The organism is Paraburkholderia sp. RAU6.4a, from assembly GCF_050435625.1.
Classification (GTDB): Bacteria; Pseudomonadota; Gammaproteobacteria; order Burkholderiales; family Burkholderiaceae; genus Paraburkholderia; species Paraburkholderia tuberum.
Map to the genome: position 1 here is coordinate 2475001 of NZ_JBNDKQ010000003.1, position 57446 is coordinate 2532446.

The 57446-nt window shown below is 62.2% G+C and carries 47 protein-coding genes, 2 tRNA genes, 2 rRNA genes and 4 pseudogenes (1 of these 55 running past the window's edge); 24 read left to right on the forward strand and 31 right to left on the reverse strand.

What is annotated here, in order from left to right; translation table 11 throughout:
* Positions 1–41 precede the first annotated feature (41 nt).
* The 5 genes and pseudogenes from OKW40_RS35995 to OKW40_RS36015 all read left to right on the forward strand — a co-directional run.
* Positions 42–118 (forward strand) — tRNA-Ile (locus OKW40_RS35995).
* A gap of 53 nt (positions 119–171) precedes the next feature.
* A tRNA-Ala gene (locus OKW40_RS36000) sits at positions 172–247 on the forward strand.
* 347 nt (positions 248–594) lie between these two features.
* A 23S ribosomal RNA gene (locus tag OKW40_RS36005) occupies positions 595–3476 on the forward strand.
* A 228-nt stretch (positions 3477–3704) separates the two neighbouring features.
* Positions 3705–3818, forward strand: a 5S ribosomal RNA gene (gene rrf, locus OKW40_RS36010).
* A 374-nt stretch (positions 3819–4192) separates the two neighbouring features.
* Positions 4193–4671, forward strand: a pseudogene (locus OKW40_RS36015) (integrase core domain-containing protein); the annotation flags it as partial.
* On the opposite strand, the pseudogene OKW40_RS36020 reads toward OKW40_RS36015, so the two are convergent.
* The 5 genes and pseudogenes from OKW40_RS36020 to OKW40_RS36040 all read right to left on the reverse strand — a co-directional run.
* A pseudogene (locus tag OKW40_RS36020) lies at positions 4660–4812 on the reverse strand (LysR family transcriptional regulator); the annotation flags it as partial. The pseudogenes OKW40_RS36015 and OKW40_RS36020 overlap by 12 nt on opposite strands.
* 66 nt (positions 4813–4878) lie before the next feature.
* Entirely contained in the window at positions 4879–6459 is a 1581-nt protein-coding gene (gene tnpC, locus OKW40_RS36025) for an IS66 family transposase (RefSeq protein ID WP_429488555.1), read from the reverse strand.
* Between the two features lie 30 nt (positions 6460–6489).
* Complete coding sequence (gene tnpB, locus OKW40_RS36030; protein ID WP_090812353.1) at positions 6490–6846, reverse strand: IS66 family insertion sequence element accessory protein TnpB; 357 nt, start codon at positions 6844–6846, stop codon at positions 6490–6492.
* Positions 6822–7403 carry a transposase gene (locus OKW40_RS36035; protein ID WP_429493740.1) on the reverse strand — a complete coding sequence of 194 codons (582 nt, stop codon included), beginning with the start codon at positions 7401–7403 and terminating at the stop codon, positions 6822–6824. The genes tnpB and OKW40_RS36035 overlap by 25 nt, the downstream gene beginning before the upstream one ends.
* Before the next feature lie 28 nt (positions 7404–7431).
* Positions 7432–8355, reverse strand: coding sequence for a LysR family transcriptional regulator (locus OKW40_RS36040; RefSeq protein ID WP_429493741.1), 924 nt, complete (start codon positions 8353–8355; stop codon positions 7432–7434).
* Between the two features lie 199 nt (positions 8356–8554).
* On the opposite strand from OKW40_RS36040, the gene OKW40_RS36045 reads away from it, so the two are divergent.
* From OKW40_RS36045 to OKW40_RS36055, 3 genes are all read left to right on the forward strand, one after another.
* A complete protein-coding gene (locus OKW40_RS36045; RefSeq protein WP_429493742.1) occupies positions 8555–10768 on the forward strand; it encodes an FUSC family protein in 2214 nt (737 codons plus the stop codon).
* Positions 10769–10906: 138 nt separating this feature from the next.
* Positions 10907–11125 (forward strand): hypothetical protein, encoded by a 219-nt coding sequence (locus OKW40_RS36050; protein WP_090806192.1) that lies wholly within the window; start codon positions 10907–10909, stop codon positions 11123–11125.
* 177 nt (positions 11126–11302) lie between these two features.
* Positions 11303–12802, forward strand: coding sequence for an acetyl-CoA hydrolase/transferase family protein (locus OKW40_RS36055; protein ID WP_429494000.1), 1500 nt, complete (start codon positions 11303–11305; stop codon positions 12800–12802).
* Between the two features lie 104 nt (positions 12803–12906).
* On the opposite strand, the gene OKW40_RS36060 is transcribed toward OKW40_RS36055, so the two are convergent.
* From OKW40_RS36060 to OKW40_RS36070, 3 genes are all read right to left on the reverse strand, one after another.
* The gene (locus tag OKW40_RS36060; RefSeq protein WP_184068294.1) at positions 12907–13161 is read right to left on the reverse strand and encodes a GlsB/YeaQ/YmgE family stress response membrane protein; all 255 of its coding nucleotides are present in this window, start codon (positions 13159–13161) and stop codon (positions 12907–12909) included.
* 162 nt (positions 13162–13323) lie between these two features.
* Complete coding sequence (locus tag OKW40_RS36065; protein ID WP_090806188.1) at positions 13324–14031, reverse strand: MgtC/SapB family protein; 708 nt, start codon at positions 14029–14031, stop codon at positions 13324–13326.
* A gap of 476 nt (positions 14032–14507) precedes the next feature.
* A complete protein-coding gene (locus tag OKW40_RS36070) occupies positions 14508–15671 on the reverse strand; it encodes a metallophosphoesterase (RefSeq protein ID WP_184038688.1) in 1164 nt (387 codons plus the stop codon).
* A gap of 393 nt (positions 15672–16064) precedes the next feature.
* Here OKW40_RS36070 and OKW40_RS36075 point away from each other — a divergent pair, with 393 nt between their 5' ends.
* Entirely contained in the window at positions 16065–16412 is a 348-nt protein-coding gene (locus tag OKW40_RS36075; RefSeq protein ID WP_090806184.1) for a hypothetical protein, read from the forward strand.
* 58 nt (positions 16413–16470) lie between these two features.
* On the opposite strand, the gene OKW40_RS36080 is transcribed toward OKW40_RS36075, so the two are convergent.
* Positions 16471–17055, reverse strand: a complete 585-nt coding sequence (locus OKW40_RS36080; protein ID WP_184068297.1) for a malonic semialdehyde reductase — start codon at positions 17053–17055, stop codon at positions 16471–16473.
* Between the two features lie 140 nt (positions 17056–17195).
* Between OKW40_RS36080 and OKW40_RS36085 the strand changes: the two genes are divergently transcribed.
* The 5 genes from OKW40_RS36085 to yjfF all read left to right on the forward strand — a co-directional run bounded on the left by OKW40_RS36085 (position 17196) and on the right by yjfF (position 22988).
* On the forward strand, positions 17196–17798 hold the full coding sequence (locus OKW40_RS36085; RefSeq protein ID WP_090806179.1) for an alpha-ketoglutarate-dependent dioxygenase AlkB family protein: 603 nt from the start codon (positions 17196–17198) through the stop codon (positions 17796–17798).
* Between the two features lie 181 nt (positions 17799–17979).
* Complete coding sequence (locus tag OKW40_RS36090) at positions 17980–18966, forward strand: ABC transporter substrate-binding protein (RefSeq protein ID WP_090806177.1); 987 nt, start codon at positions 17980–17982, stop codon at positions 18964–18966.
* 253 nt (positions 18967–19219) lie between these two features.
* Positions 19220–20854, forward strand: a complete 1635-nt coding sequence (locus OKW40_RS36095) for a sugar ABC transporter ATP-binding protein (protein ID WP_429493743.1) — start codon at positions 19220–19222, stop codon at positions 20852–20854.
* Positions 20851–21894 carry an ABC transporter permease gene (locus OKW40_RS36100; protein ID WP_429493744.1) on the forward strand — a complete coding sequence of 348 codons (1044 nt, stop codon included), beginning with the start codon at positions 20851–20853 and terminating at the stop codon, positions 21892–21894. Before OKW40_RS36095 ends, OKW40_RS36100 begins: the two co-directional genes overlap by 4 nt.
* Positions 21891–22988 (forward strand): galactofuranose ABC transporter, permease protein YjfF, encoded by a 1098-nt coding sequence (gene yjfF / locus OKW40_RS36105; protein ID WP_429446599.1) that lies wholly within the window; start codon positions 21891–21893, stop codon positions 22986–22988. Before OKW40_RS36100 ends, yjfF begins: the two co-directional genes overlap by 4 nt.
* A gap of 93 nt (positions 22989–23081) precedes the next feature.
* Here yjfF and OKW40_RS36110 read toward each other — a convergent pair.
* Positions 23082–23276 (reverse strand): annotated as a pseudogene (locus OKW40_RS36110) (phosphatase PAP2 family protein); the annotation flags it as partial.
* 357 nt (positions 23277–23633) lie between these two features.
* On the opposite strand from OKW40_RS36110, the gene OKW40_RS36115 reads away from it, so the two are divergent.
* Complete coding sequence (locus OKW40_RS36115; protein WP_429493745.1) at positions 23634–24581, forward strand: polyphosphate kinase 2 family protein; 948 nt, start codon at positions 23634–23636, stop codon at positions 24579–24581.
* A gap of 45 nt (positions 24582–24626) precedes the next feature.
* Positions 24627–27380 carry an HAD-IC family P-type ATPase gene (locus OKW40_RS36120; protein ID WP_429493746.1) on the forward strand — a complete coding sequence of 918 codons (2754 nt, stop codon included), beginning with the start codon at positions 24627–24629 and terminating at the stop codon, positions 27378–27380.
* Positions 27381–27400: 20 nt separating this feature from the next.
* Here the strand turns inward: OKW40_RS36120 and OKW40_RS36125 are convergent, their stop codons facing one another.
* Positions 27401–28210, reverse strand: coding sequence for a class I SAM-dependent methyltransferase (locus OKW40_RS36125; protein WP_090806167.1), 810 nt, complete (start codon positions 28208–28210; stop codon positions 27401–27403).
* Positions 28211–28523: 313 nt separating this feature from the next.
* Positions 28524–28685, reverse strand: a complete 162-nt coding sequence (locus OKW40_RS36130) for a hypothetical protein (RefSeq protein ID WP_429493747.1) — start codon at positions 28683–28685, stop codon at positions 28524–28526.
* A 149-nt stretch (positions 28686–28834) separates the two neighbouring features.
* Between OKW40_RS36130 and OKW40_RS36135 the strand changes: the two genes are divergently transcribed.
* The 3 genes from OKW40_RS36135 to OKW40_RS36145 all read left to right on the forward strand — a co-directional run bounded on the left by OKW40_RS36135 (position 28835) and on the right by OKW40_RS36145 (position 31425).
* Positions 28835–29260, forward strand: coding sequence for a CopG family transcriptional regulator (locus tag OKW40_RS36135; RefSeq protein WP_429353921.1), 426 nt, complete (start codon positions 28835–28837; stop codon positions 29258–29260).
* Between the two features lie 45 nt (positions 29261–29305).
* A complete protein-coding gene (locus OKW40_RS36140; RefSeq protein WP_429365303.1) occupies positions 29306–30403 on the forward strand; it encodes an extracellular catalytic domain type 1 short-chain-length polyhydroxyalkanoate depolymerase in 1098 nt (365 codons plus the stop codon).
* Positions 30404–30636: 233 nt separating this feature from the next.
* A complete protein-coding gene (locus OKW40_RS36145; protein ID WP_429493748.1) occupies positions 30637–31425 on the forward strand; it encodes an IS6 family transposase in 789 nt (262 codons plus the stop codon).
* 1 nt (position 31426) lies between these two features.
* Here OKW40_RS36145 and OKW40_RS36150 read toward each other — a convergent pair whose 3' ends face one another.
* Together OKW40_RS36150 and OKW40_RS36155 are read right to left on the reverse strand one after the other, a co-directional pair.
* On the reverse strand, positions 31427–32119 hold the full coding sequence (locus OKW40_RS36150; protein WP_184068412.1) for a phosphatase PAP2 family protein: 693 nt from the start codon (positions 32117–32119) through the stop codon (positions 31427–31429).
* 207 nt (positions 32120–32326) lie between these two features.
* On the reverse strand, positions 32327–33895 hold the full coding sequence (locus OKW40_RS36155; RefSeq protein ID WP_184117220.1) for a hypothetical protein: 1569 nt from the start codon (positions 33893–33895) through the stop codon (positions 32327–32329).
* Between the two features lie 737 nt (positions 33896–34632).
* Between OKW40_RS36155 and OKW40_RS36160 the strand changes: the two are divergent.
* Together OKW40_RS36160 and OKW40_RS36165 are read left to right on the forward strand one after the other, a co-directional pair.
* Positions 34633–34813 (forward strand): annotated as a pseudogene (locus OKW40_RS36160) (DDE-type integrase/transposase/recombinase); the annotation flags it as partial.
* Between the two features lie 512 nt (positions 34814–35325).
* Complete coding sequence (locus OKW40_RS36165; RefSeq protein ID WP_429493749.1) at positions 35326–36222, forward strand: cation:proton antiporter; 897 nt, start codon at positions 35326–35328, stop codon at positions 36220–36222.
* On the opposite strand, the gene OKW40_RS36170 is transcribed toward OKW40_RS36165, so the two are convergent.
* Positions 36203–37429 carry an ISL3 family transposase gene (locus tag OKW40_RS36170; protein ID WP_429491916.1) on the reverse strand — a complete coding sequence of 409 codons (1227 nt, stop codon included), beginning with the start codon at positions 37427–37429 and terminating at the stop codon, positions 36203–36205. The genes OKW40_RS36165 and OKW40_RS36170 overlap by 20 nt on opposite strands.
* A 109-nt stretch (positions 37430–37538) precedes the next feature.
* Here OKW40_RS36170 and OKW40_RS36175 point away from each other — a divergent pair, with 109 nt between their 5' ends.
* Positions 37539–37922: a cation:proton antiporter gene (locus tag OKW40_RS36175; protein WP_429493750.1), complete on the forward strand. Its 384-nt coding sequence runs from the start codon at positions 37539–37541 to the stop codon at positions 37920–37922.
* A 69-nt stretch (positions 37923–37991) separates the two neighbouring features.
* Here OKW40_RS36175 and OKW40_RS36180 read toward each other — a convergent pair whose 3' ends face one another.
* The 15 genes from OKW40_RS36180 to OKW40_RS36250 all read right to left on the reverse strand — a co-directional run bounded on the left by OKW40_RS36180 (position 37992) and on the right by OKW40_RS36250 (position 54413).
* Positions 37992–38603 (reverse strand): universal stress protein, encoded by a 612-nt coding sequence (locus OKW40_RS36180; RefSeq protein WP_429493751.1) that lies wholly within the window; start codon positions 38601–38603, stop codon positions 37992–37994.
* A gap of 1 nt (position 38604) precedes the next feature.
* Complete coding sequence (gene kdpE / locus OKW40_RS36185; RefSeq protein WP_429493752.1) at positions 38605–39318, reverse strand: two-component system response regulator KdpE; 714 nt, start codon at positions 39316–39318, stop codon at positions 38605–38607.
* Positions 39315–42143 (reverse strand): sensor histidine kinase, encoded by a 2829-nt coding sequence (locus OKW40_RS36190; RefSeq protein WP_184068339.1) that lies wholly within the window; start codon positions 42141–42143, stop codon positions 39315–39317. The genes kdpE and OKW40_RS36190 overlap by 4 nt, the downstream gene beginning before the upstream one ends.
* Positions 42144–42219: 76 nt before the next feature.
* A complete protein-coding gene (gene kdpC, locus OKW40_RS36195) occupies positions 42220–42804 on the reverse strand; it encodes a potassium-transporting ATPase subunit KdpC (RefSeq protein WP_429493753.1) in 585 nt (194 codons plus the stop codon).
* 19 nt (positions 42805–42823) lie between these two features.
* Positions 42824–44980: a potassium-transporting ATPase subunit KdpB gene (gene kdpB / locus OKW40_RS36200; protein ID WP_429493754.1), complete on the reverse strand. Its 2157-nt coding sequence runs from the start codon at positions 44978–44980 to the stop codon at positions 42824–42826.
* A gap of 13 nt (positions 44981–44993) precedes the next feature.
* Positions 44994–46802: a potassium-transporting ATPase subunit KdpA gene (gene kdpA, locus OKW40_RS36205; protein ID WP_184068349.1), complete on the reverse strand. Its 1809-nt coding sequence runs from the start codon at positions 46800–46802 to the stop codon at positions 44994–44996.
* The gene (gene kdpF, locus OKW40_RS36210; RefSeq protein ID WP_311734925.1) at positions 46799–46894 is read right to left on the reverse strand and encodes a K(+)-transporting ATPase subunit F; all 96 of its coding nucleotides are present in this window, start codon (positions 46892–46894) and stop codon (positions 46799–46801) included. The genes kdpA and kdpF overlap by 4 nt, the downstream gene beginning before the upstream one ends.
* Positions 46895–47325: 431 nt before the next feature.
* Positions 47326–48258 carry a malonate decarboxylase subunit epsilon gene (gene mdcH / locus OKW40_RS36215; RefSeq protein ID WP_429493755.1) on the reverse strand — a complete coding sequence of 311 codons (933 nt, stop codon included), beginning with the start codon at positions 48256–48258 and terminating at the stop codon, positions 47326–47328.
* Positions 48258–48956, reverse strand: coding sequence for a malonate decarboxylase holo-ACP synthase (locus OKW40_RS36220; RefSeq protein ID WP_429403275.1), 699 nt, complete (start codon positions 48954–48956; stop codon positions 48258–48260). Before OKW40_RS36220 ends, mdcH begins: the two co-directional genes overlap by 1 nt.
* Positions 48956–49777: a biotin-independent malonate decarboxylase subunit gamma gene (gene mdcE, locus OKW40_RS36225; protein ID WP_429493756.1), complete on the reverse strand. Its 822-nt coding sequence runs from the start codon at positions 49775–49777 to the stop codon at positions 48956–48958. Before mdcE ends, OKW40_RS36220 begins: the two co-directional genes overlap by 1 nt.
* Positions 49774–50658, reverse strand: coding sequence for a biotin-independent malonate decarboxylase subunit beta (locus OKW40_RS36230; protein ID WP_429493757.1), 885 nt, complete (start codon positions 50656–50658; stop codon positions 49774–49776). Before OKW40_RS36230 ends, mdcE begins: the two co-directional genes overlap by 4 nt.
* On the reverse strand, positions 50655–50978 hold the full coding sequence (locus tag OKW40_RS36235) for a malonate decarboxylase subunit delta (RefSeq protein WP_184038621.1): 324 nt from the start codon (positions 50976–50978) through the stop codon (positions 50655–50657). The genes OKW40_RS36230 and OKW40_RS36235 overlap by 4 nt, the downstream gene beginning before the upstream one ends.
* A gap of 5 nt (positions 50979–50983) precedes the next feature.
* Complete coding sequence (locus tag OKW40_RS36240) at positions 50984–51949, reverse strand: triphosphoribosyl-dephospho-CoA synthase (protein ID WP_429493758.1); 966 nt, start codon at positions 51947–51949, stop codon at positions 50984–50986.
* A gap of 2 nt (positions 51950–51951) precedes the next feature.
* The gene (gene mdcA / locus OKW40_RS36245; RefSeq protein ID WP_429493759.1) at positions 51952–53622 is read right to left on the reverse strand and encodes a malonate decarboxylase subunit alpha; all 1671 of its coding nucleotides are present in this window, start codon (positions 53620–53622) and stop codon (positions 51952–51954) included.
* Between the two features lie 20 nt (positions 53623–53642).
* Positions 53643–54413 carry a GntR family transcriptional regulator gene (locus OKW40_RS36250; protein ID WP_184068364.1) on the reverse strand — a complete coding sequence of 257 codons (771 nt, stop codon included), beginning with the start codon at positions 54411–54413 and terminating at the stop codon, positions 53643–53645.
* Between the two features lie 205 nt (positions 54414–54618).
* Here OKW40_RS36250 and OKW40_RS36255 point away from each other — a divergent pair, with 205 nt between their 5' ends.
* Positions 54619–55917, forward strand: a complete 1299-nt coding sequence (locus tag OKW40_RS36255; protein ID WP_176078874.1) for an MFS transporter — start codon at positions 54619–54621, stop codon at positions 55915–55917.
* Positions 55918–55938: 21 nt separating this feature from the next.
* Here the strand turns inward: OKW40_RS36255 and OKW40_RS36260 are convergent, their stop codons facing one another.
* A complete protein-coding gene (locus OKW40_RS36260; protein ID WP_187618376.1) occupies positions 55939–56871 on the reverse strand; it encodes a DMT family transporter in 933 nt (310 codons plus the stop codon).
* 102 nt (positions 56872–56973) lie between these two features.
* Here OKW40_RS36260 and OKW40_RS36265 point away from each other — a divergent pair, with 102 nt between their 5' ends.
* Positions 56974–57446, forward strand: partial view of a LysR family transcriptional regulator gene (locus OKW40_RS36265; protein WP_090806141.1) — the 5' portion only. The gene runs 385 nt beyond the window's last position; only the first 473 of its 858 coding nucleotides appear in the window; the start codon lies at positions 56974–56976; the stop codon falls past the right edge of the window.

Here is a 57446-nt window from a genome sequence, read left to right on the forward strand (position 1 = left end):
ACGCTTATCGGCTGTGGTTAGAAGCAACGCAGGCAGGCTCAGGGTCTGTAGCTCAGCCGGTTAGAGCACCGTCTTGATAAGGCGGGGGTCGATGGTTCGAATCCATCCAGACCCACCAGTGTCTTGTCTGGTGAGCTGAAGGGCTGGGGCCGCTGGACTATCTGTGGGACTGGGGGATTAGCTCAGCTGGGAGAGCACCTGCTTTGCAAGCAGGGGGTCGTCGGTTCGATCCCGTCATCCTCCACCAATCCTCAATGCGCAGGGTTCTGCATGAAGGCAGAGCGTTGCGCATTGGCGATTGAGCCAGTCAGAGCGGTATGAGGCACAGGCTTCATACCGGCTGCCGTTCTTTAACAATCAGGAAGAAGTAGTAAAGAGATTCACGAAAGCATACCTGGAGATGGGTGTGTGAGTAGGTGAATCAGGGTTGTGATTGTATCGATGTATTTTAAAGGTGATCGAGAGATCGCTTTGGAATACGGCGCAACACGAATACTCAACCTGTAGCGAGTGCGTCTATCCCCTCCGGGGATGGGACCCACGTTAAGCGCTAAAGCGCTAACGTGGGTCGACACAGAGACACACCCGTTATAGGGTCAAGCGAACAAGTGCATGTGGTGGATGCCTTGGCGATCACAGGCGATGAAGGACGCGGTAGCCTGCGAAAAGCTCCGGGGAGCTGGCAAACGAGCATTGATCCGGAGATGTCCGAATGGGGAAACCCACTCCTAATGGAGTATCCGTAGCTGAATCCATAGGCTGCGTGAGGCGAACGCGGTGAACTGAAACATCTAAGTAACCGCAGGAAAAGAAATCAACCGAGATTCCCAGAGTAGTGGCGAGCGAAATGGGATCAGCCGGTACACGTTATCTGTATTGTTAGTCGAACGCTCTGGAAAGTGCGGCCATAGCAGGTGATAGCCCTGTAGACGAAAACAGCATGGAAGAACTGGGTGTACGAGAAGTAGGGCGGGACACGTGAAATCCTGTCTGAAGATGGGGGGACCATCCTCCAAGGCTAAATACTCGTGATCGACCGATAGTGAACCAGTACCGTGAGGGAAAGGCGAAAAGAACCCCGGGAGGGGAGTGAAACAGATCCTGAAACCGCATGCATACAAACAGTCGGAGCCTCTGCGAAGGGGTGACGGCGTACCTTTTGTATAATGGGTCAGCGACTTACATTCAGTGGCGAGCTTAACCGATTAGGGCAGGCGTAGCGAAAGCGAGTCCGAACAGGGCGTCCAGTCGCTGGGTGTAGACCCGAAACCAGGTGATCTATCCATGGCCAGGTTGAAGGCACGGTAACACGTGCTGGAGGACCGAACCCACTAACGTTGAAAAGTTAGGGGATGAGCTGTGGATAGGGGTGAAAGGCTAAACAAACCTGGAAATAGCTGGTTCTCTCCGAAAACTATTTAGGTAGTGCCTCGTGTCTCACCTTCGGGGGTAGAGCACTGTCATGGTTGTGGGGTCCATTGCGGATTACTACGCCATAGCAAACTCCGAATACCGAAGAGTGCAATCACGGGAGACAGACATCGGGTGCTAACGTCCGGTGTCAAGAGGGAAACAACCCAGACCGCCAGCTAAGGTCCCCAAATATGGCTAAGTGGGAAACGAAGTGGGAAGGCTAAAACAGTCAGGAGGTTGGCTTAGAAGCAGCCACCCTTTAAAGAAAGCGTAATAGCTCACTGATCGAGTCGTCCTGCGCGGAAGATGTAACGGGGCTAAGCCATATACCGAAGCTGCGGATGCACAGTAATGTGCATGGTAGGAGAGCGTTCCGTAAGCCTGCGAAGGTGCACTGGAAAGTGTGCTGGAGGTATCGGAAGTGCGAATGCTGACATGAGTAGCGATAAAGGGGGTGAAAGGCCCCCTCGCCGTAAGCCCAAGGTTTCCTACGCAACGTTCATCGGCGTAGGGTGAGTCGGCCCCTAAGGCGAGGCAGAAATGCGTAGCTGATGGGAAGCAGATTAATATTTCTGCACCATTGTGAAATGCGATGGGGGGACGGATCGCGGAAGGTTGTCCGGGTGTTGGAAGTCCCGGTCCTTGCATTGGAGAAGGCGCTTTGGCAAATCCGGGCGCAGAATTCAAGGGTGCGAGGCGAGCCACTTCGGTGGCGAAGCAACTGGAAGGGGTTCCAGGAAAAGCCTCTAAGCTTCAGTTTCACAGTGACCGTACCGCAAACCGACACAGGTGGGCGAGATGAGTATTCTAAGGCGCTTGAGAGAACTCGGGAGAAGGAACTCGGCAAATTGGTACCGTAACTTCGGGATAAGGTACGCCCTCATAGCCTGACTGGCCTGCGCCAGAAGGGTGAAAGGGTTGCAATAAACTGGTGGCTGCGACTGTTTAATAAAAACACAGCACTCTGCAAACACGAAAGTGGACGTATAGGGTGTGACGCCTGCCCGGTGCCGGAAGATTAAATGATGGGGTGCAAGCTCCTGATTGAAGTCCCGGTAAACGGCGGCCGTAACTATAACGGTCCTAAGGTAGCGAAATTCCTTGTCGGGTAAGTTCCGACCTGCACGAATGGCGTAACGATGGCCACACTGTCTCCTCCCGAGACTCAGCGAAGTTGAAGTGTTTGTGATGATGCAATCTCCCCGCGGCTAGACGGAAAGACCCCATGAACCTTTACTGCAGCTTTGCATTGGACTTTGAACCGGTCTGTGTAGGATAGGTGGGAGGCTATGAAGTTGGGACGCCAGTCTCAATGGAGCCGTCCTTGAAATACCACCCTGATCTGTTTGAGGTTCTAACCTTGGCCCGTGATCCGGGTCGGGAACAGTGCATGGTAGGCAGTTTGACTGGGGCGGTCTCCTCCCAAAGTGTAACGGAGGAGTACGAAGGTACGCTAGGTACGGTCGGAAATCGTGCTGATAGTGCAATGGCATAAGCGTGCTTGACTGTGAGACTGACAAGTCGAACAGGTGCGAAAGCAGGTCATAGTGATCCGGTGGTTCTGTATGGAAGGGCCATCGCTCAACGGATAAAAGGTACTCTGGGGATAACAGGCTGATACCGCCCAAGAGTTCATATCGACGGCGGTGTTTGGCACCTCGATGTCGGCTCATCTCATCCTGGGGCTGTAGCCGGTCCCAAGGGTATGGCTGTTCGCCATTTAAAGAGGTACGTGAGCTGGGTTTAAAACGTCGTGAGACAGTTTGGTCCCTATCTGCCGTGGGCGCTGGATATTTGAAGGGGGCTGCTCCTAGTACGAGAGGACCGGAGTGGACGAACCTCTGGTGTACCGGTTGTCACGCCAGTGGCATCGCCGGGTAGCTATGTTCGGAAGAGATAACCGCTGAAAGCATCTAAGCGGGAAACTCGCCTTAAGATGAGATATCCCCGGGGCTTCGAGCCCCTTGAAGGGTCGTTCAAGACCAGGACGTTGATAGGTCAGGTGTGCACGTACAGTAATGTACTGAGCTAACTGATACTAATTGCCCGTAAGGCTTGATCCTATAACAGGTGTGTCTCGACCCGCGGTAGTGCTTCAGCACTTACGCGGGTCCGATCCCCGAAGGGGATTGGTGTGAACTCCCGCGGGAGCTCACAGAAACGCACGGTTGGGATTCAGTGTTGTGCCAGAAACAACACAACCCCCACACACCCGAATCCTTTACGCTTCTTCCCGATTGGCTGTGGCGCAACCGGTTGACTCCAGCCCTGCGACGCAGCAACCCGTCATGCCTGATGACCATAGCGAGTCGGCCCCACCCCTTCCCATCCCGAACAGGACCGTGAAACGACTCCACGCCGATGATAGTGCGGATTGCCCGTGTGAAAGTAGGTAATCGTCAGGCTCCCCCCAGTCAGAAACCCCACCCGCCGCGGTGGGGTTTTTGCGTTTACGTGGCCCAAATCAACAGCAACATGCTCGACCGGGCACGAACAACAAGCGTGGTCGGACGCCGTTGCCAGCCATTGCCAAAAGTAGCCTGTTGATCGACGCGTTTTTGCACATACTGAAGTTGATCCAGAAAAACGGACATCTATCCTTTGGAGAAGGAGGTGCCGATTATGGGCAAGCATCGTACCCCGTACCCGGCGGAATTTCGGGCGCAAATGGTCGAGCTGCTGAAGGCCGGACGCAGGCCGGAGGAACTGGAAAAGGAGTTCGAGCCGACTGCACAGACCATCTACAACTGGGTGGCGCAGGCTGATCGCGATACAGATGTTCCGGTGCGACGATGGCACGCCGTTGCGCGTAACGTTCGCACTCGACTGCTGCGATCGGAGAGGCGATTGGCCGGGCGGCGGGGACCGGCGGGTATAGCGGTGATGTAGTGCGCGACGCGATGCTGGCCGCCGTCGCGCAGCAATTCGGCACCGGGCAGGTCGCGCCGTCCATCGAATGGTTGACGGACAACGGCTCGGCTTATGTCGACCACCGCACTCGCAGCTTCGCTCGCGAATTGGCCCTGGAGTCATTGACAACGCCGGCACGTTCTCCGCAGAGCAATGGCATGGTCGAATCGTTCGTGAAGATCATGAAGCGACAATTACGTCGCCTGTATGGACGAGCCTGACGCGCCAGCGGCGCTCTCGTGTCTGGCTGTTGCATTTGAACACTACAATGAGCGCCATCCGCACAAAGCCCTGGAATACCGCTCGCCGCGTGAGTTCAGGCGTGCTGCCGCGATTTCATCGACCTAACGGTGTCCGCGTGTCCTGAGTTACAGGGGCAACTCCAACCAGCTGCACTGGGTCATCTCCGCCCCCTAGTTGCCCGACCTCAGCAAGCAATGCTTCGTCGCGCGCAATCACCTTCGGCAGATGCGAGCGCAAGAATTGTACGCGATCCATTGACGACACCCCTCAGAGTAAGGGCGCGGTTCTCATGAGATGTGGTACAGGGCTCAGTCAGCGGAGATCGATGGGCATCTTCCAGGGCAAGAGCGCGTCGTAGTCGTCGACGGTCTGTGCCAGCGGGAGACGCTGTAACAGCCAGGTGAGATAGCGATACGGATCAATGCTGTTCGCCTTGCAGGTTTCGACCAGTGAGTAGAGATTGGCGCTCGCGTTTGCGCCATCGACGGTGTCAGCAAACAACCAGCCGCGGCGTCCCAGGCAGAACGGGCGAATGGAATTTTCGCAAGGGTTGTTCGATATGGGCCAGTTGCCGTCTTCAACGTAACGGATCAGCTTCGGCCACTGCCCGTGCAGATAGGTCAGCGCCTTGCCGAGCAGACTGTTGGGGACGACGCCAGGCGAGTGCTCAAGCATCAGCTTTTCGATAACATCGAGTACGCACGCGCTGTATCGTCGCCGCAATCGCTGTCGTCGCCCAGCCGTCCACGTCTGGCTTCGCGCTTCGGCCGCGAACAGTTTTCCGATCAGGCTGATGAAGCGTGTCGCGAGCAGATCGGGCGGGCGCGCTGCTTTGGGGACATTGTCTTCCGCCTTCACAAAGTACCGTCTTGCGTGCGTCCAGCATCCGAGGTGCACGAGCTGGTACTGTTCAGCGATGCCGTTGTAGGGTTCGTATCCATCGGTCATCAGGGCGGCACCTTTACGGACACCGGCAAACAGCCTGTCAGCCAGCCTGGCGCCACGACCAGGCGTATAGGTGAAGCAACGGATGGGGATGCCCGAACCGGTCATCTGCGCCCACAGATAGCTTTTCGTTTGCGGCTTTCGCCCTTGCTCCTTCAGGACCTGGAACGTCGTCTCGTCGCCGTAGATCAGTTCGGCATCGAGCAGCGCATCGCGCATCAGGTTGATGACGGGTTGCGTCGCAAGACCGACGCGGACCATGCTCGCGGCAATCGTGTTCGACGAGATGTCGCCGCCGAAGCGACGCAGCAGACCGGCCAGGCGATAGAGCGGCATGCCGAACTGGTACTTGCCGGTGGCGATCCACGCGAGCGCCGATTCACTCAGCAGCCCACGCGGGATGATACGGGGCGGTGCCGGCGTAACCTTGATGCCGAGATCGCAACATGGGCAGGCGTACTTGATACGCTGATGCTGGGTGACTCGCAACTGCTCGGGAATGACATTGAGCTGCTCACTGATCTCGACGCCGATCTCGACGAGCGCGTGTCCGTCGTGATCGCAGAAGCGCTCTGCCTCAGGGAGTTCGTGTCGCACGACATCACGCGGCAGATTGGGATCGAGAGGCTTGCGGTGGCCGCGCTTCTTGCGCTTGTGGGCCGCGACCTCGGTTCCGGGGGTATCTTCCTGCGCGGGAGTGGCGTTCGCGCCGAGCGCTTCGGCTTCGTTGAACAGGCCGAACTGGTCCGAGGCGCGCGCTTCGCTTTTCGCGCCAAACAGTTCGCGACGGTAAGCGCGCAGTCGTTCCTCGGCGAGATCGCGCTCAGCTGTCACGAGGCGCAGTGCGCTGCGAACCTCCTCATGATCGCGCTGAAGCGAACCATAGGCCTCTCGCATCGCGAGCAGTGCCTTGAGTTCGTCGGCGTCGATGATCACGTTGATCGGCATACCGCTTAGACCGGCACGCCGGTGACGTGTTCAGCTCACGCGTGCGTAATCTCGACTGGGATGTCGCTGGACTGCGGCAATGTCGATGCCCTCGATAAGCCAGTGCAGCTGCTCGACGCTCAGTGTCGCGACCCGGTTCGCGCTGTCAGGCCACACGAAGCGATCGTTTGCCTCGAGTCTCTTGAGCATGAGCCAGAAACCGTTGCCTTGCCAGCCCAGGATCTTGATGCGATCGCATCTCCGGTTGGTAAACACATAGAGCGAGGAATCCATCGGGTTCAAATGCATGGCCTGCTCCACGAGAATCGACAGGCTGTTCATGCCATACCGGAAGTCGACGGGTTCCCGATGCAGGTAGACCTTCAGGCCTTCGTCGAACCGGAACACGGCATCCTCCCCAGCATCTGGACCACGGTGGTCAGTTCGTCGATGCTCGCCTCGCCGAGATCAAACTCGACGCCGTTGGACAGTCGCACATGCAGTGCGAGCGTCAGCGATGGCGATGGTGACGGTGACGGTGACGGCGACGGCGACGGCGGTGCGGTTGGCCGTGCTGGTGGTGCTGCAACGACAGGCACGAATGCCGTGGGCGAGGCGACAGGTGGGGAGCGTTTGCGCGAACCCGGGATGTCAATGGGCGCGCCATCAATCACCGCGAGCGCGCCCTCCAGTACGATTTCCTCCGGGGCATGTGGACGTTCCTGTTCGCCGGTAGCATCATCCTGCGATGCCGGCGAGATGCCTTTCTCGCGCTCCAGCAGGTACTTCGTGATCCACTTGCGTAGCAGGTTGGCGTTGATCCCGTGCTCCTGCGCCAGGCGGGCAACCGACACGCCAGAACGCAGCGCTTCCTCAACGAGCGCACGCTTGCCTTTATCGTCGTAACGACGGCGACCGTCGCTGCTGCGTCGAACTACTCTTAACTCTGGATCTTTGTCAGCCATAGGTGTCCACCTCCGAATAGGTGGACACCTATGCTCCTCGCTCCTGTCCCCAGCGGCTAGACGCCGAAAATGGATCGCTTACCAAGAATTCGACCCACGTGCGCGTCTTTGCATCGATGAATTTGCGCGACGGATAGAGCGCATAAACAGTCGTCTTTTGCAGCGTATATTCCGGCAACACGCGCACCAGCGTGCCATCGCGCAACCCGGAAATGGCCGCGTAGAGCGGCACCATGCCGATGCCCATGCCTTCGCGGATCGCCACGATCAATGATTCGGCGATGTTCACATGCACGGGGCCGTCGACTTCCATCAACTCACTGCCGTTCGGGCCGTCGAGCGTCCATTCATGTGGCGGGAACGCCGGCGTATGCAGGATCAGACATTCGTGATGCGCAAGGTCAGCCGGTTCTTGCAGCGCGCCGTGCGCCCGCACGTAGGCCGGCGATGCGCACAGGATGCTGAACGTCGTCCCCAGCGGAAACGATACGAGGTCCGAATTCGGCAGCGTCGATGCGCCGATCACGGCCACGTCGGCGCTGCCCTCGAACAGATCGGGCATGCGCTGCGATAGCGTCAACTCGACGGTCACATCAGGATAAAGCTCGCGGTAACGCGAAATGGCCGGCAGGACGTAGTGCTGGCCGATGCTCGCAAAGCTATGCATGCGCAGTGCGCCGGTTGGTCGCTCGTGTGCGCAACTGGCTTCTTCTTCCGCAACATCGACATCCGCGAGGATCTGCTGCGATCGTTTCAGATAGCGCTCGCCGGCGGTGGTCAGCGCAAGCCGACGCGTCGAGCGATTCAGCAGGCGCGTGCGCAGATGTGCCTCAAGCTCCGAGACCGCGCGAGACATCGCGCCGGTCGTTGAATTGAGCGATTGCGCGGCCGCGGTGAAGCTACTGGCTTCAACCACGCGCACAAACACTCGCATATTTTGTAGCGTGTCCATCAAACCTTCTGTTTCATGATCAAGATCATATTTTCCGTCAGTCTCAGAACACTATTGTTGTCCGTTCTGGAACAGATGTTCTGCACCCATCGGCTTAATGTACACATCGCGGACTCCTACAATCGGCGCCTCGCCTGCCGGTGTCGGCCATTCTGTCCGGAGGCTCTCTCAGCGACCACGTAGGGTGCACTGTTTTCAGATGAGACCCGATCATGCGATCGAACCGTCGGCGGATTTCTTCGGTCCGCGCGGCGTCATGCGGCGACGCCTCAGCCGAGCCAAACTCAATCGCGCCGTGCGCGACTGGGCCAGCAGCGACGGTCTGACCTGGCTGCATCTGCTGAAGACGGTCACCGCCGGTCTGCTGGCGCTGGGCATCGCGATGCTGCTCGATCTGCCGCAGCCGCGCATTGCGATGACCACTGTCTTTGTGTTGATGCAACCGTTCAGCGGCATGGTGCTCGCGAAGAGCTTCTACCGGATTCTCGGAACGGCAGTAGGGACCGTGGCCGCGCTCGTGCTCGGCGGGCTGTTCGTTCAGCAGCCCGAACTGTACATGCTCGGCATGATCGTGTGGGTGAGCGCCTGTATTGCTGCGGCGGTCCGGTATCGGCATTTCAGATGGTACGGTTTTGTGCTCGCGGGTTACACCGCCGCGCTGATCGGCATTCCAAACGTGACGACGCCTCAGGGACTGTTCCTCGCCGCACTCACGCGTGCCGCGGAAGTGGCGGTCGGCATCGTGTGTTCGAGCGCGGTCAGCGCGTTGCTGCTGCCCCAGCGCTCGATCCTTGCGCTGCGACGTAACCTTCAGATCAGGTACGCGAATTTTACTGCGTTTGCTGTCGACATGCTCGCACGCGGGCTCGAGCGCAATCAGTTCGAACGGCGTTTCGCGGATTTCGTCGACGAAATCGCTGGCTTCGAAGCAACCCGCACGTTCGTCGCATTCGAAGATCCGGCGATGCGCTCGCGCAGTGCGCATCTGGCGCGTCTGAATAGCGAATTCATGGATGCGTGTGCGCGTCTGCATGCGCTGAATCAGTTGCTCAAACGGTTGCGCGCCAGCCGCGCTGTGTCGATACTCGCGGCCATCGGTCCGTACCTCGACGAACTGGGAGCCTTGTTCGAAGCACAAGCTGAAGCCGGCGTCGAAGCATCGCACGCAGCAGCCGATCTGCGCCCCTTTCGAGCGAGCTTGCCACGCCGGGTACGCGAAACCAGGCGGCCACTCGAAGCCGCGTCCACGGAATCGCTTGCGGACTTCGACACGGCAGCCGAATTGCTGTATCGATTCGTGGGCGAATGGATAAACTATTCGCAAACCTATGCATGCTTGTGGCGCAAAACAGCAAGTCGGCAGTGCCGCCTACGATGCAGATCAAGCCCAACTAAGAGTCACCGCACAAGCAGACCTATAAGCCGCACAAACCACTTCGCCGTATTGTTCACATTCGTGCGCTCGGCTGTCGTCATCGGAATCGCCGGTGCGTTCTGGATCGCGACCAACTGGCCGAGCGGCGGTCTCGCCGTGATTGGCGCAACACTGGTCTGCGCGTTGACGTCCACCGCGCCAAGCGCCACCAGAATGGCCATCCAGATGGCGATCGGCGCGGTGCTCGCGACGCTGGCCGGCTATGTGTTCATGTGCTACGTGTATCCGAACATCGATGGGTTCCCGCTGCTTTGCGCGGTACTCGCGCCGGTGCTCGCGCTCGGCGCATTCATCGCGACGCGTCGCGGCGCGGCAGGGCTTGGCATCGGCTTTTCGGTGTTCTTCTGTCTGCTGGCCGGACCGGACAACGTCGTCAGCTACGTGCCCGATCTGCTGATCAACAACGGCATCGCGCTGACCGCGTCGATGCTGCTCGCAGCGGTTGTTTTCGCGGTGGTCTTTCCCGCCGATATGCGCTGGCTCATCGACCGGATCATGGGCGACCTGCGAGCGCAAACGGTGTCGGCATGCAAGGACGCGCTGCCGGGTCTGAACCAACGTTTCCAGTCGGGCACGCATGATCTGACTTCGCAACTGCGCGTGCTGTTGACGCACCGTTCACGACGACGGCGCGACGCACTTCGCTGGATGCTCGCGACGATCGAAGTAGGTCACGCCGTCATCGATCTGCGCAACGAAGCCGCACGCGCCGATTATGCCGACCTCCTTCAGCCGCGTTGGCGCAGCGTGATCGAACACACGTGCGACGATCTTGCCCGGCTCTTCGAACGCCCAGGTCCACGTTCGCTCGAACGCGCACTCGTCGCCGTGCGCTCGGCCACCTGGCTCGCGCAAGAGATGCTGCAGGCAGTGCACGCCGAGCGCGCCCGGCATCACGATCTGCAACGTATCTTGAGCTGTCTGCACTTCATTCGCAGCGCGTTGCTCGACAAGGACGCGCCCTTCAATCGTCGCTGAGCAATGCTGCGTGGATCTTTCTGCCAGATGGAAAGATCCCTTCCGGGCGGCCCCGTTTATTCGCGTAGGTGGCGGTCATATAGTTTCGTCACTGCCTCGCAGTATTCGTCGCAGTAGTCGTAAGTCCTGGAGAACGAGATGAAAGTGTTGAAGATGGTCCTGATTGCCTGTTCTTTGTCCACCGCTGCCGCCGCCTATGCACAGACGGCGCCGGCCGCGCCGGAGCAGCAGGTTGCGCAAGCGGATGGTCAGCGCACCGATAAGGTTGCCCCGCGCAAGCATGTGGAAGCGCCGAAAGCGAAAGCTGATGAATGTGTCGGCCCGATGAGCTTCTGCAACATCTACTTCGGCAGCTAAGTCCGGCTGCCTCACGCGCAACACCTGTCGCGGATCCTATCGCGCGACCCAACACCTGCTCGCGACGCCGTCCGATCGAGACGCCGCGGCGGGTGCGGCAACCGCCTATTGAGCGAAGCACACCGCAGACGTGCGCACCAGTAGACGGAGCTGGCGACTATGGAGAGACTCCCTTTCATGTACGAAGACCGAATTCGCTGCGCCGCGCTGCGCGGAAAAATCACCACGGCCGCCGACGCGGCGCTTCTGATTCACGACGGCATGCGGGTTGGCGCAAGCGGTTTCACGCGCGCGGGCGACGCGAAGGCCGTGCCGGTCGCGCTCGCCGAGCGTGCGCGCCGGCTGGGCGAGCCGCTGCGCATCACGTTGATGACGGGCGCCTCGCTCGGTCATGACGTTGACCGCATGCTGACCGAAGCGCATGTGCTCGCGCGCCGTCTGCCGTTTCAGGTAGACAAGACGCTGCGCGACGCCATCAATCGCGGCGAAGTGATGTTCGTCGATCAGCATCTGTCCGAGACCGTCGAGATGCTGCGCGCGAACCAGCTCGGCAAGCTCGATGTCGCGATCATCGAAGCCGCCGCGATTACGGAGAGCGGCGGTATCGTGCCGACGACGTCGGTCGGCAATTCGGCGAGCTTCGCGATTCTCGCGGACAAGGTCATCGTCGAGATCAATCTTGCGCAGCCGCGCGGGCTCGAAGGCTTGCACGACATCTGGATTCCGGGGCGCCGGCCGCATCGCGAGCCGCTGCCGATCGTGCGCGCGCGGGATCGCGTCGGCACACCCGCTATCGAGATTGCGCCCGAGAAAATCGCGGCGATCGTGATGACGGACATGGCCGACAGCCCGTCCACGGTGTTGCCCGCGGATCGGGAAACCGCGTTGATCGCCGGTCATTTGATCGAATTTTTCCAGCACGAAGTCACGCGTGGCCGCATGCCGAAGCAGTTGCCGCCGCTGCAGGCGGGCATCGGTACGATTGCCAACGCGGTCCTGGCAGGATTCGTCGATTCGCCTTTCGAGGTGTTCGAAATTTATTCGGAAGTCCTTCAGGATTCGACGTTCGATCTGATGGACGCTGGCAAGGTCGCGTTCGCGTCCGGCGCGTCGATCACGTTGTCGGCCGCGCGGCAGGCGCAGGTATTCGGCGAAATCGAGCGCTATCGCGACCGGCTCGTGCTGCGTCCGCAGGAAGTCAGCAACCATCCCGAGGTGATTCGGCGGCTCGGTCTGATCGCGCTCAATACCGCGCTCGAATTCGATATCTACGGCAACGTCAATTCGACGCATGTCGGCGGCACGCATATGATGAACGGCATCGGCGGCTCGGGCGACTTCGCGCGCAATGCGTCGTGCGCGGTGTTCGCGAGCAAGTCGACCGCGAAGGACGGCCGCATTTCGAGCATCGTGCCGATGGTGCCGCATTGCGATCACAACGAACACGACGTCGACGTCGTCGTCACCGAGCAGGGTCTCGCCGATCTGCGCGGCCTCGCGCCGCGCGAACGTGCGACGCTGATCATCGAGCATTGCGTACATCCGCGGTATCGCGAGCTGTTGCGCGACTACTACCGCGATGCGTTGCTCTGGGGAGGGCAGACGCCGCATTGCCTCGATCAGGCGTTTGCATGGCATACGCGGCTGCGCGATACGGGGTCGATGCTGCCGGTCTGATTCTGCGGCGGCGACAACCGCGGCGATAAAAGCAGAAGCAACAGGCCATAAAAAAGCGCCAGCGATTCGAACCCGCTGGCGCTTGATGACGTCGGATGCCGTGCTCAGGACCCTCGTCGCACGAGCCGGATAATAAACAGCAGAATGACCGCGCCGATCAACGCGGTGATGATCGAGCCGATCCAGCCGCCGCCAAGCGAGATATGCAGCACGCCGGCGAGCCACCCGCCGATGAACGCGCCGATGATCCCGACGATGATGTCGACGATCAGGCCGAAGCCGCCGCCCCTGACCAGCACACCCGCGAGCCAGCCCGCGATTGCGCCGATGATGATCCATGCGATGATGCTGTGTTCCATATTCGAGACTCCCTGGTTGAGTGTGAACAAATCACAGTGACAGAGCTTAGTCGAAGGTTATGGGACCGTCCACGTTCACGACGCGGAATTAACATTATCTGAATCTGCTGCCCGCTAAGTGTAGACGATGCGCGCGAACAAAGGAGACTTACGCGCCGCGCTTCACTCGGGCGTCGGCTCCGCTTCCCGCGCGGTCCAACTGACGCTGGACACGCTCTTTTCCATGCTCAGGCGGCTCGCCATCTGTTCGAGCTTCGATTGATCCTTCGGATGCATCGTCAGCGTCGCCGTCACGCGAATGCGCGCCGGTTCGTCCTCGACATCCTCGCTCGTGAGGCTCTGGAACGACAGCGGCGCCGAGTACATCGAGTTGGAAATCGCGGCGCGAATGTTGATCTCGTCGGCTTCGCGGCAGACGATCGTCAACACGTACTCGCGCACGAGGTCGGCGTTTGAAACCGGCGTCGAGTTGATCATCCGGCTCACTTCACGCAGCGCGGTGTTGGCCAGCAGCACGACCGCGGTGCCCGCGAGCGCCGGTCCGTAATGTCCCGCGCCGCTCAATACGCCGACGGCCGCCGAGCACCACAGCGTCGCCGCGGTGTTGATCCCCTGGATCGAGCCTTTGTCGCGCATGATGACGCCGCCGCCAAGAAAGCCGACGCCGGACACCACATAGGCGGCAATCTGCGTGACGCCGCTGACGCCGTTGCCGGTCAGCACGCCGAGCGTGACGAACAGGCACGCGCCGCTCGCCACGAGCGTGATCGTGCGCAGGCCGGCAGTGCGCTGGCGCATCTGTCGTTCGAGGCCAATCGCGACGCCGCAAGCAAAAGCGGTCAGAAGCCGCAGGAAGAATTCGAGTGTCATCGTTCAGAAAGGTTGGCGTGCGTGCTGCCGCAGGGTGAAGCCTACGCGTGGGAACGTCAGGTCGTCTACCTCGTGCACGCTAAGCGCATGAGGGTGGAACGAAATACGCGCGCACACGCGTGCAGCGGCCGCAAGCGTGCGGCATCGGCATGGCATCGAGCCACGCTGCGCTTCACCGACAGTACGCGAATGACAATGAAATGAGAGCGACGTGCGCCATCGAGCCCGAGGGCAGGACGGCGACAGGGACACCTGACGCGGAAATCCTGCCGCTCAGGCGAGCGGGCAAATCGATACTCGGCTGGTACAACTGCTACTGTCCAAGATCGTGATTCCGGTTAAAAGAATTGCGCGGATTTTAGAGGGCTGCGCAAAGTTCAGTCAAGCCGCGATCGGCGGAGAGTGCGCATTTGGGTTTGCTACAGCCGCATCGTAGACAGGCCGTAATTAATTGCTCCGGACTGCGAATGTTGAGTTCAATCCGGTTCGCCCGGCACGAGTCTCAAGCGCGTGATTTCCGAAGGCGCACCGAGTCGTTTCGGCGGACCCCAATAGCCCGTACCGCGACTCGTATAAACCCAGAGTCCGTTCAGGCGCGCGAGGCCTGCCGTGAACGGCTGTTGCAGGCGCACAAAGAAATTCCACGGAAAGAACTGACCGCCGTGCGTATGACCCGACAACTGCAGCGTAAAGCCGGCCGCCGCGGCCGCTTCGGCCGAACGCGGCTGATGCGCGAGCAGCACCCTGATCAGCACGTCGCCCGGCGCGCCGGCGAGCGCCGCGACCGGGTCGCTGCGATGCGCGGGGTCGTGATGACCCGCCGAGTAATCGGTGACGCCGGCGATGACGGCGCGCGCGCCGTCATGGTCGACTATCACGTGTTCGTTCAGCAGCACCCGCAAGCCGAGCCGGCGGAATTCGGCGATCCACGAGTTCGCTCCGGAGTAGTACTCGTGATTGCCGGTCACGAGAAACGCACCGTGCCGCGCGGCGAGCCGCGACAGCGGCTGCGTATGCCGGCTCAGCTGCGGCACGCTGCCGTCGACGACGTCGCCCGTCACCGCGATCAGATCCGGCTTGAGCCGGTTCACCGCGTCGACGATCGCATCGACATAGCGGCCCTTGATCGTCGGGCCGACGTGGATGTCACTGATCTGCACGATCGTGAAGCCGTCGAGCGCGGCAGGCAGATCGTCGATCGGCACGTCGATCGTGACGACGCGCGCGCGACGGCGCGCGTTGAACAGGCCAATCAGCGTCGACAGCAGCGCGAGCAGCGGCACCGCCGCCGCCGAGCCGGTGCGCCAATGCGCGATCGTGAGCGTGTTCGGCCAGATCGCGTCGATCGTCAGCAGCGACGCCAGCACGAGGTCGCGCGCGAACGTCAGTACCAGCAGCGACGAGAAGAAGCCCATCGCGAGCAGGCCCACCCACGCGAGACGGTCGCCGAGCGGCTGGCGCTTGAAGCCGCGCGCCATCATGCCGACCGGGATCAGGTAGATCGACAGCACGAGCCACAGCACGCACAGCCCGCGGCCGGCCGCGTCGATCGGCATGTCGGGAATCAGGCGCAAGCCGACATAGATATGCAGCAGGATGCCAATCAGGATGATGCGGACAAGAAACGATGAACGTCGCATAAAGAGGATCAGAGCGGGAAGGGGCCGAAGGGCAGCGATAGCGCGGCGGCGATCGGTTGACGGAACGCGGCGAATCATTCTACCGACATGTTCGGTCCCTTGCCGTAGCCGCAAAATTCGTGCTCCCGCACCGCACGACACGCCGGCCCCGAAGCCGCCGGGACGAGCCACGAAAGGTGTTTGCCGGGGCAGGCGCATTCCGCGCTCAGCACATACTTACAGGGCCGCGCGCCACGCATTCAATGCCTATGCAAGCGAATTAAATGGGCTTTGAATTGTATTCATGCGTGGAGTATGCTTGAAACAAGCCAGCTTGTTGCCGGGGCAGCGTAGGGCGCTTCGGCCATGACTGGTTCTGTCGCCGGGAAAGATCGGGCGGGGGGGAGGCACACCATGAAGCTGCTCAAATCGGGCCACCTGTGGCATCACGCGCACGACGTGCATCATGTTCATCATGAGCATCATGTCGGGCACGAGGGCAGCCACGTGATGCTGCCGCTCGTCGGCATCTCGCTGATGGCGATTGCGCTTTACGTCGGCGTACGCAACATCGATTTCTCCGAACTCGGCAAAAGCGCGCTGTTCGACGTCGTGATGGTGTGCGTCGCGCTTGGCATCGCCGGCCTGTTCGGTGCGGTCGGCGCGTGGCTGCGCTCGAATGGCGACGAAGCCGAAGAGGGCTTCTGCTTCATCGGTGCGCTGATCGGCACGGTGGTCTTTTATATCGCGGTACTGACCTGACGCGATCCGATCCAGCGCGTGGCGCGCACCCGCAGCGCCATCCATCATCAACGCCCCGTCACACTATGCGCGCCGCTTCGTCGAACGAAAAACGCGGGCTGCGTGCAAACAGCTTTGACGGATCGCCGTGGCCAAGATTGATCAGGAAGTTCGACTTCAACGTCGTGCCCGCAAAAAACGCTTCGTCGACCTTGGCCTGATCGAAGCCCGACATCGGCCCAGTGTCGAGACCGAGCGCACGCGCCGCGAGAATCAGATACCCGCCTTGCAGCGTCGAATTGCGAAACGCCGTGTCCGCGATCAACCGCTCGTTGCCGACGAACCAGCTGCGCGCATCCGCATGGGGAAACAGTTTCGGCAGATACTCGTAGAAGGCGATGTCCATGGCGACGATCACCGTGACGGGCGCGGCCATCGTTTTCTCGAGATTGCCAGCCGACAACGCCGGGCGCAGTTTCTCCTTGCCCTCCGGCGTCCTGACGAACACGAAGCGGCCCGGACTCGAATTGGCCGAGGTCGGGCCGAGCAGTACGAGCTCCATCAGCTCGCGCAGCACGGCGTCGTCGATCGGCTTGTTCTGCCAGCCATTGTGCGTACGCGCGTCGCGAAAGAGCTGCGCGAGCGCCTGATCCGAAAGTGTCATGGAAGTGGTCCGTGCGAAAGAACAGAGGGCACGCGCAGAGCCGCGTCGAATGAAAGAGCAACGCGCGTGAATCAGCGGGTGAGCCGGTGTCGCCATAATAGTCAGGGTTTTGACTTGTCCGCTTGCATCCAGACATTCCGATGAGCACCGATTTATTCAACGACCTGCCGACGCCCGACGTCGACTGGTATCCCGACTGGCTCGCAGCGGCCGACGCCGAACGCCTGCTGGCCCGACTGATCGACGAAGTGCAATGGCGCCAGGACATGATGGGCACGCCCGCCGGCCGTGTTGCACTGCCGCGTCTGACCGCCTGGCAGGGCGAGCCGGACGCGGTGTACGTGTACTCGGGCATCCGCAACGTGCCGCAAGCATGGACGCCCGCCGTCGCCGAACTGAAGGCGGCCGTCGAGGCGACCAGCGGCGCGCGTTTTAACAGCGTGCTGCTGAATCGTTACCGCAGTGGCGCCGACAGCATGGGCTGGCACGCGGACCGCGAGCCCGAACTCGGCAAGCAACCGGTGATCGCGTCGGTGAGCCTCGGCGTCGCGCGCAGGTTCGATCTGCAGCACAACCGCAGCGGCGTCGTGCAATCGTTCTCGCTGAAGGGCGGCAGCCTGCTCGTGATGAAAGGCGACACCCAGGCGCAGTGGCGTCATCGGGTGCCGAAGGAGCCGCGCGTGAGCGGCGAGCGCATCAATCTGACGTTTCGCTGGGTCACGCCAAGAATGACGCCGACCTGAGGCAGCGAGCGGCAATGCTCTGACCGACGCGCCATACCAAAATTGATATCGAGGGCGCGAATCATATGATTGGACGGTTAACGCCTCGCACAGTACGCTACATCACGATCCATGTGCCGAGAGGGCCACGAGGGCCGGGCAGACCGCTGGGTCGTCTACACAACAACGATTGGAGACTGTCATGGCGAATACACGACGTGCCGCGTGTCGCGCTCTGGGCGCGCTCGCGCTTTGCGCGAGTCTCGGAGCGCTGACGCTGGCCACGCCCGGCGCGCATGCCGAGGACAAGAAAATTACGCTCGGTTTTGCGCAGGTCGGTGCGGAAAGCGCATGGCGCACCGCGAATACCGAATCGGTGAAGTCGGCGGCGACGGAGGCCGGCATCAACCTCAAATTCTCCGACGCTCAGCAGAAGCAGGAAAACCAGATCAAGGCGATCCGCTCGTATATCGCGCAGAAGGTCGACGTGATCGCGTTCTCGCCGGTCGTCGAATCGGGCTGGGAACCGGTGCTGCTCGAAGCCAAGGCCGCGAAGATTCCGGTGATCCTGACCGACCGCAACATCGACGTGAAGGATACGTCGCTGTACGTGACGATGATCGGCTCGGACTTCCTCGAAGAAGGACGGCGCGGCGGCCACTGGCTCGCGGATCACTACAAGGACGATAAAGGTCCGGTCAACATCGCCGAGCTGCAAGGCACGGTCGGCTCCGCGCCGGCCAACGACCGCCACGCGGGTCTGATCGAAGTGATCAAGAGCGATCCGAAGTTCAAGATCATCGCGTCGCAAAGCGGCGACTTCACGCTCGCCGGCGGCAAGCAGGTGATGGAAGCGTTCATCAAGACCTACGGCAACAAGATCAACGTCGTCTATGCTCATAACGACGACATGGCGCTCGGCGCGATCCAGGCGATGGAAGAAGCCGGCATGCATCCGGGCAAGGACGTCGTGGTGGTTTCGTTCGACGCAACCAAGGGCGGCTTCCAGGCGATGGCCGCCGGCAAGATGAACGTCGACGTCGAGTGCAGCCCGCTGCTCGGACCGCAGTTGATGTCGGCGGTGAAAGACGTCGTGGCAGGCAAGCCGCTGCCGAAGCGCATCCTGACTCAGGAGACTGTCTTCCCGATGAGCGTGGCCGCGCAAACTCTGCCGTCGCGTAAGTACTGACGCGGCGCGCAACGTCGCCGCGGCAGCGCTCGCGCGAGCGCCGCGGCGTGTGCGGTGTTCAGGCGCCGGGGCCAACGGGCTCACGGCGCGAAGGAGATGTGCAGTACGGACGCATCGAACAGGTTTCTCCAGTGGTGCCTGACCGCCCGGGCTGCTTTCTTCTGCAGCGGGCGGTCTCTTTTCAGGAGCATGCGCCCGCGGGAGCATGTCACTGGGGCCTGCCGAACCATGCATAGCCGATCGAGCGAGGTCCATGACCCATTCCGCTACCGAACCGAATCAGCCGGACCAGCCGCGGCGCGGCACGCCGCCGGGCGCGCCAGGCCAACAGAATGACATGAGCGCGCGCGAACCGATTCTGGCGACCTCCGGCGTCAGCAAGACATTTCCGGGCGTGAAGGCGTTGCAACACGTCGACTTCCGCCTGTTTCCCGGCGAGGTCCATACGCTGATGGGCCAGAACGGCGCCGGCAAATCCACGTTGATCAACGTGCTCACCGGCGTGCTCGCACCCGATGCCGGCACGATCCGCCTCGGCGGCGAGGTGGTCGCGTTCGCGTCGCCGCAGGAAGCCGAGGCGGCCGGCGTGCGCACGCTGTACCAGGAAGTGAACCTGTGCCCGAATCTGTCGGTGGCGGAGAACATCTTCGCGGGCCGGCAGCCGCGCCGCTTCGGCGCGATCGACTGGCCCGACATCAAGCGGCGCGCGCAGGAAGCGCTCGCGCGCCTCGACGTGTCGCTCGACGTCACGCGCTCGCTCGACGCCTATCCGATCGCCGTGCAGCAGATGGTCGCGATCGCGCGAGCGTTGTCCGTCGATGCGCGCGTGCTGATTCTCGACGAACCGACTTCGAGCCTCGACGACAGCGAAGTCGCGCAGCTATTCAAAATACTTCGACATCTTAAGCGATCGGGCATTGCGATCCTGTTCGTCACGCATTTCATCGAGCAGACTTATGCGATCTCCGATCGCATCACGGTGATGCGCAACGGCGAGCGCGAAGGCGAATATCTCGCGCGCGATCTGTCCGCGGATCAGCTGGTCGCGAAGATGGTCGGCCACGAGCGCATGAGCGCGCGTCTGCGCGAAGCGGCGCACGAAGGACAGGCCGCCGACGATCAGGAGGTCGCGCAAGACCACACGGCAGCAACGGCCACGCCGCCGTTCATCGAGCTGCGTGGCGTCGGCCGTCGCGGCACCTTGCAGCCGATCGATCTCGAGATGCAGGCCGGCAAGATTCTCGGCCTCGCGGGTCTGCTCGGCTCGGGCCGCACCGAAACCGCGCGGCTTCTGTTCGGCGCGGATCGCGCGGACAGCGGCACGATCCTCGTCGAAGGGCGCGTCGTGCGGCTGCGCACGCCGCACGACGCGGTGCGCCACGGCATCGGCTATTGCGCGGAAGACCGCAAGAAGGAAGGCATCGTCGCCGAACTGTCGATCCGCGAAAACATCATGCTCGCGTTGCAGGCGCGGCGCGGCTGGTGGCGCAAGATCAGCCGGCAACGCGCGCGCGAGCTCGCCGATATGTGGATCGAGCGGCTCGGCATCAAGGCGTCCGACGCCGAGCAGCCGATCGCGCTGCTGTCCGGCGGCAACCAGCAGAAGGCGCTGCTCGCGCGCTGGCTGGCAACCGATCCCAAACTGCTGATCCTCGACGAGCCGACCCGCGGCATCGACGTCGCCGCGAAGTTCGACATCATGGACCGGCTGCTCGCGCTGTGCGCGAACGGCCTGTCCATCCTGTTCATCTCGTCGGAGATCAGCGAGGTGCTGCGCGTGAGCCATCGCGTCGCGGTGCTGCGCGATCGCCGCAAGATCGCCGAGGTGGCCGGTAAGGCATCGAACGAGGACAACATCTACCGACTCATCGCAGGGAGCGGCGAATGAAGCTATCGAACTGGTTCGCGCGCGACGGGGTGGAGCGTCCGCTGCTGTGGCCATGCGTGACGCTCGTGTTGCTGTTCGGACTGAACCTGCTGGCCAATCCGCATTTTCTCGCGCTGCGCACGCTCGACGGCCACCTGTTCGGCGCGCCGATCGACATCCTGAATCGCGCGGCGCCGCTCGTGCTGGTCGCGATCGGCATGACGCTCGTGATTGCGACACGCGGCATCGATATTTCGGTCGGCGCGGTGGTCGCGATCGCGGGCGCCGCGGCCGCGACGATACTCGCGACCCAGGCCGTGCCGAGCGGTGCGCTGATCGCGCAGGCGCTGCTGGCCGCGCTCGTCGTCGGCATCTTGAGCGGCATGTGGAACGGGCTGCTCGTCGCGTTCGTCGGCATGCAGCCGATCATCGCGACGCTGATTCTGATGGTCGCGGGCCGTGGCATCGCGCAACTGCTGACCGCCGGGCAGATCATCCCGATCGGCGCGCCCGGCTATCTGTTCGTCGGTGGCGGCTACTGGCTCGGCGTGCCGTGCTCGGTATGGATCGCGACCATAGCCGTGCTGGCGACCGCCGCCCTGGTGGAGGGCACGGCGCTCGGTCTGTTCATTCGCGCGATCGGCGTGAACCCGGTTGCGACGCGGCTCGTCGGCTTGCGCTCGAAGGCGATCGTATTCGCGGTGTACGGCTTCTCGGGCTTGACCGCGGCGCTGGCCGGCATCCTGATCAGCTCGAACGTGCGTAGCGCGGACGGCAACAACGCGGGCTTGCTGCTCGAACTCGACGCGATTCTCGCCGTGACGCTCGGCGGCACGTCGCTGCTCGGCGGCCGCTTCAGTTTCGCGGGCACGGTGCTCGGCGCGCTGATCATCCAGACGCTCACGTACACCACGTATTCGATCGGCGTGCCGCCGGAAGCGACGCTCGTCGTGAAGGCGGCCGTCGTGCTCGCGGTCAGCGTGATCCAGTCGCCGGTGGCACGCGCGCTCGCGGTGTCGTTCGGCGCGTCGCTCGTCAAATCGCGCGGGGTGGCACGATGACGCGCGTTCTCGAAGCACTCGCCCGCGTGGTGGATCCGCGCACGCTGCCGATCGCGGTGACGGTCCTGCTGTTCTGCGCGCTGTTCGGCTTTGGTTCGGTGATGTACACCGGTTTCTTCTCGTGGCAGGTGTTGCTCGATCTGCTCGTCGACAACGCGTTCCTGCTGATCGTCGCGATCGGCATGACGTTCGTGATCGTGTCGGGGGGCATCGATCTGTCGGTGGGCTCGATCGTCGCGCTGACGACGATCGTCGAAGCCGTGCTGTCCGAGCACATGCATGTGTCGGTGTGGCTCATCATTCCGATCGTGCTGTTGATGGGCACGGTGTTCGGCGCGGTGCAGGGCGCGCTGATTCACTACTTCCGCCTGCAGGCGTTCATCGTGACGCTGGCGGGGATGTTCTTCGCGCGTGGCCTGTGCTTTCTGATCACGACGCAGTCGATCACGATCACCGATCCGACGTTCAAGGCGATCTCCGCGTTTCGTCTCAGTGTCGGCGTCGGTTCGGTATCGGCGAACGTGCTGATCGCGGCCGTGACGCTCGCGGCCGCGATCTATGTCGCCCATTTCACGCGCTTCGGACGCAACGTGTATGCGGTCGGCGGCAATCCGCGCTCGGCGCTGCTGATGGGCCTGCCGGTCGCGCGCACGCGGGTCGGCGTGTATGCGCTGAGCGGCTTCTGTTCGGCGCTCGGCGGCGCGGTGTTCACGTTCTACGTGCTGTCGGGCTATGGGCTGCAAGGGCAGGGCATGGAACTCGATGCGATTGCGGCCACGGTGATCGGCGGCACGCTGCTGACGGGCGGCGTCGGTTATGTGGTCGGCTCGCTGTTCGGCGTCGGCATTCTGGGCACGATCCAGACGCTGATTACGTTCGACGGCACGCTCAGTTCGTGGTGGACGCGCATCGTGATCGGCGCGCTGCTGTGCGCGTTCTGTTTGCTGCAGCGATTGATCGAGCGGCACGCGAAATCGGTGCGTCGGCCCGGCGGCACCAATGCGGTCACGACGACGGGGCATGGGCACGGGCGTGACGAGACGTCGACGACGGCGTCGTCGGATTCGCAGGTGTTGGGGCGGGCGCCGGGCTAGCGCGCGGTCTTCCAGTCGCTTCGAACCACGGCGGCGCGGCGCAAGCCGCGCCGCGTTCACGTTAGTCCGCGCGGCCGCTTCCGAGCGTCCAGCTCATGCCGTTCGCACCTGCATGGACCGCGAACTCGGCGCCTTCGCGGATTTGCGCGTCGCCAGCAGACCCGCAAACACATCGGCGAGATAGTGACCGCCTTGCGTCGGCGTCGACAGGATCATCGTCACGTTGAGAGGAATCGCAAACAGCAAAAGCCGTGGCATGCGACGCAGCGCATAGATAAAGACAATAGCGGGTAACGCCCACTACTCCGCTGTTCCCCGTGTTCGTGGCTCGACATTGTGCTCGTCCATTTTTTTGTTGGCGCTGTCTGGTGAAGGATAAGCACAGGTAATGCCTATCGTCTGACGGCCTTGTCGCGACTGGGTCGACGGGGCCGACAGGCGGTGATCGACCGGCAGTGCGGTTCGGAACGTGGCAGCGTTCAGACGTGTGTTTCCCGTCGCTACGCGGGTGCGCAGCGTCGTTGCCGATGAGCACGTTTCCGTTTGCGTGACCTATTATCAGAAAGAGTTGTGAACAGTACGACTGCGGTTGCGATGCAATCCGCGAATCGTGCAACTGAATGCAGATGCCGTGGAGAAAGAGCGATGGTTCGCAGGGAAATACTCGACGCGCTGCGGGCATACACCGATCCGTTCCGCGTCACGAGCGGCAAAGATTTCTTCCTGAAGAATTTCGATCCCGGCGAGACGGTGGGACTCAGAATGCATAAGGAAGAGGCGCAGCAACTGCTCCAGCGCGGGTCGAAATGGCTCGCGATGGAGCAGGAGATCCTCTACGCGCAGGATTCCTGGTCCGTGCTGCTGGTGTTCCAGGCCATGGACGCCGCGGGAAAGGATGGGACGATCAAGCACGTGATGTCGCGCGTCAATCCGCAGGGGTGCGATGTCATCTCGTTCAAGCAGCCGTCGGATGAGGAGCTCTCCCACGACTTCCTTTGGCGCTATTCGAGGAAAGTGCCCGAGCGCGGGCACATCGGCATTTTCAACCGCTCGTACTATGAGGAGGTGCTGGTGGTGCGCGTGCATCAGCATCTGCTCCATGCGCAGAAGATCCCGCCGGCACGGGTCGGCAACAACATATGGGACGAGCGGCTCGCCGACATCGCGCGCTTCGAGGACTATCTGACGCGCCAGGGCGTGGTCATTCTCAAGTTCTATCTGAACCTGTCGTACGGGGAGCAGAAGAGGCGATTCATGGATCGCCTCGACAATCCCGACAAGCACTGGAAGTTTTCCGCAGCCGACGTTCGCGAGCGTCGCTACTGGAACGACTATATGCACGCCTATGAAGAGGCGATCCGCGCGACGGCCTCCGAAGCGGCTCCGTGGTTCGTCGTGCCCGCCGACAACAAACCTTTCACGCGCCTCATCGTCGCGGCCGCGATCGTCGAGGCCGTCGAGAAGCTCGACCTCGAATATCCGAAAGCCACGCAAGAGCAGATGAAGGATCTCGCCGCCGCGAGGGCGGAACTCGACGCTGAAGCGGTGGACGAGACGAGACCCGATCAACCCGGGGACGATCCAGACCATTGAGAGCGGCCCCCTGACCCGAAATCACCGGAACCGGGAGACACGAGGATGAGTTCAGTTGAGAGTGCGACGCCGTGGCATGCGATGCCGGCCGGTGACATCGAACGGCAGTTCAACGTCGATCCCGCGCAGGGCCTCGATGCATCGGAAGCGACCGGGCGGCTGGCCACCTATGGGCCGAACCGCCTCCCGCAGGGCAAGAAGAGGGGGCCGGTCGTACGCTTCCTGATGCAGCTCCACAACGTTCTGATCTACGTGCTGCTCGCGGCCGGTTTCGTCAAGTTGATGCTGGGCCTGTGGCTCGATGGCTCGGTCATTCTGGCCGTCGTCATCCTCAACTCGCTGCTCGGCTTCCTGCAGGAAGGACGCGCCGAGAAGGCGCTCGACTCGATTCGCAACATGCTGTCCGCGGAAGCGCGCGTGATGCGTGGCGGAGCGGTTCGCTTGATCCCCGCCGAGGAACTCGTTCCTGGCGACATCGTGCTACTGGAATCGGGCGACAAAATCCCGGCGGACATGCGTCTCGTCGACGCCAGGAACCTGCGCACGGAAGAAGCGGCTCTTACGGGGGAATCCCTCCCGGCCGAGAAGGGCACCGCGCCGGTACCCGCCAAAGCCACGGTCGGCGACCGCGAGAACATGGCGTTCTGCGGCACGATGGTCTTGTCGGGCCGGGCAACCGGCGTCGTGGTGACGACCGGGAGCCAGACGGAACTCGGCCGGATCAACCAGATGCTCGCCGAGGTCAGCGCGCTCGAGACGCCGCTGCTGCGCCAGATCAAGAAGTTCGGCTACGTCATCACGGCAGTGATCGCCGTTGTCAGCGTGCTGCTCTTCTCCTGGGGGCACTGGCTCGGACACATGACCTTCGTCGAGCTGTTCCAGGCCATCGTGGGGATTGCGGTATCGGTCATCCCGGAAGGCCTGCCGGCGCTCATCACCATCACGCTCGCCATCGGCGTGCAGCGCATGGCCCAGCGCAACGCCATTATTCGCCGCCTGCCGGCGGTCGAAACACTGGGCGCCGTCTCGCGCATCTGCTCGGATAAAACGGGCACGCTGACCCTGATGGAGATGATGGTGACCTCCGTCGTAACGGCCGAAGCGGCCTATGCCGTTACGGGCGACGGCTACGCCAGCGAAGGAGAGGTCAGCGCGGATGGCAAGCCGCTCGGCGCTGCGCCGGACGTGCTCAAGCTGATGGGCCGCGTGTCGCTGTTGTGCAACGACGCCGAGCTCTTCGAGGAAGACGGCAAATGGAAAGTGGAGGGTGACCCGACCGAGGGCGCGCTCTATCCGTTCGCTTCCAAGCTGGGCATGGACCGTGCCGCCGAGACGGCCGCCGCGCCGAGGATCGACGCGATCCCCTTCGAGTCCGAGCACAAGTTCATGGCGACGCTGAACCGTTCGACGGACGGCGAGATGCTGCTGGTCAAGGGCGCGCCAGAGGTGATCCTCGACCACTGCGACCGGCAGCAGACGGCGCAAGGCCCGGCGCCGCTCGATCGCGAGCACTTCGCGAGGGAGGGCGACCGGCTCGCCGCGCAAGGTGAGCGCGTGCTCGGGCTCGCGTGGCTGTCGGACCCGGGCCTGCGTACGGGCGGCCTCGGGCCGCAGGACCTGCCGCGTACCCTCGTACTGCTCGGCCTCGTGGGCCTGATGGACCCGCCGCGCAAAGAGGCGATCGACGCCGTGCGCGAATGCCACGGCGGCGGCATTCGCGTGACGATGATTACGGGCGACCACAAGATCACGGCGGCGGCAATCGCAAGAATGCTGGGCATCGGCGACGGCAAGACCGCCGTGTCCGGCACCGAGATCGAGGCGATGAACGATGCGGCGCTGCAGGAATGCGTGCGCGGCGTCGACGTGTTCGCGCGCGCGAGTCCCGAGCACAAGCTGCGGCTCGTCAAGGCGATCCAGGCGAACCGGCAGATCGTCGCGATGACGGGCGACGGCGTCAACGATGCGCCGGCGCTCAAGAAAGCCGACATCGGTGTCGCGATGGGGATCAAGGGCACCGAGGTGACGAAGGAGGCGGCGGGCATGATCCTCGCCGACGACAATTTCGCGTCGATCTCCGCGGCGGTGAAGGAAGGGCGCACGGTCTACAACAACATCGAGAAAGCGATGCTGTTCATGCTGCCGACCAATGTCGCGCAAGGCGCGGTGATCGCGGTGGCGATCCTGTTCTCCTTCACGCTGCCGATCACGGCGCCGCAGATCCTGTGGGTCAACATGGTTACTTCCGTCGCGCTCGGCCTGACCATTTCGTTCGAGCCGCACGAGGCAGACGTGATGCGCCGCTCGCCACGCGCAATCGACCGGCCGATCGTCACGCGCTTCGGCATCTGGCGCATCCTGTTCGTCGGCGCGGCGCTCGTGATCTATACGCTGTCCACCTTCTTCTGGATGAAGTCGCAAGGGGCGTCGGATCAGATGGCGCGCACGGCCGCGGTCAACGCCATTACGCTGGGCCAGGTGTTCTATCTGCTCAACATCCGGTATCTGCTCGATTCGTCGCTGTCCGTGCGCGCCCATACAGGCAATCGCTATCTCTGGTACGGAATAGCCGGCGTCGTGGTCTTGCAGCTTCTGTTCACCTATACGTTCCCGTTCCATGCCGTTTTCCACACCGAGGCTCTGCCCTTGTCGGCGTGGGGGTGGCTCGTCGGTGGTGGCGTCCTGTTTTTCCTCGTGGTGGAGATCGAGAAGCTCGTTTTCCGGCTCACCCCTGCATTGAGAGGATTTGTGACGTCGCAACAGGAGGGCGCGGCCTTGCCCAATGATCCCGCGAGGTAGGCCGCCTTGGCGGCCGCCTGCTACATCTCATGCACGCGGCGGAGGATGAAAAACAGATTAGCCGAGACTGCATTCACGATCGGTATCCGCTCGAAAGGCCGGTTCAGCTTCATGCCGATATTGGCCAGTGCGTTGAGCGCTCCGCCGCCCTTTATGCCTTTTGCGAAGGTGGGAAAGACCTGGTGATAGCCGCATTCTTCCAGTACGAATCCCGACCGGAGAAACAGGCGCTTCGCGTCGCTGAGACTGTACAGCCGATTATGGCCCGTGTACTTCTTCATGACTCTGCACGCGTTTTCGGTCACCGATAAGCGGTTAGGTAAAAATGTGATTATCAGCAAACCGTCGTTTTTCAGCACGCGCCATAGCTCATCGAGGCTCTTTTGCTCGCGGGCCACGTGCTCGAGTACACCGCTTCCGATCACCACATCGAATTGATTGTCTTCGTAGGGCAGCAGAAATTCATGATCGAGCGATGCGAAAGATAACCCGGCGTACTCATGGAATTCCGCGAATTGCCCATCCTTGCAGATGTCGCAGCCATATATATCGATGTCATGGTAGAGCGTGCGAAGCATGCACGAATCTGGCGCGTGCCGGCATCCCCAGTCGAGCACTTTCATGCCACGCTTGATATACGGTGCGTAAATTTCGAACGCGCGCACGTGGCGATCGAGACTCGCGTTGTTGGCAATGACCGATTGCACATAGTCCCGGTATTCACCATCGCTACGATGTGCAATGTAGTCCTCGCAAAGCTTGGCATAAGTCGCCTTGACCTGCTGCAATTCATTGCTCGGGATCGTTTCAGTGTCGATGGGTTTATGCATATCTCCCTCATGGCGGTGCGAACGATACGACGAATTTCAGGCTCTACCGGGCCAGTATGCTGGTAATCCTTGGTCCATGTTGAGGTCTGCGCAATCCGCTTCCGCAGTACCGGCTTTCGCTGCCCGAGTGACATCGGGGTTGAGAGGTTCGCGGGATGTTGACCACTCCGATTTTGAGCGCTGATGGACTGCGTTTGGCGAGACCTGCGGCAGCAACTACCGGGATAAAGCCGCGATAGTGAACGGGTTCAAGTTTTGAAGGATAGCAGTTGAATTTGTCAAAACTGGTCGGGGAACCTCTCCATTTCGCGCCTTATTCTGATGGTTTTGCGCCTTGACGCTCATCCGTTGTGTTCGAGCGAACATCAGTGCCAACCTCCCGTTGCCCGGCCGTCTTATTCAGCGTTAACTTAACAATGCGGTCGAACAGCGCGATGTGCGTCCTCCAACCGGCCAGTACGTCGTAGCTATCCATGTGCGCATCGACCGGCGATAGCGCTCTATCTAGCCCCCACGACCAGCGATGCGGCGAGCCCAGAAGGCGTCTCGACCCCAAATTTTTATGTTGCGGCGCATCTCAAACCATCCTATAACCATCCACATGGATGGTGCAAGGATGGTGCGATGAAGAAACCCGCGGTAGTGGACACCCCCCGCTCGAAAGGCGGCGACTCGGAAAAAATCACGATCAACCTCGGACCGGTCGACCTCGGGCAGATCGACCTGCTGGTTGAAGAAGGCTTCTATGCGAACCGGACCGACCTGATCCGAACGGCGATTCGCAACCAGCTCGCGCTACATGCGCGGGTCGTCCAGGAAACGGTTGCGCGTCGTTCGCTCGTGCTCGGGCTGCAGCATTTTTCCAGGCAGGATCTCGAGGCGATTCGAGCCGCGCGCGAGCGTCTCAACATTCAGGTCCTGGGATTGGCCAGCATTGCCGCCGATGTCTCCCCGGAACTCGCGCTCGCGACTATCGAAAGCGTCGTGGTGCTGGGAGCCTTTCACGCTTCGCCCGCAGTCAAGACGGCGCTTGCCGGCAGAATCCACTAGCCGCGCGAGGCCCACCCCCTCAACACCGGTAATCGGACAAATGTGATGAAACTCAACGAAGGCTTTCTGAACTCAATGCACGAAGCGATGACTTTGCTGCGTACCCGCGGCGTTGCCGAAGCGACAGAAGCGATACAACGCGCACTGCGAGGGGAAAGCGTCGGTGCAGTGAACGAAACTGCGTCGCGGGACAAGACGCCAGAGCCCGTTGTCTTCCCGTTTGCAAAGACCAAGGAAGCGACCGCGCACAAGGCGCGAGAAGACTGCCTGGACGTGGAGGAACGAGGACATTTCATCACGCTTGCGTATGCGAATGCCGCCGGTCGCCGTCAATATCGGCTGTATGTGCCGGCGGGTGGCGCCGGCGAGCCGCTGCCACTGATTGTGATGCTGCACGGCTGCACGCAGGACGCCGACGATTTCGCAGCAGGCACGCAGATGAACGCGCTTGCCGAGCGGCATCGATGTCTTGTAGCTTATCCGGTGCAACCGCAGCAGGCGAATCCGTCGAAGTGCTGGAACTGGTTCAAACCTGACGATCAGCATCGCGAGCGCGGCGAGCCGTCGCTGATCGCCGGCATCACGCGCGAAATCATCTCGGCCCACAACGTCGATCCTGCGCGCGTGTACGTCGCGGGGATGTCCGCGGGGGGCGCAATGGCGGCGATCATGATCGCCGAGTATCCCGAACTGTATGCCGCGGTCGGCGTGCATTCCGGTCTTCCGGCACGGTGCGCGCACAATTTACCCTCCGCGCTCGCGGCGATGAAAGGCGGCAAGCACCCCCGAAACGCACGGCGCGTGCAAGGCGATACAGACTTGTCACCGAGACGGCCCATGATCGTCTTTCATGGTGACGCGGATGCCACCGTTCACGTAGCGAATGCCACGCGGCTCGTGCAGAGGTTCGACGCACGGCCGGACGCCGGCAGCGAACGGCGTCGGGTCGACGCGGGCCGACGCGCCTGTACCGTCTCGCGGCTGGTTTCCGGCGACGGTATCGACGCCGAGTTGTGGACCATTCATGGCGCAGGGCACGCTTGGGCAGGCGGCAATGCACGAGGCAGTTATACGGACGCTACTGGTCCGGATGCGAGTGCCGAAATGCTGCGCTTCTTTCTTGATCATCCGCAACGACAATAGTGCAGGCCTCTCTTGTGGTTACTATGATTGCGACGGAGCGGCGTCCGCTGTGCATGTAGAGCAAGTCCGCTTGCTCAACTGCATAAAAGGCTGCCCGATGAATCACTTCCGGGGCGAATCCTCGGCGGGAGGTGGGCGAAGCCGGATTTGCGCCGCAATCAACGTACGGCGGGGGTTCTGTCGCGCTACCGCGGTGCGCTGGAATTCGCATTCCCTCACGAACCACGAACGAGATGGGCAAAACGAAGAATTCATCGGGTGCGACGTTTCCTGCGGGGATCGGCAAGGTTCTCAAGCGCTTGCACTATCCGCTGGACGTGATTCTGCTGTGTGTTCGCTGTTACGTGGCGTACTCGCTGAGCCTGCGCAACCTCGAAGAGATGATGGCCGAGCGGGGAATTGAGGTCGATCACTCAAGTGTGCACCGATGGGTGATCAAACTCGTACCCTTGTTCGAAAAGGCATTTCGGCGAATCAAGCGCCCGGCCGGCAAGAGCTGGCGCATGGACGAGACCTGCGTCAAGGTCAAAGGACAATGGAAATATCTGTACCGGGCCGTCGACAAGGAGGGCAACACGATGGATTTCCTGCTGCGTGCGCATCGCGACAAGGCTGCTGCACGTCGGTATTTCGACAAGGCGATTGCCCAAAATGTTGAGCCCGAGACTATCACTGTGGACAAGAGCGGCGCCCATCTGGCCGCGCTCGAAGCGCTCAACGCTGAGCGGAAAAAGCCAATCAAGATCCGGCAGATCGAGTATCTGAACAACGTCGTCGAGCAGGATCACCGCGCCATCAAACGTGTCATCAAGCCGATGATGGGCTTCAAGAGTTTCCGGTTTGCGCGCATCATTCTGTCCGGCATCGAGGTGATGCACATGATTCGCAAAGGGCAGATGCAGCACGATGGCGACACCAGAACCGCTGCCGAGCAATTCTATTCGCTGGTCATATATGCAGTCCTCTTCATATCAAATCCGCTCGCACTGACTTCCTTATCGCGACAAAACCGCCATGTGTGATTCATAGGTGTTTGATCACACTGCCCGTCAGCTTGCGCAGTTCGTCGAACTGCGTGGCGAGTTCGAGGCACAGAATAAAGGCCAGCATCGCTGACGGTCCCGGGTAACGCTCCATCCATCGCAGCGCCGGAGTGGCGTAGCGCACGCGAATCGCGTCTCGCGTCATTAGATAGGTGATTCCGGCTCCCACGAGCGCGCCCGCCAGCAAGTCGGTCGGGTAGTGAAAGCCTAGATAGGCACGCGGCAGGCAAATGACCAGCACCGCATAGAGAATCGCCAGCACGCCGATGCCCCGCCACACGAGGAAGATGCCAGTGGCGACCGCCATCCATAACATCGCGTGATCGCTTGGGAAGGAACTCCAACTCGACAGCTGTGCGTCCTCGATGACGTGACCCGCAAAGTGCAGATGCAGCTCGCTGCTAAAGACAGGGCGCACTCTGAACGGCAACCAGTGAGTCAGCAGTCTTCCGACGAAGAGCGCCAGGAGGCCGCTGAGAAGCGTTGCGAGCACCATTTCTCGCCGCCATTCGCGGCGCTCGTCTCGCTGAAACCACATCCACCACAGCAACGGTATGAGCACGAGCCCTTTGAAGGTGTAGAGGTCGGCAATGACCTCTATGGTTTGGGCCGTGAGATAACCGAAGTGGATGGTGGATAGATATGTCTCGATAGACGAATCGAAGCTATTCATTGTCTTGTAAGAAAATCGGACCATGCCAATTTCCGATGCGACTAGCTCGTATCGGGCTCTATCGTCGGCAACGCCTTGAACCGACGACGTTGCAACGCACGAGGATAAGGAACAACTACAGCCTCCTTGATGCGACCCGTCGACCGATGCCTTGTCGAGACCGTGTAACTCTCATGCGTCGTGGTCGTCTAAGGTCCATATTTGAGCTCAACGGGGACGCAGTTCATAGAGCCGATGTTCAGGTAAAGTCGCAACGAGTTGCCAACCATCAAGCGTCTCGGGTAGGCGCCGGTACGGGTCGAGCACCGCAAGATAGACCGTCGTAAACCGGCTTTGAAGGTCCGGAAAACGATCCAGCAGTTCAGTCGACCACGCGCGCAACATGGCGCCATTTGCTAAGACATTCGGTTTCCGGGTAGAGCTGTCGTCCTGGAACTCCCTCAATGCTACGTTCTCGCTCCGGTAAAGCACGGGTTGCTGGCCCGCTTTGAGATACAAATCCGGCACGAGAACGCCATTCACTGTTGCGAGCGCCACCACCTTGTCCAAATATGGGTTCCAGCGGTGGGGGTCTTTCCATGGAGACCGGTCGGCGGTGTCTTGCTTGTACTGGAACAAGACGGAACCGGCCTTCAGAGACGCGAACGTAGTGCGGTAAGCCTGAATGACAGGACTGTCGCCCCGCCAGTCCTCAGTCACAGTCACGATCCGGAAAACAAAGACAAGCGTGAGAGCGAGTGCGCCGACTCGTTGGAGACGTGGCGCCACCGAATGTCGTATGCCAACCAGCGCAGTCAGCAAAAACGCGAAGCTGATCCCACATCGCTCGATCACACCGTAGGAAGCAAACGCGTCAAACGGTGCGAGCAGGACTACCAGCGGAAGTGAAAACACGGTTATCCGGAACTCTGGCTCGCACGTCCACCATCTCATAACGAGACCGATGACCACGAACAGGCTCAAACCCGCCACGATCGCCACATCGCCTGCACGATTTCCCACTGAGAAGACATCGATGCAGAAAGCGAGCTTCGAAAGTACGTGGATAAGGCCGAAGTGGGTTGACCCATGAAGGCCGCCGGTGCTGCTGTGGATCAACAGTGCAAGGGGGAGCAGCAACGGAACAAAGCTCGCGGCCGCGTGGCGAGCCAGTGAATGAATCGAGACCTTCCCCTCCCGAAGAAGACAGCCAAGTTCCCACGTGCCTGCGACCAGAGCGAAAACGGCGAGCGGAAACAGATGGCAAAAATAGATGACAAGGGCACTACAGCACGAAACCAGGATCCGCGCGAGGGTGGCCCGGCGCAACGCCACGTGCGCGGCGATCGCCCAAAAGGAAATGCCAAGACCAAACAGAAAGTTATCGTAGCCGCGTATCAGTATCCAGTTATAGAGCAGCAGGAAGCTGATAAACGGTAACCATGACCAGCGGCCATTGGCAACACGGCTCAACACCAGGCAGCCCGATGTCAATAGCCCGAGTTCAACGAGGGTAAACAGCCAGGCGGCCCATTCTACCGGTATGAGCTTCGTGAACCACGGGAGGGCCAGATCCATGGCAAGGTCAGGCACGGCATCCCACTGAACGACAAAATTTCTAGCATACGATGCCGGATGAGAAAGGATATCGAGCCGGACGATATTGTAAAAGTGTTGCCCAAGAGGAGGATATGGCGTGACGAGGAATGGCACCGACGCAACCACGGTCGCAATAAGCCATACACCCCACAGACGCACAGGCGAAATGCCAGTGTTCATCAGGCTTCTGATAGTCATCAAAAACCTCGGAAGGTTGATCTGGAACCATCCGCGCAAGGTATTCTCGATTTGTTCAGTTAAACGAAAGATACATTGCTTACGGAAGATGTCGCGCAGCTGAATCAGTGGCCGCTTTCGATCTCATCGTGCTATATGTCACTTTTTTGACGAGTATACGCGCGCCAATGTAACCATTTGTTCGTCACCTCACACAAAGACGAAGACATTCCTTCGGGTCTCGCTCACAAAGGCACTGGGAGGTTCTCGGACAGGCGCAGGTAGAGTCAGGCAATAAAGCAGACGAAATCGATTTATCGGTCACCGGCTCCCCGACGTCGTCGTCAGCTGTGCCGTTCGCTGGTATTACCAGTTCCGCCTCAGCCTGCGCGACATCGTAGAACCAAACGATTATCACCGGGCAAAATACCTTCGCGGGCCTGTCGCACTGAGGCGTTGGCAAAGCGAATTGGCAATTTCGCTTGGCTCTGTTCGGAAGGGTCCGAATTTCCATGCTGTGGGCAAGAGCTGGCGCATGGACGAGACCTACGGTACGCCCAGCCAACGTAGCCTGCCTGCAAGGGGGTGAAGTTGCTTGAGCATGTTTGGAATGCAAAACCCGGAGAAGTTGTCGTTGCAGTACCGGGGTATGCCCTTTCTCTGCTGCGAGAGAAAGTGAGCCGAAGCGGCGGTGACTTGCTGACACTGGCAAGGTGACGAAGTCCGTGGGAAACGGGCTTGCGGCGAAGCGGTTACCCGACCAGGATCACCGCGCCATCAAACGTGTCATCAAGCCGATGATGGGCTTCAAGAGTTTCCGGTTTGCGCGCATCATTCTGTCCGGCATCGAGGTGATGCACATGATTCGCAAAGGGGCAGATGCAGCACGATGGCGACACCACAACCGCTGCCGAGCAATTCTATTCGCTGGTCATATAAGCAATCCTCTTCATATCAAATCCGATCGCACTGACTTCCTTATCGCGACAAAACCCATCCTGCAACGTCGATAGACTGCGCTGCCCTTCGACTACCGAATCGGTCATTACTTGACGGTGAACGCGTGTGATGGCCCTGTGTGCAGCGCCTACTCGAGGTTTTGCAACCTATCCCGCCTCGTATTTCAGTTATCCATCCGGAGATGCTGTCGCCAATCGCTGGGACGGTGCCCCGCCTCGACGAACGCCGTTGCAACGAACTCTTTGTGCCGATCGTGGAGAGCAGCTCAAGGGACCAACCGGACGATACGGATAGAGCCCGCACGACCGACCGGAGACGGTCGGCGGTGCTTCCCTCACCGAACGCCGTGCGGAAGAAAGGAACGGTCGCGTCTGCGGCGATCCGACGTCAGCGTCTCGAATATACTTCTATGCGCATGGCACCGACACGTGTCGGCGAGATCAAGATAGCAGTGGCAAAAGCCCCTTTTCTCTTTCGACCGGACCGTCCGAATGGACTTTAACATTGGGCTCTTCGAACTGCTGTTGCTCGTTTCGGCACTGGTGGCCATGCTAGTCCGGCGCTTGCATATGCCGTATAGCGTTGGTCTCGTTATGGCTGGAATCAGCTTCTCTTTCCTGGCCTCTTCCAGCTTCCCAGATATTCCCCTCACCAAGGATTTCATCTACGACGTACTGCTGCCGCCGCTCATTTTCGAGGCGGCGTTTCACATGAGGTGGGGCCAGGTACGCCGAGATTTCGTCGTCGTCCAGACATTAGCGGTCCTTGGGGTGCTCCTGTCAGCTGGCGTGACGGCAGCAGGCATGCATTTCCTGTTGCATTGGGAATGGATCAGCGGGCTGCTTTTCGGCACGTTAATAGCCGCTACGGATCCCGTCTCCATCCTTGCCACTTTCAAGGAAGCGGGTGTCACAGGCCGCTTCAGGCATTTGATGGAGGCCGAGAGTCTGTTCAATGACGGGACCGCGGCGGCAGCGTTTCGGGTCACGCTGGCCTTTGTCGCCGGCACGCACGTCGGCCTTGTCGAAGTACTCAAGATCTCGGGCGTGGTGCTTCTCGGTTCGGTGTTTTGCGGTTTGCTGATCGGCAACGCAGTGCTATCGCTGCTGCACCGCACCGACGATCACCTCGTCGAGATCACCTTCGCGATGATCGCGGCCTATGGGTCGTTTCTGCTAGCCGAGAACCTTCACCTGTCCGGCGTATTGGCCACGCTGATAGCGGGCCTCGTGATGGGAAAGCGGAACACGAGCGACGCGATGACGAAGAGAGGCCGGGAAGCCGTCGAGGTCGTGCTTGAGTACACGGTATTTGCGGCGAATTCGTTCATCTTTCTGGCTCTTTTGAAAATGGAGTGGGTAACGGCCTTCAGCAGGCATGCGAGTTGAACGCGGAGAAGTCGAGTTTGCCAGCAATAAGAAAGAGGACCGTACGCATGGTCTCGAAGCGAGTATATCCACGGGCTTTGCGTTTGGCGGCCTGAAACAGGCCGTTGATGGCCTCGATGAAGCCGTTGGTCTGGCGGGTCTGGGTCCAGGCGACGATGCCGTCGAAGTGCCGGCGAATCATTCGCGCCACCTCCTTCATTGATTCGACCTTGGAGCGCATGACATTGGTGCACCACTGCTGCAACATCTCGGAGACGACGTTGATTTGCCGGCGCTCGAGAATCTCACGCAATTGCTCGCGATACAGCCATGCCCGCGCCGTTCGCTTCGTCGCGTACTGCCTGACGAGGGCTTCGAGGTCGGTCAATTGGGCCAGGTTGAGCTTGTCCGGGTCTTTGAGCAGCGTCCAGCGCATGCCTTTAAGTTCCGGGTCGACTTTCTGTTGTTGTCGGCGCACCGTATCGAGGGCTTTTGATGCATGTGCGACGACGTGAAATTTGTCGAACGTGATTCGGGCATCGGGCAGATGTTCATTGACACCCTTGATGAAAGCCGGCGACATGTCGATGCTGACCGAGTCGACCTGTTCGGGCTTGCCACCGTGTTGGCCCAGATAGGCCGCGAAGCGTTCAATCGTGCCGGCATCCTTGCCGGTCGTGACGAACACGACCCGCCGCGCCTGCATATCGGCGACCAGTGTCAGATACTCATGGCCGCGCCGGTACGAGGTTTCGTCAATCGCCACCGTCGTCACGTCCGACAGGTCCGCCGACGCGAGCGCCAGTTCCACATAGCGCGAGCAGATGGCGTGAACCCGGTGCCACGACAGGTTGACGATGCGCGCCACGGCGGCAAACGGCATCTGCTGAGCGAGCATCAGCACCAGCGCCTCGAACAGCAAGGTGAAGCCGCTGAGCTGGCCGACCCAATCCGGTTCCACCAGCCGCACCGAGCCATCGGGCAAGCGCACACGCGGCACCCGGACCTCCAGATAGCATTCGTGCTGGAAGAAATTCAGGTGGCGCAGTCGTTTGATTTGCGTGTCATGCACCGGGTGCTCGTCGGCTACGCCAGGATAGGCAAAGCGGCTGCCTGCAACAAAATCCACGGTAATTGTGAGCTGCCGTTTGGCCGTGTCAAAGTCGACAGCTTGCACGTACCACGGCGCCTTGATTCCCAAGGCGGCTTCAAACAGTTGATTGGTCATTTGCTTCGTCTTGCGTGGCTGGTTGCCGCATTCTGCCGCAACCAGCCACGCTCCAGCTTATCTGTTTCACACGCGTCAAGGGTTCGCTGCGCCGGGCTCACGCCCGCCCTTGACTCGCCAGACCACCCACTCGAAATTCAAAAGAGGCATCTTTCTTTTCATTGGAGTTCAGCAGGCGCGCAGGGAATACGACACCGTGTGGCTATCGATCGGGATCGCCATCATGGTCGTGATGCTGGGGCGTGCCGTGGCTGTGTACCCGTGTTGCATGCTCTTCTCGCGCTCGTCGCTGCAGATCGAGGTGCGGCATCAACATATCCTGTTCTGGGGCGGGCTACGCGGTGCCTTGGCCTTGGCGCTCGCGATGGGATTGCCGCCCGGACTACCACGGCGCGAAGAAATCATTACCGTGTGTTTTGCCGTGGTTGCTTTTTCAATCTTCGTTCAGGGCGCCACGATGACGCCGCTACTAAGGCGATTGGGTGTCGTTTAAAGATGCGGGGCCTCAAAAGTTTCATGCACGCCTGCTTTTCATCCTCATCGTTGCGCTCACGCATGCAGTCTAGTGAACCATGGTTACCGGCCTGGTAGTCACGCGCCACAACCCGGCGAGCATGGTCAGTCTGCGAAAGAAACCGAAATGGCTGGCGTCGATCACGACGACATCCGGTTGAGTCTTTGCAGCATAGGCGGCAATGGCTCTTGCGCCGTGCCCGAACACCCGCTTCCATTTGTACGGAACGCCTGCATCCTCAAGGACTGAGCATGTCTGGATCAGCGCGTCGAGCATTATGTGCTTCTCATGGCGACGCAGCGCGCTGCGCGAGTGAAACGCTGCCGCACGCCCTTCGTCAATAGGCTCAAGCACTTCAAGCAGTTCGACTTCGGACACGCAGTGTTCCAGATACAGAAATGCGGCGTGTCGGGCAGCCTGTACGGCACCGCCGCTATCGACTACGGGGATCAGCAACCGTAACATTGAGCACTCCGATTTCGGCCAGCAGACCGACTTTGACACTTCCATTTCAGCACAGAGCGTGTCAATGCGTTGCAAAACTATACGCAGGACATGTAAAAATCCCGTCAACGCGACGTCTCGAACGCGGTGCAAACATGACGGCGGCACTTCTGGGCGCAATTTCCCACTGAATCGACGCTTCAGTGCGGATTGCATGCTACTGCCCCTGATAGTCGTTCGCTCCGACCAGTCTGTAGCCTACGCCAGTCTCCGTGATGATGTACTCTGGTTGCGCCGGATCACGTTCGAGTTTCTGGCGCAGGTGCCCCATGTAGACTCGCAAATAGTGGTCATTATCAGCGTGCGTTTGGCCCCACACCTCCTGAAGTAGCTGTCGACGCGTCAGCACCCATCCTGCGCGTGACACAAGCGCCGACAGTAGCCGGTATTCGATCGGGGTGAGATGGACGAACTGGCTGTCGCGCGTTACCCTCCGTTCCGCAAGATCGATCGTGACAGCGCCGAAATGCACTTTGGTCGACCCCGTCCTGCCGCCGCAGGTTCGCCGCCGCAGGTGGGCGCGGATTCGCGCAGTCAGTTCCGGCAATCCGAACGGCTTGGTCAGGTAGTCATCGGCCCCAGCGTCGAGCGCCGCGACCTTATGCTCCTCCCGGGTTCGCGCCGTCAGCACGAGCACCGGCACAGTGGACCAGCTACGCAGTTCCCGAATCACGTCAATGCCGTCCATATCCGGCAAACCAAGATCGACGATGACGAGATCAGGCCGCCGTGTTGCGGCTTGCGCCAGCCCTTGCTCCCCCGTTTCGGCATCAAAGACCGTCATGCCATCCGCTTCCAGTGCCGTGTGAACGAAACGACGGATGTGCTTGTCGTCTTCAATCAGAACGACGGTGACCGTCGGCTCGCTCATGGTTTTGCCGGATCGACGGCCGGTGCCGGGAAGGTGCCCCCTGTTGACGCCGCCTGCTCTCCATCGTCGGGCCATAGCTCTGCGGGTGGCGCTTCGGCCGGCGGGGTCTCATCGGCGGGCAGCATGAACCAGAAGCGCGCGCCAATGATCTTACCCATTGTGCCGGTACGATTCTCGGCCCCGATCCTGCCGCCATGCGCCTCGACAATGGCACGGCAGATCGCGAGGCCAAGACCTATCCCGGCCTTCGCCGATTCTTTCTCGCCGCGCGTGAACTTGTCGAACACGCGCGTCTCCATGCCCGGCGGCAGGCCGGGCCCGCTATCGTCGACGCAGACCTTCACATATTTCCGGCCGCCATCATGGGCCGGCGTGGCATCGATCGTGAGCGGCGTCCCCGGTGGCGTGTACTTCGCCGCGTTCTCGAAGAGATTCACAAAGAGCCGCTCCATCAGCACCGCATCAAGCTGCAGCAGTGGCAGATCAGGCGGTACATGCACCTGGACCGGGCGCCCGGCGAGCGTACGCCGGCAAGCGCCGAGGGCCGCGCCGACGACCTCCTCGAGCATCGACCATTGCCGGTTCAGGCGCACGCCACCCGCTTCGAGGCGTGCCATGTCGAGCAGGTTCGTGACAAGACCATTCATCCTGAGCGCCTCCTCGTGGATTGCGTCGACGACTTCGCTGGTCGTTCTCGCAGGCACACCGCTTTTGTCCTGTTCGGCAAGCATCGACGCGAATCCGACGATTGCGGTCAGTGGCGTGCGCAGGTCGTGTGAGATCGCCGACAGCAGGGAGTTGCGCAGTCGCTCGGACTCCATGTTGATGAGCGCGTCCTGCGCGATTTCCACGTAGTGAACGCGTTCGAGCGCCAGCGCAATCTGGGCGGCGAACGCATCGAGCATCCGCTGCTGCTCTGGACTCGCCAGATCCGAAGTCTGCTCCGATACCATCGCGAGCACGCCGCGCGTACGCATCGGTGCCTTTAGCGGCAGGTACAGCGCGTCCGTGGCGGGCAGCGTATCCGTGCCACGTCCGGCAGGTTTTTGCTGGTCATACACCCATTGACCGATATCGAGGTCGAGCGCTTGTGCGTCCAGCATGACAGCAGGGTTAGGCTCTTCGACTTTCTGCCAGATCTTCTCTGCGCTGTCCGGCAGCAGGATCGCGACGCGCGCGTGAAACACTTCGCCGACGTGCCGCGTACCGATCTCGATGATCTGCCCGGTCGTCAGCGCCGCGCCCAGTTCACGTGACATGGCGTACATCGCACTGGTGCGCCGTTCGCGCATGGTCGCGATGTGCGCCTGACGGCGCAGGCTCGACGTCAGATGACTGATTGTCAAGGAAGTCAGCAGCATCACGAAGAAGGTCAGCACGTATTGCGTGTCCGAAACCGCGAATGTCATCTGCGGCGGTACGAAGAAGAAATCGAACGCCGCCACGCTGAGGAACGACAGCAGCACGCCCGGCCCGCGGCCGAGTCGCGCGGCCGCGAAGATCACGCCGAGCAGATACAGCATCACCAGGTTCGCCAGAGCGATATGGTGGAGAAAGGCTGACGCAACGACTGTGATTCCTCCGCAGATTGCCAGGGCGTAAAAATAGCTTTGCGGCTTCAAGCGCCCGCCGCCTCCGGGCGCCACAGCAAAGCTCGGAGCACCGGCTCGCATATTCCGGCCCTCACGCTCCGGGGCCGCGCTCATCAGCGTGACGTCGATGTCGCGCGCGTTCTGCACGAGTTGCTCGCCGACCGGCGGCACGATCAGCCGCCGCCAGCGTCCCCGCGCTGACGCGCCGGCAACCAGCCTGGACACATTGCGCATGCGGGCGTAAGCAACGAGCGTTTGTGCGGCGTCAGTCCCGTCGAGCGTGGCAGTTTCGGCCCCGAGTTCGGCGGCGAGCTTCAGCGCATCGAGCGTTCGTTTGCGCAAGTCGTCCGGCATGCGCTGCAGTTTCGGCGTCTCGACATACACGGCTATCCAGTCGGCCTTGATGCTCGTGGCGAGCCGCGAAGCGGCGCGCACCAGCACTGGCGCTTCCGGCCCCGGTCCGACGCACACAATGAGCCGCTCGCGTGCCTGCCAGATACGCTCAATAGACTGGTCGGCGCGATACTCACGCATCTGCGCATCGACGCGATCCGCGGTACGGCGCAGCGCCAGTTCGCGCAGCGCAATCAGGTTGCCCTTGCGAAAGAAGTTACGCACGGCATGCTCGGCCTGCTGGGGCAGGTAGACCTTGCCGTCTCGCATCCGGTCGAGCAGCTCTTCGGCGGGCAAGTCGACTAGTGTGACCTCGTCGGCGCCATCGAACACCCGGTCGGGGACAGTTTCCCAGACCCGGATACCCGTGATCTGACCGACAATATCATTGAGACTTTCGAGATGCTGGACGTTGACCGTCGTGTAGACGTCGATGCCCGCGTCGAGGAGTTCGTGGACGTCTTGCCAGCGCTTCAGGTGCCGCGCGCCCTGCACGTTCGAGTGCGCGAGCTCGTCGACGAGGATGAGTTTTGGCCTGCGGGCGAGCGCGGCGTCGATGTCGAACTCGGAGAGCTGGTGGCCGCGATATTCGTGGCGCGCGAGCGGCAGTATCTCGAGACCATCCAGCAGCGCGATGGTTTCCTTGCGGCCATGGGTCTCGATGATCCCGACAACCACATCGGCGCCTTCTTCCTGCTGCCGCCGGGCGGCCTGCAGCATCGCAAACGTCTTCCCCACGCCCGCTGACGCGCCAAAGAAGACCTTCAGGCGGCCACGCTGCTGTTTCTCTTTATCCCGCTGGATCCTATCCAGAAGTTCGTCTGGGTCGGGGCGGTCCATCGAGTGTCTCCCATAAACGGCCGGCGGCAGACGTCAGACCCGCCCACCTTCCCGCCAGACGCACGTTGGCAGCACATCATCCGTGCATGGGTTTGAGGTCGTCGAGCGCGAGGTTGAGCTTGAGCACATTGACGCGCGCTTCGCCAAAAATGCCGAACTGCCGCCCGGACGTAGAGCGGGCAACCAGCTCGGTGACCTGGTCGGTCGTCAGCCCGCGGGCCTTGGCAACGCGTGCGGTCTGATAGGCCGCCGCAGCGGGACTGATCTCGGGATCGAGACCGCTGGCTGAGGACGTCACAAGATCCACCGGTACCGGTTGCGACATGTCGGTGCCCGCTGCCTTCAAGGCATCGATGCGACCTTTGATTTCGTCAGCGAGTGCGGGGTTGGTCGGACCAAGGTTCGAGCCGCCCGAGTTTTGCGCGTTGTAAGGGTTCGGTGTGGTCGCCGACAGGCGTCCCCAGAAATAGTACGGTGCGTCGAACTGCTGGCCGATCACGGCGGAGCCCACGGCCTTGCCGTTGTGCTCAATCAGGCTGCCGCTCGCCTGGTGTGGAAACGCCATACGTCCGATGGCCGTCACAACAATCGGATAAATGCCCCCCGCGATCACGGTCAGTACGACGAACAGCACAAGTACGGGGCGAATCAGGTTTTTCATGATGTTTGCGCTCTTTGTGTCAAACCCAGCCAAACGCGGACATGATCATGTCGATCAGCTTGATGAACGGAAACGGGAGCAGAATTCCGCCGAGCCCATAGACCAGCAGGTTGCGGCGCAACAGTGGGGCAGCCCCCAGCGGTCGGTACTTCACACCCTTGAGCGCAAGCGGGATCAGCGCCACGATGATCAGCGCATTGAAGATCACTGCCGACAGGATTGCCGAAGCCGGCGAACTCAGATGCATCACGTCGAGCACCCGCAACTGCGGATAGGTCGTCGCGAACGCCGCCGGGATGATCGCGAAATACTTCGCGACGTCGTTGGCAATCGAGAATGTCGTGAGCGACCCGCGTGTCATCAGCATCTGCTTGCCGATCTCGACAATCTCGATCAGTTTCGTCGGGTTGGAGTCGAGGTCGACCATGTTGCCGGCTTCCTTGGCCGCCTGCGTGCCCGTATTCATGGCCACCGCGACGTCGGCCTGCGCGAGTGCGGGGGCATCATTGGTACCGTCGCCGGTCATCGCGACGAGGCGTCCTTCACCCTGATGCGTGCGGATGATCGTGAGCTTCGCCTCCGGCGTGGCTTCGGCGAGGAAATCGTCGACGCCCGCTTCGGCCGCGATCGCCGCGGCGGTCAGCCGGTTGTCGCCGGTGATCATGATGGTCTTGATGCCCATCTGGCGCAGTTCGGCGAAACGTTCCTTGATACCGCCCTTGACGATGTCCTTCAGTTCGATCACACCCAGCACGCGCGCTACGTCGCCGAGTTTTTCCGCCACCACGAGCGGTGTGCTGCCACGTCGCGCGACATCCGTCACGGCGCTCTCGACCTCGGATGCAAACTGCCCGCCGTGCATTTCGACATAGTGCTTGATCGCTTCTGCCGCGCCTTTGCGGATCTCGCGGCCCGGCGCCCCGGAGGAAGTCCCCTTGGGGGACAGGTCGACGCCGCTCATCCGCGACTGCGCGCTGAACGCGAGGAAGGTCGCGTGCAACGAGTTCATATCGCGCTCGCGGATGTTGAAACGCTGCTTCGCGAGCACAGTGATGCTGCGGCCTTCCGGCGTCTCGTCGGCAAGCGACGACAGCTGTGCGCCATCGGCGAGCGCTTCCTCCGTGACGCCCGGTGCCGGTATGAAGGCCGAGGCCTGACGGTTGCCGAGCGTAATCGTGCCGGTCTTGTCGAGCAGCAGCACGTCTACGTCGCCGGCGGCTTCAACAGCACGGCCCGAGGTCGCGATCACGTTCGCCTGCATCATGCGGCTCATGCCCGCAACACCGATCGCCGACAGCAGGCCGCCGATCGTCGTTGGAATCAGGCACACGAGCAGGGCAACGAGCGCGGTGATCGTCACGACGTGGCCGGCTTTTGCCACTTCGACGGAGAACATCGAGAACGGCAGCAGCGTGGCGGTAGCGAACAGCAGAACCAGCGTCAGCGCGACCAACAGGATCGTCAGTGCAATTTCGTTCGGCGTCTTCTGACGCTTCGCGCCTTCGACCATCGCGATCATACGGTCAAGGAACGCTTCACCCGGGTTCACACTGACGCGTACGACGATCCAGTCCGACAGCACGCGCGTGCCACCCGTCACCGATGAAAAGTCGCCGCCCGACTCGCGGATCACCGGTGCGGATTCGCCGGTGATCGCCGATTCGTCGACCGACGCCACCCCTTCGATCACTTCGCCGTCGGCCGGGATCACGTCACCTGTCTCGACCAGAACGACGTCGCCGCGGCGCAGATCGTTCGCGGCCATGATGCGGATCGGCGCTTTCGGATGCGGCTCCTGCAGCTTTTTTGCCACCACATTGTGTTTGGCGCTGCGCAGCGACGCGGCCTGGGCCTTCGAACGGCCTTCGGCCAGCGCTTCGGCAAAGTTCGCAAAGAGCACCGTGAACCACAGCCACAGCGCGATCGCGAGGATGAACCCCGCAGGCGCCTCGGCCTGGCCGGCGAGCGCAGCAAACCACAGGATCGTCGTCAGGATGCTGCCGACATAGACGCAGAACATCACCGGGTTGCGCAGCTGGGTACGCGGCGCAAGCTTTCTGAATGAATCGACGAGCGCCGGCCTGACAATCGCCGGATCGAACATCGACCGGGCCGCAGTGCGTGCCTGACCGATATTGCCCGGCTGATGGACAGGCGGTTGGGTACGGGTAGTCATGCTTTCCTCGCAATCAGTGACCCGAGATCATGATCAGGTGCTCGACGACCGGGCCGAGGGCAAGCGCCGGCACATAAGTCAGTGCACCAACGAGCACCACGGTGCCAAGCAGCAGCACAACGAACAGCGGACCGTGAGTCGGCAAGGTACCGGCGGTAACGGCAATGCGCTTCTTGTCAGCGAGCGAACCGGCGATGGCCAGCACAGGGATGATCGATCCGAAGCGGCCGAACCACATGGCGATCGCGAGCGTTACGTTGTAGAACGGCGTGTTGACCGAAAGACCGGCGAATGCGCTGCCGTTGTTGTTCGCGGCGGAGCTGTAGGCATACAGGATTTCGGAGAAGCCGTGTGGACCGGGGTTGGCGATTCCGGCCACGCCAGCAGCCGTCAGGACGCCGGCCGACGCACCGACCAGTACGAGCAATGGCGTGAGCAGCACAGCGATGGAGACCATCTTCATCTCATACGACTCGATCTTCTTGCCGACATACTCTGGCGTGCGGCCGATCATCAGGCCGGCGACGAATACCGCAAGCAGCGCGAACACGAGCATGCCGTACAGACCGGAACCAACCCCGCCGAAGATCACTTCGCCGAGCTGGATCAACAATAGCGGGACCAGCCCGCCGATCGGCGTGAGCGAATCGTGCATGTTGTTGACCGCACCGCATGACGCTGAAGTCGTCGCGACCGTGAAGATCCCCGACTGCGCGATACCGAAGCGCGTCTCCTTGCCTTCCATGTTGCCGCCCGGCTGCAAGGCGGACGCGGTTTGATCCACATGCAGCGAGGCAAGCAGCGGATTGCCGCCCTGCTCGGAGGAAATCTCCACCCAGCAGGCGGCCGCGAAGGCGATCGTCATCGCGGCGAGGATGGCGTATCCCTGGCGCTGGTCGCCTACCATCCGGCCGAACACAAGGCACAACGCCGCAGGAATGACGAGCATCGCGATCATCTGCACGAAGTTCGCGAACGGCGTCGGGTTTTCATACGGGTGCGCGGAGTTGGCGTTAAAGAAGCCGCCCCCATTGGTGCCGAGCATCTTGATCGCTTCCTGTGACGCGGTCGGTCCCATCGCGATGGTCTGCCTGTCGGCCTTGTTGTCGACCATGACCGGATTGCCCTTCGCATCCTTCACCGGGTTGCCCTGGGCATCGGTCCTGGGCGTCTGGTAGGTCGTGACCTGCAGCGTGGCGACGTCCTTGTATGACTCGAAATTCTGGATCGCACCCTGGCTGATGAATACGAGCGCGATGACCGTCGCGAGCGGCGCGAGGATGTAAAGCGTGATGCGCGTGAGGTCGACCCAGAAGTTGCCGATGGTTTTCGTCGTATGGCGTGCAAAGCCGCGGATCAGCGCTACGACGACGGCAATACCGGTGGCGGCCGAAAAAAAGTTCTGAACGGCTAACGCGGCCATCTGCGTCAGGTAGCTGACGGTCGACTCCGGCGTGTAATTCTGCCAGTTCGTATTGGTCACAAAGCTGATGGCCGTATTGAATGCAGCGTCGGGGGTCATCGGACCGAAACCCTGCGGGTTTGCCGGCAGCCATTGCTGGAGGCGCAGGAATCCGTACACGACCAGCGCGCCGAGCGCATTGAAAACGATCACGGCGAGGGCATAGTGCGTCCATGCCATTTCGGCTTCGGGATTGACGCCAGCGAGCTTGTATAACACCCCCTCCAGCGGCCTTCCGATACGCCGCACGACCACGGACGAGCCGTCAAGCACGCTGGTCATGTAGCGGCCAAGCGGAATCGCGAGCGCGATCAGCACGACGATATAAAGTCCTGTCTGGAACAGGTTATTGGCGTTCATTCGAGGGCCTCCGCTCGCAGCAGGGCGTACACGAGGTAGACAAACAGTATGAGCGTCGACACTGCGGCGAGCCACGTCATCCAGGAAGTCACGGACGGCCTCCGGGGGCGCGGCGGAGCTTGTCGCAGCCGACCGCAAGCGCTGCGACCAGCCCCCCGAATGCGGCGATGGCGATGAGGTAAACCAGATCCATGACGATGCCCTCCCATGACGGATCTTTCCAGGATCAAGCCTAGGAAAAAGGGCGTAAACGCCGTGGTAAGACCACGTGCTGGGGTATAAAAAACATGTAAACGGGACCCGGTTCTCGCCTCGAAGGAACACCAGTCAAGGCGATCTGCGCGATGCGCGTCCTCCCCGGGTTCGGCGTCAGCCGTTTGTGCAGATCCGGACTGCGTCAGGCGCATGCAGCTCTTTTCTCCGGGCGCGCCGAAGCAGCATGGACCAGACGCGACCTTTATCTGTCTGAGGCTGTCGGAATGATTCTTCTGAGCGGAGTTCGCACACCGCAAAGCACACCCCGTCAGCCACGCTCCAACCGCCTGCGTACCGTCCCCACCAACCTGTCAAACGGCAATGTACTCGCAGCCAGCGCACTGACCTCAGAAAAATTCTCCCTCACGATATCTGTCAACACCTGCCCCGGCGGCGCCTCGACCAGCACCTGCGCGCCCATTTCCTGCATCACGGTCAGCGCATCGAACCAGCGCACGGTGTAACGCATATTGGTCGCAAGATCCTCGCGAATCGCATCGGCCGTATATAACGGGCGTCCACCGCGATTGCCGATATAAACACCGCGCGGTCTTTCAAAATGCAACGTGCGCGAGTACGCCAGCAGTTCGTCGCTCGCACGCGCGAGCAATTCGCAATGCGAGGGCACGCTGACCGCGAGCCGCGTGGCCTTGCGCGCGCCGGCCGCGAGCGCGCGTTCGATGAACCCGTCGAGCGCATCGTCCGCGCCGGCCATCACGATCTGGCGCGGTGCATTGACGTTGCCGATATACACGCGTTGCCGTTGCTCTGCGGCCTGCTGTGCAACGAGCGTTTCCGCCTGCTGCTCGCTCAAGCCGGAGACGGCCGCGAGACCATAGCCCGCCGGATAAGCAGTTTCCATCAGCTCGGCGCGTCGCTGCACCATCTTCAGCGCGTCGCGGAACGCCACCGCGCCACAACTGACCGCCGCCGCATACGCGCCGATCGACAGTCCCGCGCTGATCTCCGCCGCCAATCCTTCATCGGCGAGCGCGCGCATGATCGCGACGCCCGCGACGGTCAAGCCCAGTTGCACCGCGACCGTCGAATCGAAAGCGTCGGCTGAGTCGAGCGTCAGCACGTCGATGCCAAGTGTGTCGGAGGCTTCAGCGAGCGTGTCCTGTACCGCGCGATGCTGCGGCAGTCGATGCAGAAAGCCTTCGCTCTGCGCACCCTGGCCGGGGAACAGAAGCGCGAGCATCAGGCAATGCCATTGTGAGCAACCGCCGCCCACGGATCGGCGATCAAGCGGGGGCCGCTCGCATCGCGGGCAAGCACGCGCGCCTTGCCCGCGGCCCATTCCGCGAGCGCCACGCCACCCGCGGGCGTTTCGAGTTGCGCATCGATGCGGATACCGATATGCGCCGCGAGCGTTTGCAGTTGCTCCAGCAAAGCACTCGCGACATTCAGCGCCAGCGGTTGCGGCACGCGGATCAACAGATCGAGGTCGCTCGTTTCGTTGACAGTCGGCACGTGCGTCGCCAGTTCAAAGCCGGTGCTGCCAATAGGTCCCCAAGCGAATCCAGCAAGCGGACCGCCCGAATCACGTTGCAACGAAAGCAGTGCAACGAACGAGGGCAATGCATCACGCCCAGCATCGGCTTGCGTCTGCGCGAGCGATTCCGGCGGCACGGCACCGACGATATCGTCCGCATGCACCCATGTGCCGTAGCGTTGCGCTCGCTTCGCACCGCGTACGCCGATCGCGACGAAACCATCAGCGGCGAGCGCGCGTCGGACGACCGCATACGGCGCGCGTTCGAACGCGTCGCGAACCCACGCTGGTTCATCATCGGGCGAGTCCAGCCGCCGCAAGCGCAGCAGATCATGCGGCCGCCACCGCGCGTCGCACGACGTGGCGTGCACGGTGGAGAAGGGCGCAGCCGCACACACGCGCATCACACGGCATCCCATTGTTCGGCAAGACGCCGCCGCACCTCGATCGACGCCGCGCGAGTCTGCCGCGCCGCCGCCGATTCCAGCCGACGCGCGAGCGTACGATCCCCCTCGCGCGCGCTGCGAATCTGCTCGACCAGCACCTTGCGCACGCGCTCGATCTGTGCCGCGTCGGGCGCGTCCGCGTCGATGCCTTCGATCAACTGATCGAGCAGCCCCAACTTCGCGAACGACGCCATCGAATACGACATCGGCACGATCGTGTCGCCGAGTTCGTCGAGTTCTTCGACCGTGCGGCGCGTGACGCGCGCGGCCGCTTCCTTGCCCATCGCGTGGACCATCGTGCCGGGCGCGTCGAGCGCGACGATGCGGTTCGCCTGATAGCCATGCGCGAGGAACGCGCCGGACATCGCCGGACCGACGATCAGCGCGATCACCGGATGGCCGGCGTCGCGCGCGCTCGCATAGGCGTCGACGGCGGCCGCGCAGGCGAGGTGGATGCCGAGCATTTCCTCGCGATAGCCGTACGCCTGGCTCTTCACGTCGACGATGGCGACGATCGGGCGGCGCGTGCCGGCGTCCACACCCGCATCCGCTTCGATCGCTTCACGCACCGCGCGCGCGAGTTGCCAGCCTTGTTCGAGCCCGACCACGTTGGTGGTCGCGCGCGGAAAACGGTTCACGGGATCGGGCACGACCGTGATGAAGCGCGCGGTGTCGCCGCCGAGCGGCGCATCGCCGCTCCAGACGGGCGCCGCGCTCGACGATTCGCCGGCAAGTGCATTGAACCAGCGCGCGCCGCGCGTGAGTGTTGTGTCGTTCATGCCTGCTCCTTGTTCGACGCATCGCGCCCTTGCGGGTTGTACACATCACGCAGCGTCTCGGGCGTGACGCTGGCCGGATCGATCCGCGCGAGCCGCTGCAAGAACGTGTCGACCTGCTCGCTGCGATGCGTGGCCGGCACGCCTTGCGCGAACGCGGCGCGTACGGCGGCGCGCACGGCCTCGGCATCGTCGTCGACGAGCGTGTCGGCGAGCGCGCTCGCGACGCGCTGCTCGCCGCCGATCAGTTGCCATACGCGGCGGCGATCGCTCGCATCGAGTTCTTCGATACCGGCTTCCTGCTCGATCACTTCAGGTCCGTTCATGCCGAGCCGTCCCTGCTTCGTCACGATCAGATACGAGCACAGCGCGGCCGCGAGCGACATGCCGCCAAAGCAGCCGACCATGCCCGCGATCACGCCGACCACCGGCACGCGCCGGCGCAGCGCGACGATCGCCGCCTGAATCTCGGCGATGACCGCAAGCCCAAGGTTCGCTTCCTGCAACCGCACGCCGCCGGTCTCGAACAGCACGACGGGGCGCACGAGCTTGCCACGCTCGCAGTCGCGTAGCGCCATCTCGAGCGCCGCGGCGATCTTGCTGCCCGACACTTCGCCGATGCTGCCGCCCTGGAACGCCGATTCGATCGCGGCGACTACGGCCGGTTCGCCGTCGATCGTGCCGCGCGCGATTACGCAACCGTCGTCGGCCTGGCAGACGATGCCCTGCAAGGGCAGCCACGGCGACCCGATGCGATCGAACGGTCCGAGCAGTTCGCGGAAGCTGCCCGCGTCGAGCACCGAGCGGGCGCGCTCGCGCGCGGGCAGTTCGATGAAGCTTTCGCGCAGCAGCGGCGCGCTATGTACGCTGGCGCTCGTGCTCATACGCTGTCTCCTTCCTCGGCCGCTTCGACCGCTTCGGCGAGCCGCAACGCGACCACGCCCGGCGTCGCGCCGAAGTCGTTGATCTCGATGTGCGCGGCGCCGTCGTAGCGCGTGAAGAAGCGGTCGAGCACGCTCTTCCAGATGTGGCTATAGCCGTCGACGCTGGTGCGCACCACCACGTGCGCGGCGAGCGCCGAACCCCCTGGATCGGCGGCGGCAGGCGACAGCAGCACTTCCAGATCGCCCGAGCCGACCACGCCGACGTGCGCGCGGGTCGTGACGGCGCGTTGCGCCGGATAGTCGAAGGTCAGATGTTCCATGAGGCTCAGCTCCGGCTGGCGTCGCGATGCGCCAGCATGTCGAGAAAGAGGGTGGCGGCGAGCAGATCGGCCGCGCCGCCCGGCGATGCGTTCAGCGACAGCAGTTCGCGTTCGAGCGCGTCGAGCGCGACGCGGCCCGCGGCTGTCGAACTGCCGCCCGCGTCGAGCACGCGCCGCGCTCCGCGCTGCCCCGCATGCAAGCCGGCGAGTCCCGCGCGATGCAGCAGGCAGGTATCGTCGAGCGTACTCATGATCGCGAGCAGCGCATCGATGCGCGCGGCGTTTTCGTCGAGGCCGCGCGCGCGGGCCGCGTGCAATGCCGGCAGACCGACGTCGAGCGCGTGCGGAAAGCCGTCCTGCGCTTCGCGCCGCGCGCCGCCGACCTGATAGCGTCGACGCGCGCGTTCGCCGTGGCTATCGGACGAAGCGGCGAAGCGGTCCGGGAAGCAGGCGATCTGCGCGGCCAGCGTGCAGATGCGCGAGGTATCGACACGGTTGGGATCGCCAGGTCTGTGCGCACGCACGGAGGAACTCGAAGCCGTTTCGAGCGCCACGCCCGCAACCAGCAAGCCGATGATCCAGATCGCGCCGCGATGCGCATTGCTCCCTCCCGTCGCCTGCATCATCTCCTGTTCGCCCGCGCGGCCGATCTGCGCGAGCTCGGCGCGCAGCAGCGCCGAGGGTTCGCCGCGGCGGCGCGCCGTGCGCGCCAGCGCCGCGAAGGTCGGTTCGAGCGCGTGCGCGGAGCGCCGCATGATCGCGAGATCGAGGTCGCGATGCGCGCCGCTGCCGCGCCGGTCGACGAGCGCGGGCTTCGGCGTGAGCTCCGCCTCGTCGATCAGCGCGGTGATCGCGTCGCGCGCGAGTTGCGCGTCTGAAAACGGCGCGACCGGCGACCTGCTACATGCATCGTGTAGGACCGAAGCATGCGGCGCGTCCAACCGTTCAGGAAGAACAGCAGCGGACGCCATCGTCACCAGCTCCGGAAGCGCGCGGGCGGCGCGTACAGTCCGCCCGACCACGTGACCAGATCGTCGATGCTGCGCGCCGCGAGCAGCGAACGCTTCGCGTCGCCGCGCCGGATGCCGAGATCTTCCGGATACGCGACGATGCCGCGCCGGCGCAATTCCGCGGTTTTCTCGGGCTTCGCGCGCAGACCGATCGGCGTGACACCGGCCACCGCCGCGACCGCCGCGCGCCGCTCGTCGATGCCTTCGGCCTTGTGCAGATGCGCGATGCCTTCCTCGGTGACCACATGGCTCACGTCGTCGCCGTAGATCATCACCGGCGCGATCGGCATGCCGTTTTTCGCGCCGACCGCGACCGCGTCGAGTTCATCGACGAAGGTCGGCTCGCCGCCTTTCTTGTACGTTTCCGCGAGTTGCACCACGAGCTTCTGGCCACGCGACACCGCGCCGTCGCCCTTCAACAGCTTCAGCCACGCCTCGCTCGAATGACGCCGGCCGCGCGGATCGTGGCCCATGTTCGGCGCGCCGCCGAAACCGGCGAGCCGTCCGCGCGTGACCGTCGACGAATTCGCGTCCGCATCGATCTGCAGCGTCGAGCCGATGAACAGGTCGACGCCGTATTGCCCGGCCAACTGACACAGCACGCGGTTCGAGCGCAGGCTGCCGTCGTTGCCGGTGAAGAACACATCGGGGCGCGCCTCGATATACGCCTCCATGCCGACCTCGCTGCCGAAGCAATGGATGCTGTCGACCCAGCCCGACTCGATCGCGGGGATCATCGTCGGGTGCGGATTGAGTGTCCAGTTGCGGCAGATCCTGCCCTTCAGACCGAGCGATTCGCCGTAGGTGGGCAGCAGCAGTTCGATCGCCGCGGTATCGAAGCCTATGCCGTGATTCAGCGACGTGACGCCATACGGCTGGTAGATGCCGCGTATCACCATCATCGCGGTCAGCACCTGCAAGTCGCCGATATGACGCGGATCGCGCGTGAACAGCGGCTCGACCGCGAACGGCCGGTCCGCCTGCACGACCACGTCGACCCACGAGCCCGGAATGTCGACGCGCGGCAATTCGTCGACGATCTCGTTGACCTGCACGATCACGATGCCGTGACGGAACGCGGCGGCCTCGGCGATCGTCGGCGTGTCCTCGGTATTCGGGCCGGTGTACAGATTGCCGTGACGGTCGGCCTTGTCCGCGCACAGCAGTGCAACGTGCGGCGTCAGGTCGACGAACATGCGCGCATACAGCTCGACATACGTATAGATCGCGCCGATTTCGAGCTGGCCGTCTTCGAGCAGTTGCGCGACGCGCAGACTCTGCGGCCCCGCGAACGAGAAATCGACCTTGTGCGCGATGCCGCGCTCGAACAGCGTCAAGTGCTCAGGACGACTGATGCTCGAAATCAGCAGATGCACGTCGTGCAGCTTGTGAGGATCGACCGTGGCGAGCGAGCGCGACAGGAAGTCGGCCTGCTTCTGGTTGTCGCCTTCGAGCGCGACGCGCTCGCCGGGCTGGATCAGCGTTTCGAGCGCATCGACGATGCGGTGCGTGGGCAGCACGCCGTCTTCGAGCCACGGCGCGATGGCCGCGAGGCGGCGATTCTTTTCGTCGCGCCGGGTCGTCCACGAGCGGGTAGTGGACCGCGATGCGGCGGCTTCGGCGGGGTGGTTCATCGGCTCGGTCATCGGTTCGATCAGCTCCCGGTGGTGACGCGCGGGCGTCGGCCGCGCGGCTTCGGTTGATGCGCAAGCGCTTCTTCGCGCGCGCGCTCGGTCAGGAAACGATGCAGAAGCTCGCCGGTGCCGAGCAGATGCGCGACCACCAGCGACTGCGCGGTCGCGATATCGCGGCGCTCGACGGCATCGAGCAGCGCGGCGTGCTCACTGTCGGACTCGCCCTTGTATGACGGCAAGCCGAACTTCAGGCGCAGATAGCGTTCGCCGCGCCGGTGCAGCAAGCCGATCATGTCCTCGAGCTGCGGCCGGCCGGCGGGCGCGTAGAGACACATATGAAACGCGGCATTGCGCGTGACGTATAGCGACGGATCCTCTTCGCGCTCGGCGGCGCGGCACAAGTCCCTGGCTTCGCGCAGCGTCGCGGCGGTGTGATGCGGAATCGCAAGGCCGAGCGCAAGACTTTCGAGCGCCGAGCGGATCTCGTAGATCTCGCGCGCTTCGTTGGCGGACAGCGGCGCGACGCTCGCGCCTTTATGGACCGCCGCGCGTGCCCAGCCCTCGCTTTCGAGCTGGCGCAGCGCCTCACGCACGGGAATCGCACTGACCGAGAAATGCCGGGCAATCGCGTCCTGGCGCAGCGGGGCGCCAGGCGCGAGCGTGCCGTCGACGATCGCCGCGCGCAGCGCCTCAGCAATCATGTGCGAGGTGCTTTCGCGCGGCGCGGCGGCCGGAAGAAACGAACCGGACATGGCGGCGTCCAGGGGAAAACCTTCAGTTGCGTCGGTCATGGTATCAAATATTATATATGAAAAGACGCGCATTTCGGCGCGGGCAAACCCGGAAGTCTTGAACCACATTCCAGGCAGGTGCTCGCGCCGTCCTCTGAATGAGTTGTACGAGGACATCGCCGATCAATCAACGTCGTCGAGCCATCCCCAAGCGCGCCCGTCCCTTTCTTCGTTACGTTCAACTATCGTAGGCCGGAGGAGCATGATGAATACAGTAACCGACCGACGAGCGGTCGCGCGTCAGCGCACACCGCTCAATCGTTCGCAGATCGCAGGGTTCTGGGGAGCGTGGGCCGGCTGGACGCTCGACGGCATGGACTCGTTCATTTACGCGCTGGTGCTCACGCCCGCGCTGACCGAGCTGTTGCCGCGTTCGGGCTTCGCGGCGACGCCGTCGAATGTCGGCCTCGCGGGATCGATCCTGTTCGCGCTGTTTCTGGTCGGTTGGGGACTGTCGTTCATCTGGGGACCGCTCGCCGATCGCTTCGGCCGCACCAAGGTGCTCGCCGCCACCATCTTCACGTTCGCGATTTTCACCGGGCTCGCCGCGACCTCGACCAATGTGTGGCAGCTCGGTATTTTTCGCTTCATCGCGGGCGTCGGGATCGGCGGGGAATGGGCGCTCGCGGGCACCTACGTTGCCGAGGCCTGGCCGGAGGATCGTCGCAAAATGGGCGCCGGTTATCTGCAGACCGGCTACTACGCGGGCTTCTTCCTCGCGGCTGCGCTCAATTACACGGTCGGCGTGCATTTCGGCTGGCGCGCGATGTTCCTGACCGGCGCGGTACCGGTCGTCGTCGCGATTCTGATTCTGCTGCGCGTGAAGGAGCCGGAGAAGTGGCAGAAAGCCGACGCAAAGACGGTGCGCGTGAAGCCGTTGCGCGAGATCATGGGGCCGGCTTACCGGCGTCGCACATGGGTCGCGTGCATTCTGCTGACGATCGCGATCATCGGGCTGTGGGCGGGCGCCGTCTACGAGCCGTCCGCGGTGATCCAACTGGCGGCGCGCGCCGGCATGTCCAAGGGCGATTCGATTCGCACCGCGTCGCTCGCGACCGGCTTGCTGTCGATCGGCACGATCCTCGGTTGTCTCGCGCTGCCGCCACTGGCCGAGCGCATCGGCCGCAAGATGACGCTCGCGGTGTACTTCGCGGGGATGGCGGTGTCGATCGCGGCGAGCTTCGGTTGGGCGTTCTATCTGCCGAACGGGCTCGCGCCGTTCATCGCGTGGCTGTTCGTGCTGGGCTTTTTCGGCGGCAACTTCGCGTTGTTCAGCCTGTGGCTGCCCGAGCAGTTCGAAACCCGCGTACGCGCGACGGCGTTTGCGTTCTGCACGTCGTTTGGACGCTTCGTCGGCGCCGGCGTCAACTTTCTGCTCGGCGCGGCGGTGCTGCATATGCAGACGCTCGGCGTGCCGATCGCGTTGACCGCGCTCGTGTTCGTGCTCGGCCTGTTCGTGATTCCGTTCGCGCCGGAGACGAAGGGCGAGACGCTGCCGCAGTAAGAACCGGGCGGGCGGCGCGCTTTACTTCGCGTGACTGCGTGCCCGCCCACCCGGATGCAGCAGCGTCAGCAACGGCCAGCCGAGATTGACGCCGAGACTCGCGGCGACGATCAGCGCCATGCCCGCCAGTTGAGACAGCGATAGCGCACGGCCATACACGAGCGCATCCACGACGATCGCGGTCAGCGGATAAACGAACAACAGCACCGCGATCACTGGCGTGCTGAGCTTGGGCAGCGCGCCGTAAATCAGCACATACGACAATCCCGTGTGCAGCACGCCCATGCCGATCAGCCAGAACCACTGGATCGGACCGATATGCGTGAGCGTCAAAGGCGCGATGAGCGGCGCGATCAGAGGCAGGCAGATCACGCCGACCGCGCATTGCGTGAGCGTCAGCAGATGCGGGCGCATTTCGCCGAGGCTCTTCGCGATCAGCGTGACGCTCGCATACAGCAGCGAGCCGAGCAGCGCTTCGCTCAAGCCGATCAGATAGCTGCTGTGGCCTTGCAGGTTTCCGGCCGCGATCACGCCCGACGCGAGCACGAGCCCGACGAACGCCGTCGCGATCCAGCCGAGCCGGTCCGCGCCGAGCCGCTCGTTAAAGAGCGCCGCGCCGATCAGCACGACCCAGAACGGCTGCACATGAAATACGACGGTCGCGACCGCGATGCTGGTGCGATGAATCGCATCGAAAAAGCCGACCCATTGCGTGACCATCAGCACGCCGGAAATCAGCGCGAGCGCGACCGTGCGGCGCGTGAACTGTGCGCGCGTGAAAAAGCCCTTCCACGCGCAATAGGCGGCGAGCGAGAGAAAGCCGAACAGGCAGCGGAAGAACACGAGCGTCAGCGCATCGAGCCGCGCCTCCTCGACGAAAACGCCGATCGTGCCCATCAGCAGGCCGCCGCTCGCCAGCGTGATCGCGCCTTGTTGACGTGAGGTGAGGGACATGCGCAACGACTCCGAAACATGATGCCTGCGAGTATTGCGCCGCTTGTGGCCTGTTCACAAACGAATTAAATTGAGCAATTCCATAAGCCCGGTTGATAAATCGTGAACCCTGAATTCGACGTCGATCTGTTGCGCAGCTTCGTCGCGGTCGTGGAGGCGGGCAGCTTCACGAAGGCGGCGGCGAGCGTGCATCGCTCGCAGGCGGCGGTCAGCATGCAGATCAAGCGGCTCGAAACGATGCTCGGCACGACGCTGTTCGCACGCAACACGCGCAACCTGTCGCTGACGCGGCCCGGCAGTACGCTGCTCGAATACGCGCGGCGCGCGCTTGCGTTGCAGGAGGAGGCGTGGTCGGCGATCGTGCGGCCCGAGGTGACCGGGCGGGTGGTGCTCGGCGCGCCGGACGACTATGTGTCGTCGCTGCTATCGCCGGTGTTGCGGCGTTTCGCGACGCTGTATCCGCGCGTCGAGATCGAGATCGTCTGCGCGCAGAGCACGGCACTCGCGCCGATGCTCGCGGACAACAAGATCGACCTCGCATTCGTCACGCGCGACCGCAGGATGCGCGGCGAATT

Excerpts from the sequence above, each read along its gene's own strand:
- OKW40_RS36220 (WP_429403275.1), bottom strand. The coding sequence starts at position 48,956 with ATGCGCGTGTGTGCGGCTGCGCCCTTCTCCACCGTGCACGCCACGTCG.
- OKW40_RS36070 (WP_184038688.1), bottom strand. The coding sequence starts at position 15,671 with ATGCGACGTTCATCGTTTCTTGTCCGCATCATCCTGATTGGCATCCTG.
- OKW40_RS36100 (WP_429493744.1), top strand. The coding sequence starts at position 20,851 with ATGAAGCTATCGAACTGGTTCGCGCGCGACGGGGTGGAGCGTCCGCTG.
- OKW40_RS36235 (WP_184038621.1), bottom strand. The coding sequence starts at position 50,978 with ATGGAACATCTGACCTTCGACTATCCGGCGCAACGCGCCGTCACGACC.
- OKW40_RS36085 (WP_090806179.1), top strand. The coding sequence starts at position 17,196 with ATGAGCACCGATTTATTCAACGACCTGCCGACGCCCGACGTCGACTGG.
- OKW40_RS36045 (WP_429493742.1), top strand. The coding sequence starts at position 8,555 with ATGAGACCCGATCATGCGATCGAACCGTCGGCGGATTTCTTCGGTCCG.
- OKW40_RS36150 (WP_184068412.1), bottom strand. The coding sequence starts at position 32,119 with ATGAATAGCTTCGATTCGTCTATCGAGACATATCTATCCACCATCCAC.
- OKW40_RS36115 (WP_429493745.1), top strand. The coding sequence starts at position 23,634 with ATGGTTCGCAGGGAAATACTCGACGCGCTGCGGGCATACACCGATCCG.
- OKW40_RS36140 (WP_429365303.1), top strand. The coding sequence starts at position 29,306 with ATGAAACTCAACGAAGGCTTTCTGAACTCAATGCACGAAGCGATGACT.
- OKW40_RS36120 (WP_429493746.1), top strand. The coding sequence starts at position 24,627 with ATGAGTTCAGTTGAGAGTGCGACGCCGTGGCATGCGATGCCGGCCGGT.
- OKW40_RS36040 (WP_429493741.1), bottom strand. The coding sequence starts at position 8,355 with ATGGACACGCTACAAAATATGCGAGTGTTTGTGCGCGTGGTTGAAGCC.
- tnpC (WP_429488555.1), bottom strand. The coding sequence starts at position 6,459 with ATGCCGATCAACGTGATCATCGACGCCGACGAACTCAAGGCACTGCTC.
- OKW40_RS36080 (WP_184068297.1), bottom strand. The coding sequence starts at position 17,055 with ATGACACTTTCGGATCAGGCGCTCGCGCAGCTCTTTCGCGACGCGCGT.
- OKW40_RS36250 (WP_184068364.1), bottom strand. The coding sequence starts at position 54,413 with ATGACCGACGCAACTGAAGGTTTTCCCCTGGACGCCGCCATGTCCGGT.
- OKW40_RS36095 (WP_429493743.1), top strand. The coding sequence starts at position 19,220 with ATGACCCATTCCGCTACCGAACCGAATCAGCCGGACCAGCCGCGGCGC.
- OKW40_RS36075 (WP_090806184.1), top strand. The coding sequence starts at position 16,065 with ATGAAGCTGCTCAAATCGGGCCACCTGTGGCATCACGCGCACGACGTG.
- kdpA (WP_184068349.1), bottom strand. The coding sequence starts at position 46,802 with ATGAACGCCAATAACCTGTTCCAGACAGGACTTTATATCGTCGTGCTG.
- OKW40_RS36130 (WP_429493747.1), bottom strand. The coding sequence starts at position 28,685 with ATGGATAGCTACGACGTACTGGCCGGTTGGAGGACGCACATCGCGCTG.
- OKW40_RS36135 (WP_429353921.1), top strand. The coding sequence starts at position 28,835 with ATGAAGAAACCCGCGGTAGTGGACACCCCCCGCTCGAAAGGCGGCGAC.
- mdcE (WP_429493756.1), bottom strand. The coding sequence starts at position 49,777 with ATGAACGACACAACACTCACGCGCGGCGCGCGCTGGTTCAATGCACTT.
- kdpB (WP_429493754.1), bottom strand. The coding sequence starts at position 44,980 with ATGACTACCCGTACCCAACCGCCTGTCCATCAGCCGGGCAATATCGGT.
- OKW40_RS36255 (WP_176078874.1), top strand. The coding sequence starts at position 54,619 with ATGAATACAGTAACCGACCGACGAGCGGTCGCGCGTCAGCGCACACCG.
- OKW40_RS36050 (WP_090806192.1), top strand. The coding sequence starts at position 10,907 with ATGAAAGTGTTGAAGATGGTCCTGATTGCCTGTTCTTTGTCCACCGCT.
- OKW40_RS36035 (WP_429493740.1), bottom strand. The coding sequence starts at position 7,403 with ATGGCTGACAAAGATCCAGAGTTAAGAGTAGTTCGACGCAGCAGCGAC.
- OKW40_RS36180 (WP_429493751.1), bottom strand. The coding sequence starts at position 38,603 with ATGCAATCCGCACTGAAGCGTCGATTCAGTGGGAAATTGCGCCCAGAA.
- OKW40_RS36230 (WP_429493757.1), bottom strand. The coding sequence starts at position 50,658 with ATGAGCACGAGCGCCAGCGTACATAGCGCGCCGCTGCTGCGCGAAAGC.
- OKW40_RS36240 (WP_429493758.1), bottom strand. The coding sequence starts at position 51,949 with ATGGCGTCCGCTGCTGTTCTTCCTGAACGGTTGGACGCGCCGCATGCT.
- yjfF (WP_429446599.1), top strand. The coding sequence starts at position 21,891 with ATGACGCGCGTTCTCGAAGCACTCGCCCGCGTGGTGGATCCGCGCACG.
- OKW40_RS36170 (WP_429491916.1), bottom strand. The coding sequence starts at position 37,429 with ATGACCAATCAACTGTTTGAAGCCGCCTTGGGAATCAAGGCGCCGTGG.
- kdpC (WP_429493753.1), bottom strand. The coding sequence starts at position 42,804 with ATGAAAAACCTGATTCGCCCCGTACTTGTGCTGTTCGTCGTACTGACC.
- OKW40_RS36145 (WP_429493748.1), top strand. The coding sequence starts at position 30,637 with ATGGGCAAAACGAAGAATTCATCGGGTGCGACGTTTCCTGCGGGGATC.
- OKW40_RS36060 (WP_184068294.1), bottom strand. The coding sequence starts at position 13,161 with ATGGAACACAGCATCATCGCATGGATCATCATCGGCGCAATCGCGGGC.
- OKW40_RS36165 (WP_429493749.1), top strand. The coding sequence starts at position 35,326 with ATGGACTTTAACATTGGGCTCTTCGAACTGCTGTTGCTCGTTTCGGCA.
- OKW40_RS36260 (WP_187618376.1), bottom strand. The coding sequence starts at position 56,871 with ATGTCCCTCACCTCACGTCAACAAGGCGCGATCACGCTGGCGAGCGGC.
- OKW40_RS36155 (WP_184117220.1), bottom strand. The coding sequence starts at position 33,895 with ATGACTATCAGAAGCCTGATGAACACTGGCATTTCGCCTGTGCGTCTG.
- OKW40_RS36190 (WP_184068339.1), bottom strand. The coding sequence starts at position 42,143 with ATGGACCGCCCCGACCCAGACGAACTTCTGGATAGGATCCAGCGGGAT.
- kdpE (WP_429493752.1), bottom strand. The coding sequence starts at position 39,318 with ATGAGCGAGCCGACGGTCACCGTCGTTCTGATTGAAGACGACAAGCAC.
- OKW40_RS36065 (WP_090806188.1), bottom strand. The coding sequence starts at position 14,031 with ATGACACTCGAATTCTTCCTGCGGCTTCTGACCGCTTTTGCTTGCGGC.
- OKW40_RS36055 (WP_429494000.1), top strand. The coding sequence starts at position 11,303 with ATGTACGAAGACCGAATTCGCTGCGCCGCGCTGCGCGGAAAAATCACC.
- OKW40_RS36090 (WP_090806177.1), top strand. The coding sequence starts at position 17,980 with ATGGCGAATACACGACGTGCCGCGTGTCGCGCTCTGGGCGCGCTCGCG.
- OKW40_RS36125 (WP_090806167.1), bottom strand. The coding sequence starts at position 28,210 with ATGCATAAACCCATCGACACTGAAACGATCCCGAGCAATGAATTGCAG.
- mdcH (WP_429493755.1), bottom strand. The coding sequence starts at position 48,258 with ATGCTCGCGCTTCTGTTCCCCGGCCAGGGTGCGCAGAGCGAAGGCTTT.
- mdcA (WP_429493759.1), bottom strand. The coding sequence starts at position 53,622 with ATGAACCACCCCGCCGAAGCCGCCGCATCGCGGTCCACTACCCGCTCG.